Origin of the sequence: Amycolatopsis sp. (genome assembly GCF_035546795.1) — a bacterium.
In the GTDB taxonomy this organism is placed as follows: domain Bacteria; phylum Actinomycetota; class Actinomycetes; order Mycobacteriales; family Pseudonocardiaceae; genus Amycolatopsis_E.
On sequence record NZ_DASZWC010000032.1, the window covers coordinates 1 to 56,198 of the forward strand.

54 protein-coding genes (1 of these 54 running past the window's edge) are annotated in these 56,198 nt (G+C 69.3%); 28 read left to right on the plus strand and 26 right to left on the minus strand.

Annotated elements, in window-relative coordinates:
* Positions 1-632 precede the first annotated feature (632 nt).
* The 11 genes from VHD82_RS19440 to VHD82_RS19490 all read right to left on the minus strand — a co-directional run bounded on the left by VHD82_RS19440 (position 633) and on the right by VHD82_RS19490 (position 10,959).
* A complete protein-coding gene (locus tag VHD82_RS19440) occupies positions 633-1,223 on the minus strand; it encodes an STAS domain-containing protein (protein ID WP_325705475.1) in 591 nt (196 codons plus the stop codon).
* Between the two features lie 13 nt (positions 1,224-1,236).
* Positions 1,237-1,686: a DUF1931 family protein gene (locus VHD82_RS19445; RefSeq protein ID WP_325705478.1), complete on the minus strand. Its 450-nt coding sequence runs from the start codon at positions 1,684-1,686 to the stop codon at positions 1,237-1,239.
* An 8-nt stretch (positions 1,687-1,694) separates the two neighbouring features.
* Positions 1,695-3,377, minus strand: coding sequence for an FAD-dependent oxidoreductase (locus tag VHD82_RS19450; RefSeq protein ID WP_325705481.1), 1,683 nt, complete (start codon positions 3,375-3,377; stop codon positions 1,695-1,697).
* A complete protein-coding gene (locus VHD82_RS19455; protein WP_325705484.1) occupies positions 3,374-3,637 on the minus strand; it encodes a UBP-type zinc finger domain-containing protein in 264 nt (87 codons plus the stop codon). Before VHD82_RS19455 ends, VHD82_RS19450 begins: the two co-directional genes overlap by 4 nt.
* Positions 3,634-4,113, minus strand: coding sequence for a thioredoxin (gene trxA / locus VHD82_RS19460; protein ID WP_325705487.1), 480 nt, complete (start codon positions 4,111-4,113; stop codon positions 3,634-3,636). Before trxA ends, VHD82_RS19455 begins: the two co-directional genes overlap by 4 nt.
* A complete protein-coding gene (gene clpB / locus VHD82_RS19465; protein WP_325705489.1) occupies positions 4,110-6,740 on the minus strand; it encodes an ATP-dependent chaperone ClpB in 2,631 nt (876 codons plus the stop codon). Before clpB ends, trxA begins: the two co-directional genes overlap by 4 nt.
* A complete protein-coding gene (locus tag VHD82_RS19470; RefSeq protein WP_325705492.1) occupies positions 6,731-7,027 on the minus strand; it encodes a chaperone modulator CbpM in 297 nt (98 codons plus the stop codon). Before VHD82_RS19470 ends, clpB begins: the two co-directional genes overlap by 10 nt.
* Positions 7,027-7,950 (minus strand): DnaJ C-terminal domain-containing protein, encoded by a 924-nt coding sequence (locus VHD82_RS19475; RefSeq protein WP_325705495.1) that lies wholly within the window; start codon positions 7,948-7,950, stop codon positions 7,027-7,029. The genes VHD82_RS19470 and VHD82_RS19475 overlap by 1 nt, the downstream gene beginning before the upstream one ends.
* Positions 7,951-7,956: 6 nt before the next feature.
* Positions 7,957-8,496 carry a nucleotide exchange factor GrpE gene (locus VHD82_RS19480; RefSeq protein WP_325705498.1) on the minus strand — a complete coding sequence of 180 codons (540 nt, stop codon included), beginning with the start codon at positions 8,494-8,496 and terminating at the stop codon, positions 7,957-7,959.
* A gap of 9 nt (positions 8,497-8,505) precedes the next feature.
* Complete coding sequence (dnaK, locus tag VHD82_RS19485) at positions 8,506-10,368, minus strand: molecular chaperone DnaK (protein ID WP_325705501.1); 1,863 nt, start codon at positions 10,366-10,368, stop codon at positions 8,506-8,508.
* Positions 10,369-10,491: 123 nt separating this feature from the next.
* The gene (locus VHD82_RS19490) at positions 10,492-10,959 is read right to left on the minus strand and encodes an Hsp20/alpha crystallin family protein (RefSeq protein WP_325705504.1); all 468 of its coding nucleotides are present in this window, start codon (positions 10,957-10,959) and stop codon (positions 10,492-10,494) included.
* Between the two features lie 338 nt (positions 10,960-11,297).
* Between VHD82_RS19490 and VHD82_RS19495 the strand changes: the two genes are divergently transcribed.
* Positions 11,298-12,911, plus strand: coding sequence for a PucR family transcriptional regulator (locus tag VHD82_RS19495; RefSeq protein WP_325705507.1), 1,614 nt, complete (start codon positions 11,298-11,300; stop codon positions 12,909-12,911).
* 505 nt (positions 12,912-13,416) lie between these two features.
* Here VHD82_RS19495 and VHD82_RS19500 read toward each other — a convergent pair.
* Positions 13,417-14,739, minus strand: coding sequence for an NADH:flavin oxidoreductase/NADH oxidase family protein (locus VHD82_RS19500; RefSeq protein WP_325705510.1), 1,323 nt, complete (start codon positions 14,737-14,739; stop codon positions 13,417-13,419).
* 63 nt (positions 14,740-14,802) lie between these two features.
* Between VHD82_RS19500 and VHD82_RS19505 the strand changes: the two genes are divergently transcribed.
* The 5 genes from VHD82_RS19505 (at position 14,803) to VHD82_RS19525 (ending at position 19,054) form a co-directional block, all read left to right on the plus strand.
* Positions 14,803-15,411 carry a TetR/AcrR family transcriptional regulator gene (locus tag VHD82_RS19505; RefSeq protein WP_325705513.1) on the plus strand — a complete coding sequence of 203 codons (609 nt, stop codon included), beginning with the start codon at positions 14,803-14,805 and terminating at the stop codon, positions 15,409-15,411.
* A 100-nt stretch (positions 15,412-15,511) separates the two neighbouring features.
* The gene (locus VHD82_RS19510; RefSeq protein ID WP_325705516.1) at positions 15,512-16,429 is read left to right on the plus strand and encodes an acetoacetate decarboxylase family protein; all 918 of its coding nucleotides are present in this window, start codon (positions 15,512-15,514) and stop codon (positions 16,427-16,429) included.
* An 18-nt stretch (positions 16,430-16,447) separates the two neighbouring features.
* On the plus strand, positions 16,448-17,155 hold the full coding sequence (locus VHD82_RS19515) for a type 1 glutamine amidotransferase domain-containing protein (protein WP_325705519.1): 708 nt from the start codon (positions 16,448-16,450) through the stop codon (positions 17,153-17,155).
* A 51-nt stretch (positions 17,156-17,206) separates the two neighbouring features.
* Positions 17,207-18,175, plus strand: coding sequence for an alpha/beta hydrolase (locus tag VHD82_RS19520; RefSeq protein WP_325705522.1), 969 nt, complete (start codon positions 17,207-17,209; stop codon positions 18,173-18,175).
* 162 nt (positions 18,176-18,337) lie between these two features.
* A complete protein-coding gene (locus VHD82_RS19525) occupies positions 18,338-19,054 on the plus strand; it encodes a hypothetical protein (protein ID WP_325705525.1) in 717 nt (238 codons plus the stop codon).
* Here the strand turns inward: VHD82_RS19525 and VHD82_RS19530 are convergent.
* A complete protein-coding gene (locus tag VHD82_RS19530) occupies positions 19,051-19,695 on the minus strand; it encodes a GntR family transcriptional regulator (RefSeq protein ID WP_325705528.1) in 645 nt (214 codons plus the stop codon). The two genes, VHD82_RS19525 and VHD82_RS19530, sit on opposite strands and share 4 nt — an antisense overlap.
* 95 nt (positions 19,696-19,790) lie before the next feature.
* Between VHD82_RS19530 and VHD82_RS19535 the strand changes: the two genes are divergently transcribed.
* Positions 19,791-21,221 carry an NCS1 family nucleobase:cation symporter-1 gene (locus tag VHD82_RS19535; RefSeq protein WP_325705531.1) on the plus strand — a complete coding sequence of 477 codons (1,431 nt, stop codon included), beginning with the start codon at positions 19,791-19,793 and terminating at the stop codon, positions 21,219-21,221.
* A 23-nt stretch (positions 21,222-21,244) separates the two neighbouring features.
* On the opposite strand, the gene VHD82_RS19540 is transcribed toward VHD82_RS19535, so the two are convergent.
* Positions 21,245-22,069 (minus strand): DUF72 domain-containing protein, encoded by an 825-nt coding sequence (locus VHD82_RS19540; RefSeq protein ID WP_325705663.1) that lies wholly within the window; start codon positions 22,067-22,069, stop codon positions 21,245-21,247.
* Between the two features lie 322 nt (positions 22,070-22,391).
* On the opposite strand from VHD82_RS19540, the gene VHD82_RS19545 reads away from it, so the two are divergent.
* Both VHD82_RS19545 and VHD82_RS19550 read left to right on the plus strand, forming a co-directional pair.
* Complete coding sequence (locus VHD82_RS19545; protein WP_325705534.1) at positions 22,392-23,546, plus strand: FAD-binding oxidoreductase; 1,155 nt, start codon at positions 22,392-22,394, stop codon at positions 23,544-23,546.
* On the plus strand, positions 23,546-24,607 hold the full coding sequence (locus VHD82_RS19550; protein ID WP_325705537.1) for a Gfo/Idh/MocA family protein: 1,062 nt from the start codon (positions 23,546-23,548) through the stop codon (positions 24,605-24,607). Before VHD82_RS19545 ends, VHD82_RS19550 begins: the two co-directional genes overlap by 1 nt.
* A gap of 1 nt (position 24,608) precedes the next feature.
* Here the strand turns inward: VHD82_RS19550 and VHD82_RS19555 are convergent, their stop codons facing one another.
* From VHD82_RS19555 to VHD82_RS19570, 4 genes are read right to left on the minus strand one after another with little or no spacing between them, the layout of a single operon-like run.
* A complete protein-coding gene (locus VHD82_RS19555; protein ID WP_325705540.1) occupies positions 24,609-25,682 on the minus strand; it encodes a LacI family DNA-binding transcriptional regulator in 1,074 nt (357 codons plus the stop codon).
* Between the two features lie 9 nt (positions 25,683-25,691).
* The gene (locus VHD82_RS19560; RefSeq protein WP_325705543.1) at positions 25,692-27,068 is read right to left on the minus strand and encodes an MFS transporter; all 1,377 of its coding nucleotides are present in this window, start codon (positions 27,066-27,068) and stop codon (positions 25,692-25,694) included.
* A 35-nt stretch (positions 27,069-27,103) separates the two neighbouring features.
* The gene (locus VHD82_RS19565; RefSeq protein ID WP_325705546.1) at positions 27,104-28,741 is read right to left on the minus strand and encodes a hydantoinase B/oxoprolinase family protein; all 1,638 of its coding nucleotides are present in this window, start codon (positions 28,739-28,741) and stop codon (positions 27,104-27,106) included.
* The gene (locus VHD82_RS19570; RefSeq protein ID WP_325705548.1) at positions 28,731-30,803 is read right to left on the minus strand and encodes a hydantoinase/oxoprolinase family protein; all 2,073 of its coding nucleotides are present in this window, start codon (positions 30,801-30,803) and stop codon (positions 28,731-28,733) included. Before VHD82_RS19570 ends, VHD82_RS19565 begins: the two co-directional genes overlap by 11 nt.
* A gap of 534 nt (positions 30,804-31,337) precedes the next feature.
* Between VHD82_RS19570 and VHD82_RS19575 the strand changes: the two genes are divergently transcribed.
* The gene (locus VHD82_RS19575) at positions 31,338-32,501 is read left to right on the plus strand and encodes an acyl-CoA dehydrogenase family protein (protein ID WP_325705550.1); all 1,164 of its coding nucleotides are present in this window, start codon (positions 31,338-31,340) and stop codon (positions 32,499-32,501) included.
* A gap of 3 nt (positions 32,502-32,504) precedes the next feature.
* Here VHD82_RS19575 and VHD82_RS19580 read toward each other — a convergent pair whose 3' ends face one another.
* The gene (locus tag VHD82_RS19580) at positions 32,505-32,747 is read right to left on the minus strand and encodes a hypothetical protein (RefSeq protein ID WP_325705552.1); all 243 of its coding nucleotides are present in this window, start codon (positions 32,745-32,747) and stop codon (positions 32,505-32,507) included.
* Between the two features lie 182 nt (positions 32,748-32,929).
* Positions 32,930-33,475, minus strand: a complete 546-nt coding sequence (locus VHD82_RS19585) for a M15 family metallopeptidase (protein ID WP_325705555.1) — start codon at positions 33,473-33,475, stop codon at positions 32,930-32,932.
* Positions 33,476-33,562: 87 nt separating this feature from the next.
* On the opposite strand from VHD82_RS19585, the gene VHD82_RS19590 reads away from it, so the two are divergent.
* The 3 genes from VHD82_RS19590 (at position 33,563) to VHD82_RS19600 (ending at position 35,860) form a co-directional block, all read left to right on the plus strand.
* Positions 33,563-34,246, plus strand: coding sequence for a response regulator transcription factor (locus VHD82_RS19590; protein WP_325705557.1), 684 nt, complete (start codon positions 33,563-33,565; stop codon positions 34,244-34,246).
* A complete protein-coding gene (locus VHD82_RS19595) occupies positions 34,239-35,306 on the plus strand; it encodes a HAMP domain-containing sensor histidine kinase (RefSeq protein WP_325705559.1) in 1,068 nt (355 codons plus the stop codon). Before VHD82_RS19590 ends, VHD82_RS19595 begins: the two co-directional genes overlap by 8 nt.
* A 167-nt stretch (positions 35,307-35,473) precedes the next feature.
* Entirely contained in the window at positions 35,474-35,860 is a 387-nt protein-coding gene (locus VHD82_RS19600) for a hypothetical protein (RefSeq protein ID WP_325705562.1), read from the plus strand.
* A gap of 186 nt (positions 35,861-36,046) precedes the next feature.
* On the opposite strand, the gene VHD82_RS19605 is transcribed toward VHD82_RS19600, so the two are convergent.
* Positions 36,047-37,474 carry an MDR family MFS transporter gene (locus tag VHD82_RS19605; RefSeq protein ID WP_325705565.1) on the minus strand — a complete coding sequence of 476 codons (1,428 nt, stop codon included), beginning with the start codon at positions 37,472-37,474 and terminating at the stop codon, positions 36,047-36,049.
* Between the two features lie 335 nt (positions 37,475-37,809).
* Positions 37,810-38,226: a 2'-5' RNA ligase family protein gene (locus VHD82_RS19610; protein ID WP_325705568.1), complete on the minus strand. Its 417-nt coding sequence runs from the start codon at positions 38,224-38,226 to the stop codon at positions 37,810-37,812.
* 134 nt (positions 38,227-38,360) lie between these two features.
* Between VHD82_RS19610 and VHD82_RS19615 the strand changes: the two genes are divergently transcribed.
* The 3 genes from VHD82_RS19615 to VHD82_RS19625 are packed head-to-tail and all read left to right on the plus strand — an operon-like array spanning position 38,361 to position 41,666.
* A complete protein-coding gene (locus tag VHD82_RS19615) occupies positions 38,361-38,807 on the plus strand; it encodes a helix-turn-helix transcriptional regulator (RefSeq protein ID WP_414637546.1) in 447 nt (148 codons plus the stop codon).
* 5 nt (positions 38,808-38,812) lie between these two features.
* Positions 38,813-39,220 (plus strand): VOC family protein, encoded by a 408-nt coding sequence (locus VHD82_RS19620; RefSeq protein ID WP_325705574.1) that lies wholly within the window; start codon positions 38,813-38,815, stop codon positions 39,218-39,220.
* A 55-nt stretch (positions 39,221-39,275) separates the two neighbouring features.
* Complete coding sequence (locus tag VHD82_RS19625) at positions 39,276-41,666, plus strand: excinuclease ABC subunit UvrA (RefSeq protein WP_325705577.1); 2,391 nt, start codon at positions 39,276-39,278, stop codon at positions 41,664-41,666.
* A 488-nt stretch (positions 41,667-42,154) separates the two neighbouring features.
* Here the strand turns inward: VHD82_RS19625 and VHD82_RS19630 are convergent, their stop codons facing one another.
* Positions 42,155-42,805, minus strand: coding sequence for a GntR family transcriptional regulator (locus VHD82_RS19630; protein ID WP_325705579.1), 651 nt, complete (start codon positions 42,803-42,805; stop codon positions 42,155-42,157).
* A gap of 109 nt (positions 42,806-42,914) precedes the next feature.
* Here VHD82_RS19630 and VHD82_RS36840 point away from each other — a divergent pair, with 109 nt between their 5' ends.
* The 6 genes from VHD82_RS36840 (at position 42,915) to VHD82_RS19655 (ending at position 47,493) form a co-directional block, all read left to right on the plus strand.
* The gene (locus tag VHD82_RS36840; RefSeq protein WP_414637548.1) at positions 42,915-42,995 is read left to right on the plus strand and encodes a putative leader peptide; all 81 of its coding nucleotides are present in this window, start codon (positions 42,915-42,917) and stop codon (positions 42,993-42,995) included.
* Between the two features lie 75 nt (positions 42,996-43,070).
* Positions 43,071-43,922, plus strand: coding sequence for an ABC transporter permease subunit (locus tag VHD82_RS19635; protein WP_325705581.1), 852 nt, complete (start codon positions 43,071-43,073; stop codon positions 43,920-43,922).
* Positions 43,919-44,626 (plus strand): ABC transporter ATP-binding protein, encoded by a 708-nt coding sequence (locus VHD82_RS19640; RefSeq protein WP_325705584.1) that lies wholly within the window; start codon positions 43,919-43,921, stop codon positions 44,624-44,626. The genes VHD82_RS19635 and VHD82_RS19640 overlap by 4 nt, the downstream gene beginning before the upstream one ends.
* Positions 44,627-44,646: 20 nt before the next feature.
* Entirely contained in the window at positions 44,647-45,723 is a 1,077-nt protein-coding gene (locus tag VHD82_RS19645) for an NrtA/SsuA/CpmA family ABC transporter substrate-binding protein (RefSeq protein ID WP_325705587.1), read from the plus strand.
* Positions 45,710-47,074, plus strand: a complete 1,365-nt coding sequence (locus tag VHD82_RS19650) for an LLM class flavin-dependent oxidoreductase (protein WP_325705590.1) — start codon at positions 45,710-45,712, stop codon at positions 47,072-47,074. Before VHD82_RS19645 ends, VHD82_RS19650 begins: the two co-directional genes overlap by 14 nt.
* A complete protein-coding gene (locus tag VHD82_RS19655) occupies positions 47,071-47,493 on the plus strand; it encodes an OsmC family protein (protein ID WP_325705593.1) in 423 nt (140 codons plus the stop codon). Before VHD82_RS19650 ends, VHD82_RS19655 begins: the two co-directional genes overlap by 4 nt.
* Here the strand turns inward: VHD82_RS19655 and VHD82_RS19660 are convergent.
* Positions 47,482-48,225, minus strand: coding sequence for a glucose 1-dehydrogenase (locus VHD82_RS19660; protein WP_325705596.1), 744 nt, complete (start codon positions 48,223-48,225; stop codon positions 47,482-47,484). The genes VHD82_RS19655 and VHD82_RS19660 overlap by 12 nt on opposite strands.
* Before the next feature lie 116 nt (positions 48,226-48,341).
* Here VHD82_RS19660 and VHD82_RS19665 point away from each other — a divergent pair, with 116 nt between their 5' ends.
* From VHD82_RS19665 to VHD82_RS19685, 5 genes are all read left to right on the plus strand, one after another.
* Positions 48,342-49,190, plus strand: a complete 849-nt coding sequence (locus VHD82_RS19665) for a LysR family transcriptional regulator (protein WP_325705599.1) — start codon at positions 48,342-48,344, stop codon at positions 49,188-49,190.
* Between the two features lie 121 nt (positions 49,191-49,311).
* The gene (locus VHD82_RS19670; protein WP_325705602.1) at positions 49,312-50,337 is read left to right on the plus strand and encodes an amidohydrolase family protein; all 1,026 of its coding nucleotides are present in this window, start codon (positions 49,312-49,314) and stop codon (positions 50,335-50,337) included.
* Positions 50,338-50,348: 11 nt separating this feature from the next.
* Positions 50,349-51,269, plus strand: a complete 921-nt coding sequence (locus VHD82_RS19675; RefSeq protein ID WP_325705605.1) for an amidohydrolase family protein — start codon at positions 50,349-50,351, stop codon at positions 51,267-51,269.
* Between the two features lie 35 nt (positions 51,270-51,304).
* Complete coding sequence (locus VHD82_RS19680; protein ID WP_325705608.1) at positions 51,305-52,660, plus strand: MFS transporter; 1,356 nt, start codon at positions 51,305-51,307, stop codon at positions 52,658-52,660.
* A 34-nt stretch (positions 52,661-52,694) separates the two neighbouring features.
* A complete protein-coding gene (locus tag VHD82_RS19685) occupies positions 52,695-53,546 on the plus strand; it encodes a hypothetical protein (protein WP_325705611.1) in 852 nt (283 codons plus the stop codon).
* Between the two features lie 3 nt (positions 53,547-53,549).
* On the opposite strand, the gene VHD82_RS19690 is transcribed toward VHD82_RS19685, so the two are convergent.
* Positions 53,550-55,007 (minus strand): MFS transporter, encoded by a 1,458-nt coding sequence (locus tag VHD82_RS19690; protein WP_325705614.1) that lies wholly within the window; start codon positions 55,005-55,007, stop codon positions 53,550-53,552.
* A gap of 24 nt (positions 55,008-55,031) precedes the next feature.
* On the opposite strand from VHD82_RS19690, the gene VHD82_RS19695 reads away from it, so the two are divergent.
* A complete protein-coding gene (locus VHD82_RS19695) occupies positions 55,032-55,481 on the plus strand; it encodes a MerR family transcriptional regulator (protein WP_325705617.1) in 450 nt (149 codons plus the stop codon).
* A 19-nt stretch (positions 55,482-55,500) separates the two neighbouring features.
* On the opposite strand, the gene VHD82_RS19700 is transcribed toward VHD82_RS19695, so the two are convergent.
* Positions 55,501-56,198 carry the 3' end of a LuxR C-terminal-related transcriptional regulator gene (locus tag VHD82_RS19700; RefSeq protein WP_325705620.1) on the minus strand. Its footprint extends 1,753 nt past the window's final position, so 698 of the gene's 2,451 nt are visible here — the last part of the coding sequence; its start codon lies off the right edge, out of view; its stop codon occupies positions 55,501-55,503.

The window sequence follows — 56,198 nt, forward strand, 5'->3', positions numbered from 1 at the left end:
CGGAGATTGCCATGAATTTGCAGCTGTGGCAGCGATCCGTCGATCTCGCCGGGGACGATCGTCTCGCCGACAAGGACCAGGGTTCCGGCGATCCGGCTCGGCATCGCGACCACGTCTTGCGGTCGATCAGCCACCGGCCGAGATCAGCCACGGCCTGGGGCCGCGGTGTCGCGCGCTTCGTAGCGCGAGCCATAACTGTTCGTTGTGGCCCCACCCCGACATCGTCGGGTTGCCCGGGGCGATCGCCGCCCGCACCTGGTCATCCCTGACCAGGAGCACGAGCTTGGGGTGGAACGCCCCCACGCATCATCCTCGGCAATGACCGGATGTGACAGGGCCAGGTCGAACAGAGGCTCGAACAACTCTCGTGCCGCCCCAGGACACCGATGCCTACCCGGCCTCAGCGCTCCGTCGGAGATCGTCACCGTGCCCAGCGTCGCGCTGGAACCGTTGTACTGAGACCGGAAACCCCACGGTCGCCGTGAATACGTGCCCGGGCTGAGATCGCGCGCCCTCGCAAGCTCACCACGGTCAACGAGCCGACGGACCCTGTCAACACCACGTGCCTCCGGCGAAGCGACCTCCGAACATCCGAAGCCACATATGTCGTTTCGGTCGTTCGGTGACAGCTCTCACCTGCGCTTCCCCCATCGCTCTCCGCGGCCGTGGGCCGCCGTGTCGATGAAAGTCCGGTACCGGCCCGCGGATCCGGGCTCCGCGACGTCCTCGAGCCCCTGCGGGCAACGCAGTGCCGACCACAGCGCGGCACGCGGCCTCGGGTCGTCAACGACGGCGCGGTACCAGGAAAAGACCTCGGCCAGCAGCGCGTCGTCCATCGCGTACAGCACGGGCGGCGCGAGCCCGGTCAGCTCGAACAGGCCGCCCAGCGCCGTCAGCCTGTCCTCCAGCCGGTGCATCAGTTCGAACAGGCTGTCGTCCACCTGCGCGACCCGGGACAGATCGACCACCAGGTGCCGCGTGCCGGCGTGGAGCAGCCCGGCGAAGTGCGCGGCCAGGAGACGGAGGGCCCGCGCGTCGATCGACCCGCCGACCGTGACGACGGTGTAGTGATCGTCGCGCAATGTCGAGGTCACTGTGAAGTTTCCCGCGGTGCCGGCGACCTCGGCCGGCGCACCGCGTGCCTGCCCGGTGAGGCGTTGCAGCTCGGCGTACGCGGCCGCGTACGCCGGCTGATCGAGGTTCAGTGAGAGTCCGTTGACCATGGCTGACGCCCTTTCAGAGGAGCAGTTCGAACACCTGGAAGACCTGATCCCACTCGGCGGAGCCGGGGTTCTTGACGCGCGGGCCGATGATCTTGAACGCCTGGGCGAGCGCCACGCTGAGACCGCCGGCGACGGCGGGGAGCCGTGCCTCGGTGTCTTCGGCGATCGCGATCCCGAGCGGGGGACGCGCCAGGAGCTGCTCGAGCAGCGGCACCACTTCCAGATCCTCGTCCAGCTTGAGGAACTCGTGCATGCGCTCCTGCAGTCCCTTGGTGATCGGCAGGTCTCTCGGCTCGATGACATCCCGCCCGTTGGCCTTGGCCGTGGCCTTGGCGACCACGAAGAGATCGTAGATCTTGCGGTCCAGGAACTCGTCGTACCGTTTCAGATCGCTCTTGTCGACATCAAGGCTCGCGGCCATCCGGAAGAACCGTTCGAACCTCGTCGCACCCATGACCGGCATCAGGCCTCCTATGAGAGATGTTCGTGGACGAACCGGACGGCCATGGAGCCTTCCCCGACCGCCGAGGCCACCCGTTTGACCGAGCCGTGGCGTACGTCCCCGACCGCGAACACCCCTGGCCTGCTCGTCTCCAGCACCAGTGGCGCGCGATGCACCGCGCGCCACACGTCGGCGTCCCGGAACCCCTCGGCGTCCGCCCCGGTGAGCACGAACCCGTCCTCGTCGAGGGCGACCATCCCCGAAAGCCAGGCGGTGTGCGGGGAAGCTCCGATGAAGACGAACAACGCGCGGGCGTCGAGGACGCGGCGCTCGCCGGTGCGGTTGTTTTCGACGACCAGGGATTCGAGGCCGTCGCCCCCGACGAGCTCACGGACTTCGGTGTGGCCGAGCACGCTGATCCGTGGATGGTGTTCGACCTGCTCGACGAGGTAGCGGGACATGTTCGCGGCGAGATCACCGCCGCGCACCAGCAAGTAGATCACCGGCGAACCTTCCGCGAGGAACACCGCCGCCTGGCCTGCCGAGTTGCCGCCACCGACCACGGCCACAGGGGCGGCCAGACATCGACGCGCTTCGTGCAGGGTCGCGGCGTAGTAGACGCTGGTCGCTTCGAAGGTCTCGATGCCAGGTACGGCGAGCCTGCGGTAGCGGGCGCCGGTGGCGATCACGACGGTGCGGGAAACGATCTCGATGCCGTCGTCGAAGCCGACGGCGTAGCGGCCGCCGCGTGGTTCGAGGGTGCACGCCTCGGCCGGGACGGCGACCGGGACCCCGAACTTGGCCGCCTGGATCACCGATCGCTCGGCCAGCTCCGCCCCGGAGATCCCCTGCGGGAAGCCGAGGTAGTTCTCGATGCGGGACGTCGTCCCGGCCTGGCCGCCAGGAGCCAGGCTGTCGAACGCCGACAGCCGCAACCCGTCGGAGGCGCCGTAGACCACCGTGGCCAGACCACTGGGCCCGGCGCCGACCACGAGCAGATCCCGCACATCGGGTTCGGGTTCCGGCGGCCGCAGCCCGATTTTCCCGGCCAGCTCGGCGGTGCCCGGGTTCCGCAACACGTCGGTGCCGTTCAGCACGACCACCGGGGTGTCCGCGACGGCGACGCCGAGGCGCTCCAGGAGCGCTTCGGCCTGCTGGTCCTTGTCGACGTCGACCAGGCGGCACGGGAGCCGGTTGCGCGCCACGAACTCCAGCAGCCGCCTGGTGTCCGGGGAGTAGCAGGAGCCGACGATCCGCAGCCCGTTCCCGGCTCCGATGAGGAGCGTCCGCCGCACAAGGTAGGCACGCAGGATCAGGTCGCCGAGCACCGGATCGCCGAGCACCAAGCGCCGCAACGCGCTCACCGGGAGGGCGAGCACCTCGCCGGGTTCGGCGGCCACGGCGCCGACGAACGCGGGCTGCCCCTCGAGCAGCCCGAGTTCGCCCAGGAACCGGCGAGGTCCGTGTACGCGGACGATCTTCGCGTCGTCCCCTGTTCCTTCGGTGACGGCGACCTTGCCGCTCAAGATCACGAAGAACTCGGACGGCAGCCCGCCCTGCTCGTACAGCACCTCGCCCGCCTGGACCGGACGGCGTTCACCGCCTTCACCGAGCGCGCGGATCTGTACGTCCGTGAGCCGGGGAAACGCGCCGTACGGGTCCGGGGTCTCGGTCAGCGGCGCGCCGAGGTCGATCCCCGTCAAGGCTGTCATACGAATGTCTGATCGACATAGCACCAGCGCCAGGTCTCCCCGGGCTCGAACGAGCGCACGATCGGGTGCCTGACGGCGTGGGCGTGCTTGCTCGCGTGCTTCATCGGCGACGAGTCGCAGCAGCCGACGTGCCCGCACGTCAGGCACAGCCGTAAATGCAGCCACGGCGTGCCGGCGACCAGGCACTCCTCACAACCCTGCGGGGTTCGCGGCACCACGTCTCGGACGAGCGCGAGATGCCGGTCGACGACACCGGTCATCGCACCTCACCTTCCTTGGTCGAGGTGTTCGCCGACCGCGCCAGCGCCTGGTCGAGCCACTCGCGCAGCACGGGCGCCGGCGCGGCGCCCGCCTGCCGCGCGACGACCTTGCCGCCGCGCAGCACCATGAGCGTCGGCACGGCCTTCACGTCGAACCGCTGGAACAGGCCGGGTGCCTTGTCGACGTCGACCTTCACGAGCTTGACCCGCCCGGCCCGCTCCCGGGCCAGCTGGGCCAGCGCGGGGCTGACCTGCCGGCAGGGCCCGCACCAGGTGGCCCAGAGGTCGACCAGCACCGGCATCGTGGCCCGCTCCGCGACTTCCGCGAAGTCGGGGTCGCCGGCGTCGACGATCCACGGCAGCGGCTCGTGGCAGTGCCCGCACTTCGGTTTGCCCGCGGCGGCCGCCGGGACACGGTTCTTGTGGCCGCAGTGTTCGCAGACGACTGTGCCGGCGGTTCCGGTGGCGGAGCTCATGCCGCGGACCTCCCTTCGCCCCCGCTGTAGGTGACGACGAGCTCGCCGCCCTTGGCGTCGACGGTGATCACCAGCCCCTCGGTCGGGTCACCGCGCAGCAGCGTGCGGCCGATCTTGGTCTCGACCTCGTGGGAGATGTACCGGCGCAGCGGCCGGGCACCGTACACCGGGTCGAACCCGTGCTGGGCAATGAGTTTCCTCGCCTCCGCGGTCAGCTCCACCGAGATGCCCTGTTCGGCCAGCCGCCGGCGCAGCTCGTCGAACTGCAGGTCGACGATCCGCTCGATCTCGGCCGGCCCGAGCGGGGTGAACAGCACGATGTCGTCGACGCGGTTGAGGAACTCCGGCCGGAAGTGGTGCCGAAGCTCGGCCAGCACGCCGTCCCGGGCGTCCGGCTTGATTTCGCCGGTGGAGGTGACCCCGTCGAGCAGGTGCTGCGAGCCGATGTTGGAGGTCATGATGATCACCGTGTTGCGGAAGTCGACGGTGCGGCCCTGCGCGTCGGTGATCCGGCCGTCGTCGAGCACTTGGAGCAGTGTGTTGAACACGTCCGCGTGCGCCTTCTCGATCTCGTCGAACAACACGACCGAGTAAGGCTTGCGCCGCACGGCTTCGGTGAGCTGCCCGCCTTCGTCGTAGCCGACGTATCCCGGAGGAGCGCCCAGCAGCCTCGAGACGGTGTGCCGCTCCTGGTATTCGCTCATGTCGAGCCGGACCATGTTCTCCTCGCTGTCGAACAAGGCCGCCGCGAGGGTCTTGGCGAGTTCGGTCTTCCCGACCCCGGTCGGGCCGAGGAAGATGAACGACCCGATCGGCTTGCGCGGATCGCGGATCCCCGAACGCGCCCGGATGACCGCGTCGGCGACCAGCCGGACGGCTTCGTCCTGGCCGATCACCCGCTCGTGCAGGATCTCGTCGAGCCGCAGCAGCTTTTCCCGCTCGCCCTCCCGCAGCCGGGAAACCGGGATCCCGGTCCACGCGGCGACGATCTCGGCGATCTCGTCTTCGGTGACGACCTCGTGCAGCAGCCGCTTCCGGCCCTGCTTGCCCGCCAGCTGTTCTTCCTCTGCGGCGAGCCGGCGCTCGGCTTCGGTGATCTCGCCGTAGCGCAGCTCGGCCGCGCGGTTCAGGTCGTAGTTCCGTTCCGCTTCCTCGGCTTCGTGGCGCAGCCGTTCCAGTTCGGACCGCAGCTGCTGGACCCGCCGGATCCCCTGACGCTCGGCTTCCCACTGCGCCTTCTTCGAGTCCGCTTCGGCACGAAGATCGGCGAGTTCCCGGTCGAGGTCCGCCAAGCGCGCCTTGCTGGCCTGGTCGGATTCCTTGGACAGCGCGGCTTGCTCGATCTCCAGGCGGGTGACGCGCCGGGTGAGCTCGTCGAGTTCGGCGGGCATGGAGTCGATTTCCGTGCGCAGCCGCGCGCACGCCTCGTCGACCAGGTCGATCGCCTTGTCCGGCAGGAACCGGTCGGTGATGTAGCGGTGGGACAGGGCCGCGGCGGCGACCAGCGCGCCGTCCTGGATCTTGACCCCGTGGAACACCTCGAGCCGCTCACGCAGTCCGCGCAGGATCGAGATGGTGTCCTCGACGGAGGGTTCGTCGATGACGACCGGCTGGAACCGGCGTTCCAGCGCGGCGTCCTTCTCGATGTGCTTGCGGTACTCGTCGAGCGTCGTCGCGCCGATCATGTGGAGCTCACCGCGCGCCAGCATCGGCTTGAGCATGTTCCCGGCGTCCATCGCGCCTTCGGTGGCGCCGGCCCCGACGACCGTGTGGAGCTCGTCGACGAAGAGCAGGATGCGTCCCTCTTCGGCTTTGACCTCGGCCAGCACGGCCTTGAGGCGTTCCTCGAACTCGCCGCGGTACTTCGCCCCGGCGACGAGCGCGCCCATGTCGAGCGAGAAGATCGTCTTGTCCCGCAGGCCTTCCGGCACGTCGCCGCGCACGATCCGCTGGGCGAGGCCCTCGACGATCGCCGTCTTGCCGACCCCCGGGTCGCCGATCAGCACGGGGTTGTTCTTCGTCTTCCGCGACAGGATCTGGATCACCCGGCGGATCTCGGCGTCGCGGCCGATCACCGGGTCGAGCTTGCCCGACCGCGCGTCGGCGACCAGGTCGCGGCCGTACTTCTCCAGCGCTTCGTACGCGCCCTCGGGGGTCGCCGAGGTGACCCGCTGGTTGCCGCGGACTTTGGTCAGTGCCGTCAAGAACGACTCGCGCGTCACGCCGTACTGGGTCAGCAGCCGCCCCGCGGCGGACTTCGCACCTTCGTCGGCGAGTGCCAGCACGAGGTGTTCGACGGAGACGTATTCGTCCTTGAGCCGCTTGGCTTCCCGTTCGGCGGCATCCAGCAGACCGGCGAGGCGCCGGGTGACGTAGACCTGCCCAGGAGTGGTACCAGGGCCGGTCACCTTCGGTCGTCGTGCGAGCTCCGCTTCGACGGCTTCGCGGAGACCGTCGACGTCCGCGCCCGCCTGCTCAAGCAGCCGGGGCGCCAGGCCGTCGGGCTGATCGAGCAGTGCGAGCAGCAGGTGCTCACCGTCGGTTTCGGTGTGGCCGTGGCGCTGTGCGACGCTCTGGGCCTCCTGCAGCGCTTCCTGCGATTTCTGGGTCAGCTTGCTCATGTCCATCGCCGGTGGCTCCTGACTTGGGCTTCGAGGAAGTCGATGCGGTCCAGCAGGTCGAGCACGAGCCCGATGGCCGCGTAGTTGAGGGAAAGACCCGCGTGCAGGCGCTGGATGCGGGCGAGGGTGGCGACCGCGGACGGCGTGAACCACACCCGACCACTCGAGTCGGTCGTGCTGTCCACGAGGCTCAGTGCGACGAACCGGCGGATCAGCTCTGGGTGCAGTCCGCTTCGCGCGGCTACCGTGTCGAGGCTGAGCCGGACAGGACGCGCGAGCAGGTACTCGGCCATCAGGTCCTCCTCGGATCGAAATCGGACACCGCGGCGAGCTGTTCGAACAGCGCGCGCTCCCGCTTGCCGAGCTTCTTCGGCACCATCACGCGCACCTCGGCGTAGAGATCGCCCGGCTTGCCCTTGGGGTTGGGCAGGCCTTCGCCGCGCAGCCGCAGCCGCCGTCCGGTGGACGAGCCGGGCACGACCCGGACCTTCACCTCACCGCTGGGGGTCAGCACGGGGACTGTGGCGCCGAGCGCCGCCTCCCAGGGCGACACCGGCAGCTCGACTGTGATGTCGCGCCCGGACAGGCGATAGCGAGGATGCGGCTTGATCCGCACCACGAGGTAGAGGTCACCGGGCGCGGCGTTGCCGGTCGCTCGGCCGCCCTGACCGGCGAGCCGGATGCGCTGCCCGTCGAGCACGCCGGCCGGGATGTCGACGTCGTAACCGCGCTCGCCCGCGCCGGCGATGGTCAAATGCCGTCGCCCGCCCTGGTAGGCCTCCTCGACCGTCAGCTCGAGCTCGGCCTCCTGGTCGGCGCCCGCGATCGGCCCACCGGCACCCCGGCTTCGGAAGAAGCCGCCCAGCAGGTCCTCGATGTCGATGCCTTCGAAGCCCTCGGACCCGCCGAATCCCGGGCCTGCCCGGGCGTAGCGGACGCGGCCGCCACCCCGCCCACCGGAACCGGCGTACACCCGCTCGGCGACGTCGTCGGGCACCCGGCGGAAATCCGCACCGAACCGGTCGTACTTCTTGCGCTGCTCCGGGTCGGACAGCACCTGGTACGCCTCGCTGATCTCTTTGAAGCGCTCTTCGGCGCCCGGGTCCGAGTTCACGTCGGGGTGGTACTGCCGCGCCAGTTTCCGGTATGCCCGCTGGATTTCGTCGGTGCTCGCGGTTTTGGCGACACCGAGAGCCTCGTAGAAATCGGTTGCCACCGGCCATCACCCCGGTGACTTGGACACCGTCACGGCCGTCGGCCGCAGCTGGTGCCGGTCGGTCCCGTAGCCGGGTCGCATCACCCGGGTCACGGTGTTCGGTTCGGTGGCCGGGTCCTCGACGACGGCGACGACCTCGTGCCGGTTCGGGTCGAACCGGACGCCGGTTTCGTCGTCACGCGGGTACCCGAGCCCGGCGAGCAGCCGGACGGCTTGCTCCCGGATCGCTTGGACGCCCCGCACGATGGCCGATGGGTCCGCTTCGGCGTGCGCGAGCGCCAGTTCGAGGTTGTCGAGCACCGGAAGCCAGGCCGCCGCGACCCGTGCCCGTTCGGCTTCGGCCGCCTGTCGCAGTTCCGCGGCATGGCGCTTGCGCACGTTGTCGAGGTCGGCCACGGCCCGCCGCCATCGGTCCTCGATCTCGGCGAGCTTCTCCTCCGCCCCGGTCGCCGGAACCGGCACTTCCCGGGTGCCGGACTCCGTGCCGGCCTCGGCACCCTCCGCGGAGGGCTTCCCCTGCTCCGCGGCCTTTCCCGTGGTGGCCATCGATCCGCCTCACGCCCGGTCGAAGTCCGCGTCGATCACGTCGTCCTCGTCGGCCGCCCGCGCGCCGCCGGAATCGCTGCCACCGCTCGCCCGGGGAGCGTTGAGCCCGGCCAGCACCTGCTGCAGTTCCGAGGTCAGCGACCGCACCCGGTCCATCGGAGCGGCGTCCTGCACGGCCTCACGAGCCTCTTGGACGAGCATTTCCGCCCGCGCCTTCTCGTGCGGTGGGGTGGCGTCCGTGATTGCCCGTTCGACCTGGTACGCGGCCGAGTCGAGCAGATTGCGCGCGTCGACCTCCTCACGCAGCCGCCGGTCCTCGGACCGGTTGCGGTCGGCTTCGGCGACCATGCGCTCGATCTCCGCCTGATCGAGGTTCGAACTTTCGCTGATCGTGATGCCCTGCTGCGCGCCAGTGTTCTTGTCCTTCGCGGTGACATCGAGGATGCCGTTGGCGTCGACATCGAAGGTGACTTCGATCTGAGGCTCGCCCCGTGGCGCCGGCCGGATGTCGGTGAGCTGGAAGCGCCCGAGCACCCGGTTGTCGGCCGCCCGTTCACGCTCGCCCTGGAGCACCACGACGTCGACCGCGGGCTGGTTGTCCTCCGCGGTGGAGAACACCTCGGTCCGCCGCGCCGGGATCGTCGTGTTGCGCTCGATGATCTTCGTCATCACGCCGCCGCGGGTTTCGACGCCGAGGGAAAGCGGGGTGACGTCGAGCAGCAGAACGTCCTTGACCTCGCCTTTGAGCACGCCTGCCTGGACCGCCGCGCCGAGCGCGACGACCTCGTCCGGGTTGACGCTCATGTTCGGGTCCTTGCCCCCGGTCAGCCTGCGGACCAGGTTCTGCACGGCCGGGATCCGGGTCGATCCGCCGACCAGGATGACCTCGTCGATGTCGTTCGCGGTCACCTTCGCGTCGGCCATCGCCTGCTTGACCGGGCCGAGGCACCGTTCGACCAGGTCCGTGGTGATCTGCTCGAACACCGAGCGCATCAAGGTGGTCGTGAGGTGCTTGGGGCCGTCCTTGTCCGCGGTGATGAACGGCAGGCTCACGCTCGTCTGGCTGACCGAGCTGAGCTCGACCTTCGCCTTCTCCGCGGCTTCGAAGAGCCGCTGCAGCGCCTGCGGATCCGAACGCAGGTCGATGCCGTTGTCCTTTTGGAACTGATCGGCGAGGTGGTCCACGATCCGGCGGTCGAAGTCGTCCCCGCCGAGGTGGGTGTCCCCGGCGGTCGACCGGACTTCGACCACGCCGTCGCCGACCTCCAGCAGGCTCACGTCGAAGGTGCCGCCGCCGAGGTCGAACACGAGGACCGTCTCGTGGCCCTTCGAGTCGAGTCCGTAGGCGAGCGCGGCGGCGGTCGGCTCGTTGATGATGCGCAGGACCTCGAGACCGGCGATCTTGCCGGCGTCCTTGGTGGCCTGCCGCTGGGCGTCGTTGAAGTACGCGGGCACGGTGATGACGGCCTCGGTCACCCGCTCGCCGAGGAACTTTCCCGCGTCGTCGGCGAGCTTGCGCAGGACCTGCGCGCTGATCTCCTCCGGGGAGAGCAGCTTGTCGCGGACCTTGAACCGGACGACGCCGCCCGCACCCTCGACGACGTCGAAACCGACCGCCTTGGCCTCGTCACCGACTTCGTCGTACTTCCGGCCGATGAACCTCTTCGCCGAGTAGATCGTGCCTTTCGGGTTCAGGATCGCTTGTCTGCGGGCGAGCTGGCCGACCAGCCGTTCTCCGCTTTCGGTGAACGCGACCACCGACGGGGTGGTGCGCGCGCCTTCGGAGTTGGCGATGACCGTGGGCTCGCCGCTTTCCCAGGCGGCGATCACCGAGTTGGTCGTGCCCAGGTCGATGCCGACCGCCTTGGCCATCACACACCTCCGGTCATCTTGGCGAGCAGGTTCTTGGTTTCGACGGCCACCGCTTGGTCGGGATCCGAAGGGTGACGCGGTGACGGCGTCGGGGTGCCCGGCTGCGCAGTCATCGTCTGACTCCTAGATTTTCGCGTGTTCTTCCCGGGAGGCCCTTTCGGCGATCCGGGGTTCCTTTTCGGCCGTCTTGGCGCTACTGCCGATTTCGACCTTGCGAGGCTTACTGGCCTCGGCGACCGGGATACCGAGCAGGAGCACACCGCGGTCGAACTCCGCGGACAGCCGGGTGCTGTCCAGGTTGTCGCCGAGGAAGAATTGCCGACTGAATTCACCCTGCGGCCGTTCGTCGACCAGGAGTTCGTCACCTTCACGGCGCAGCGGGGCGCGACGGGCACGCACGGTCACCACATTGCGTTCCACCGTCACGTCGGCGTCCTCGGGGGCCACTCCCGGCAGATCCAGCGCGACGACGAACTGGTCGCCGCGACGGAAGGCCTCCATGGGCATCGCCCGTGGGCCGCGGGCGCCGGCAAGGGCCTGCTCGGTCAAACGTCCGAGATCGCCGAACGGGTCGAAACGCATTAAGGTCATGGCCTTCCTCATTCCTCATCGGATACCGGCCGTAAAGAGACCTATCGCGTCCAACGGACTGGGCGACGCGTTTCCTGACAGACAAGAATTTCTGCGGACAACGGCAGAATCGAGACCGTCGCAGTGGTCTCTCCGGTCACGACACACGATGGCATCTGCGGTCATGTCCGCGCTTGCGCCCGACAGGTCGGAATTCGCGGGAAATCATCGACCCGGCAGAGCAGGTTCGACCGTGTAAAATTTTGCCCGGTCGGCGCTCGAAGGCCCGGATGTACAGCCGCGGTGGCGGGAGTGTCCCACCAAAATGGACAAAGGTCGGACAGTTGGAGGCGTGACCGTTGTCGACGCGCGAACTGTTCGTCATCTCGACGATGATGTTCGACGGCCGCGAAGCTGACGACATCATCCGGTTGGCCGCCACTGCGGTGCCGTTGTTGAGCGGCTGCGACGCCAAAGCGGTGTACCTGACCGTCGACGGCGCACTCAGCCGTCGTGATGACGGGGAGCCAGACGTGGAACTCGACCGGCAGGTCCGGCTCCTCGACGGCAGCAGCGGTCCGCTCGTCCTGACCGACGGCGGTTGGTACTGGGGCTTCGCACTGCCCGGGCTGAGCGGCCTGACGGGCTACCTGGTGGTGAACGCGGCCAGGGAACCATCGAAGGACGAGGTCTTCCGGCTCGAGATGCTCGGGCAGCAGACGGCGGGCGCGCTGGCGAATGCCTCGCTCCACCGGCGGGAGCGGGCACAGGCCCTCGAACTGCATGAGCTCAACAACAGGCTGTCTGCATCGGTCGCCCGGCTCGAGCAGCAGACGCACGTGCACGAGGTACTCAGCGACGTCTCCGTGTCCGGTGCCGGCGAGCTCGGCATCGCCCACGCGGTGCACCAGCTGACATCGTTGCCAGTCGCGATCGAAGACCGGTTCGGAAACCTGCGGGCCTGGGCCGGTCCAGCCAAACCCGACCCATACCCGAAGCCCACGGCGCACCGTCGCGAGGAATTGCTCAGGCGCGCCGCCGCGGTCCCACATCCGCTCCGGGAGAAGGAAAGGGTGATCTCGCTGGTCAAACCGCGGCGCGACGTGCTCGGTGTGATGGCGCTCGTGGACCCACGGGAGACCGTGGGCAGCCACGAGATATTCGCGCTCGAATACGGGACGACAGTGCTGGCGCTGGAGCTGTCCCATCTGCGCAGTCTCGCCGAGGTCGAGTTGCGCCTGCGCCGTGACCTGGTCGACGACCTGATCACCGGCACCGACGAAGAGAGCGCCTACGCTCGCGCCGATGCGATCGGGCACGACCTGCGCGGCCCCCATCGCGTCATCGTCGTCCGGTGGGGCGGGAGGCAGACCGGCGACGCCGTCGCCGAGGCCGCCGGTCGAGCGGCTGCCTCGCTTCAGCTGAGCTCGATGATCTCGCGGCGGCTGGGAGCCGTGGTGCTCATCGTCAGCGGCCGTCTGGATGGGGACGCGCTGTACCGCACACTCTCGGCCAGCCTCGAAAGCGCCGGCGCGATCGGGGTCGGGGCCGGCTGCGACGGTCCTGGCGACCTTCCGAGGTCGTATTCGGAAGCGTTGCGAGCGTTGGGCATCCGCCAGAAGTCGAACTCGCCTGATGGCGTGACGACATTCGATGAACTGGGCGTTTATCGCATTCTGGACACTGGAAAGAATCGCGGCGAAATAGTCGCGTTCGTGCGGGAATGGCTGGGCCCGCTTCTCGACTACGACGAGCACAAGAACACGGATCTGGTTCAGACGCTGTCGCAGTACCTCGAATGCGGGGGCCATTACGACGAGACCGCTTCCGCGCTGCTGATCCACCGCAGTACGCTGCGCTACCGGCTGCGCCGGATCCGGGAGATCACAGACCTCGATCTCAATGACGTCGAAAGCAGGCTCAACCTGCACATGGCCACCAGGGCCTGGCAGGTGCTACGGGGTTCGGAGTGAACGGCTAGGGCTGCGGGCAGCGACGGGTGGAAACCGCAGGCGTACTCGGTGGCGATTCGACCATCGGGTCGAGCCGGCGTCTACGGGTACCAATAGCCGCTGGTGGGCCGGGAATTCCCAGGCGGCCAAGGCACGTCACCCCGACGCGCGGCAGCCGATGCAGAACTTGAAACCGTACGCTTCCTCGGCCGGGCTCCCCGCACTGTCCAATGAGTCCTGTCGCGGGATACCTTGGCGTCATCGCGTCCTTCGACCCGTCGAGAGTATTTCGGCACGATCGGCGGCGTGGACGTTCCTTCCCGGTCACGCGGTATGTCAATGCGCACCTCACCCACGTTCGCGCCGTCTCCAGCACGGTCTTCGTCAGGTACCGCCGCAGCCCAATCCGGCCCAACCCGGGATACCCCATCCGAGCGCACCTTCTCGCGATCCCTTCCAACCGGAGCGCCCACCACCCACAAGATCACGGACACTCCCGGCTGAAAGAAGTGCTTCCTGCCCTCGATCAGCGCGGTGATCGACGGGTCGAGGCGGTATCCACCGAGCCGCCAGGGTTCGCGGCCGTCCCGGGAATCGGCGTGGTGGCGGAGGTGTCCCGGTTGTGCAGCCAGGTGCGGTAGCGGCGTAGGGCGCGACGCTGCAGCAGGGTTTCCTGGGCGAAGGCCACGGTCGGGTGGGTATGTGGTCGTGTCGGGCGGCCCGCGCCGAGTCGTCGTAACTGCCGGCGGACTCGGGCCATGCCCACGGCCGAGGCGAGCGCTTTGTCCTTGATGGTGATCGGGGCGAGTTCGACCGCGGTGTCGTGGCCGTGGCGCCATTTGTTCGGCAGGTCGGGGTCGAGGGCCAGGGCGGTGCCCATGCCCGCCAGGTCGATGCCGCCGGCCAGGACCTCTTCGGCGACGGACCGGCGGACGATACCGCCGGTCAGCATCAACGGCAGCGGGCTGCTGCGGGCCAGTTCCTCGGCCAGGGTCAGGAAGTAGGCCTCCCGGGCTTGGGTGCGCTCGTCGGCGGCGCGCCCGGACATCGCCGGGCTTTCGTAGCTGCCACCGGAAAGCTCGACCACCTCGACGCCGAGCGGGGCGAGCAGCTCGATCACCCGGCCGGCGTCGGCGGCGTCGAACCCGCCACGCTGGAAGTCGGCCGAGTTCAGCTTGACCGCGACGACGAAGGACGGGGACACCACCTCGCGCACGGCCCGCACAATGTCCAGCAGCAGGCGCGCACGGTTGTCGAGGCTGCCACCCCACCGGTCGGTGCGCGTGTTGACCAGCGGCGAAAGGAACTGGGAAAGCAGGTAGCCGTGCGCGGCGTGGACCTCGACGCCGTCGAACCCGGCCTCCTCGGCACGGCGGGCGGTTTCGGCGAACCGCGCCACAGTCCGCCCGATCTGCGCGGCGGTCATCGCGGTGGGCCGGGCGAGCCGCTTGCTCTGCTTGCCGATGTCGACCTTGATCGGCGACGGTCCCCAGGCGATGCCGGGCATGTTCGCCATGACCTGACGGCCGGGGTGGTTGATCTGCATCCACACCTGTGAACCGCCGCTCTTGGCCGCGTTCGCCCACGCGCGGAACGGCTCCAGCGGCGAATGCGCGTCCAGGACGATCCCGGCCGGCCCGGTGAGCGCTTCGGCGTGCACCATCACGTTGCCGGTGATGATCAGCCCGGCCCCGCCGGCGCTCCAGCGGGCGTAGAGACGCCGGATCTTCTCACCAGGCAGCTGCCCGCCGGCCGCCATGTTCTCTTCCATGGCGGCCTTGGCGAGCCGGTTCGCCAGTACCGATCCGTTGGCCAGGGTCAACGGTGTGAACAGGGGCGAGGTCGTCATGGATTCCTCGATCCGTACGGTATGTTTGCAGTGCTCACATAACGCTAGAAGGGAATGTAAGCAGTGTCTACATCCGGCAAGGGTGGTTACCATCACGGCGACCTGCGGGCGACCCTGATGACGATCGCGATGGGGATGCTCGAACAGGGCCGGCCGTTCTCCCTGCGGGCCATCGCGCGAGAAGCGGGCGTTTCGGCCACCGCGCCCTACCGGCACTTCGCCGACCGCGACGCGCTGGAATCGGCACTGGCCGCGCAGGGGCTGCGCGATCTGAAAGCCGACCTGCTCCGGGGTGGCGGGCCGCCCGCCACCGTCGCCGATCTGGCCGAACTGGGGGTCGGCTACGTCGACTTCGCCCTGCGCCGCCCGGCCCTGTTCCGGCTGATGTTCGGCAACCCGTGCGACGACACGAACGACGAGCGCGTCCGCGCCGCGGCCGAGGTCCACGAACTGCTCGCGGGCGCCGTGTCCGGCGTCTTTCCCGAGGCCGACCCGGTCGCCCTGGCCACCGCGGGCTGGGGCCTGGTGCACGGGCTGGCCTGCCTCTACCTCGACGGCAAGCTGGCCGGCGGCTCGGCCGAGGATGTCGCCGGCCAGGTGCGCTCCTCCTTCACCGCGATATTCACGGCCCGGCCCGCCATCGAGGCACCTGATCGGCACCTACGCGGGTAACCGCGACGGGTGAGTCCCCCACCGCCGTGTTGACGGTGCTCACATCGAGTCCTACCGTGATGTAAGCACTGCAAACATAAGGCGTGAGGGAGCAACTCCGATGTCATCGACGCACCGGGACAAGGTCGAGGTCGACTTGGGTGGTCGCACGGTCACGGTTGCGAAGGGCGGCCTGTTCGACCGGTACCGGATGGACACCGATCTCGACGAGGTGGCCCGCGATCCGCGCGTGCCCGGGGTCGAGTTCTTCCGGCGGCTGCCCAAGACGAGGGTCGATTCGCCGATCGGCCCGACCTTGACGCCGAACTTCTACTACCGGATGTCCTCGGCGCGGATGACCATGCTCGCTCCGTCCCGCGCCATCCGGGCCCGCCTGCCCGGGGAGCTGGCGCCACTGGAGGTCGCCCCGGGTCTCGGGCTGGCCTCGGTGATCTTCTTCCGCTACGACGTGTGCGACATCGACTTCTATACCGAGGCCGCGGTCGGAGTCGCGGTCAAACCCGCCCGGCACGGGCGGCTCGGTTTCGTGGACCTGCTCGCCGCGCTGAAAAACGACCACCTCGACTCCTACGTGTTGTCCCTGCCGGTCAACACCGACATCGCGCAGGTCCGCGGCCACGACGGTTACGGCTTTCCCAAGTGGGTCACCGGGCTTGACGTCGATATCGACGCCGGCCGCGCCACCGCGCGCGTGGCCAACGACGCCGGCGAGACCGATCTGGCGTTCTCCGCGCCCACGCCCTCACAGCACAGGTACCGCAGCGGCGAGCGCGTCTCGACCCTGACCTCCTACACCTCGATCGACGGTGCGTGGCACTCGACGCTGAGCCAGACCAACGCGCTGTCGGCCGGCGGCACGTCCTTTCCGCGTGGCATCGACCTGCAACTCGGCCAGGGCCGGATGAGCGAGGACCTGCGGTCACTCAAGCCGATCCGGACGGTCCGGCTGGACGTGATCACCGAGGGGCAGCTCGCCCTGCACCTGCCTGTCCCGTACTCGGTTCCGGCCGCCGCCTGACCGCGAAGGAGTGAGTCGATGATCAAGGTTCTGCAGGTTCTCTCGGCCGCCCGCGTCTGGACGCTCAAGGACGGCACGCAGCACCCCACCGGGTTCTGGGCCGAGGAGTTCGTCGTCCCGTACACGCTGTTCACCGAGGCAGGCTGGGACGTCACGCTTGCCACCCCGGGCGGCAAGCAGCCGGTCGTCGACCAGCTCAGCCTCGGCGTCAAAGGCGGCGTCCTGCCCCGCGCCGCCAAGAAGCTCAAGGCCGAACTCGACCGGCTCGCCCCCGTGCTGGCGAACCCGACGGACCTGTCCACTGTGGACCCCGATGACTTCGATGTCGTCTTCTACTCCGGCGGGCACGGACCGATGGAAGACCTCGCCGTCGACGCGATCTCCGGCGCGCTGCTGACCAAACGCCTGGCCTCCGCCCGGCCGCTCGCGCTGCTGTGCCACGCCCCGGCCGCGGCACTGGCCGCGAAGAACCCGGACGGCAGCTGGCCCTTCGCCGGCTACCGGATGACCGGTCTGTCCAATGTGGAGGAACGGCTCAACCCGTTCGCGTGGAAGGCCAAATGGCTCCTGGAAGACCGGCTCAAACAGGCCGGCGCCGACTACACCGCCGGCCTGCCACTGCGCTCCAACGTCGTCACCGACCGCAACCTCTACACCGGACAGAACCCCGGCTCCTCGGCCGCGCTCGCCCGCCGCATCATCACCGACCTCACCGGGAAGGAGTAGCCCCTGGACCTCGTCGACCCGCCCGCGTCCTGACGAACTGGAGAGACACCCATGACTCAGCTTCCGCCTCCCCTCACCCCCTACCTCGAGCCGGCCGCGAAGGAACTGGCCGAGGCGACCGACCCGCACCCGCGCATCTACGAAGTACCCCCGGAACAGGGTCGCCAGATTCTGCTCGACCTCCAAAGCGGCGAGGGCGTGCCACGTCCGGACGTCGACGAGGAATGGGTCGAGGTGGACGCCGGGCAGTGGGGCACGGTCCGCACCCGCATCATCCGGCCCCACGGGACCAGCGGCCCGCTCCCGGTCGTGTTCTACATCCACGGCGCCGGCTGGGTCTTCGGCGACGACAAGACCCACGACCGGCTCTTCCGCGAACTCGCCGTCGGCGCCGGCGCCGCGGGCGTCTTTCCCGTCTACGACCGCGCGCCGGAAAAGGGCTACCCCACCCAGGTGGAACAGAACTACGCCGTGGGCCAATGGGTCCTGCGCCACGGCGCCGAACACGGCCTGGACACCACTCGCATCGCCGTCACCGGCGAATCGGTCGGCGGCTGCATGTCGGCGGTGTTCGCCCTGATGAACAAAGACCGCGGCGGCCTCGACCTCAAGGCCCAGGTCCTGCTGTACCCGGTCACCAACGCCGATTTCAACACCCCCTCCTACCTGCAGTTCGCCGAGGGCTACTACCTCACCCGCGACGGCATGCAATGGTTCTGGGACGCCTACACCACCGACCCCGCGCAACGCGCCGAAAAATACGCCTCACCGCTGCAGGCATCCGTGGATGACCTCAAGGGCCTGCCCACCACCCTCGTCATCACCGACGAGGCCGACGTGCTGCGCGACGAAGGCGAGCAATACGCCAACAGACTCCGCGAAGCCGGCGTCGACGTCACCTCCGTCCGCGTGGCCGGCATGGTCCACGACTTCCTGCTCCTGGACAGCCTCCGCGACACCCGCGCCGCCAACGTCGCCCGCCACCTCGCCATCGACACCCTGAAAACAGCGCTGCAGTAACCACAACCCCAGACCGGCCCGCGCAAGAGCCCACCCACACCGGATCGGGCGGACACCTACGCGATCCGCGCCGCCGTGCCCGGCCATTCTCTTGCACCGCTTAAATCCCACGTCCCGTGCAGGCGGCACAGCCCGCCGGACGGTCATGACCTGTGCGGTGTCGTGTCCGTCTCGCCGAAGGCGTGGCGTCCTCCCCGTCCGGGCATCAATACCGTGCTCGACCTCAGGATGGACCGGCTCAGCCATCGGCGCCCGCATCCCGACGGCAATCGCTCTGTTGTGGAAGGCAAGGAACCGCTGAACAAGCACGAGACCCGGCTCGAGTCGGCCGAGGCCGCGGGTGTCCTCGTCGCGGTGGACAGTCCCGTCCTGAGCGACGCCACGTGGCACGACGCGCTCCCCCGGCCGCGGAAGACCGCTGCCACAGCGGCGATCCTGGACTCGGTCGTGACCGTCCGCGACGCCGGGGACCTGACCTGCGCGCTGCTCGACCAGCTCGGCCTGCTGCGGCAGCTCACCGGCGGGTTCGACGTCGAGACGACCGTCCGGACGGCTCGGAACTACCTGGTCACCGGCCGCTCGGGCGACGCCGTCGTGTCGCTCGGCGGAACCGTGGCGCCGGAATCCTCCGTGCGGCTGGAGGCCGTCGGCACACAGGAGCGCCGGACGTGTTCGTTCAGGACGGACGGGCCCGCCGTGCCCACCGTGGTGACCTTGTTCGATGCGCGGGGAGCCCACTCGGCGCGCCTCCGGTACGAAAGCGGTCGCCGCGCCTCGTGGCTCGCCCTGCACGCCGCACTTCGCGACGGGACCGTTCCCCCGCACGCGCTGCGCCACTTCCTCGACGACGTGCGCCTGATCTCCGCGGAGGCGTGCTAAGCCGGGAACAGCAGGCCGAGGGTCACCTCGCGGTTGACGCGGACGTGTGCCAGTGCGCTGGCCTTGGCGCGTTCCGGATCGCCCGAGGCGATCGCCTCGTACAGCTCCCGGTGTTCGGTCAGCAGATCGTGCCAGTGCTCATTCTGTCTGGTCAGCCAGGCCAGGCGGCCGCTTAGCGGCTGCATCATCGTCAGCAGCAGCCGATGCCCGGCCACCGCGAGGATCTCGTCGTGGAAATGGTTGTTGGCCACGGTGATCCGGGTGCCCTGGCCGCTTTCGGTGGCTTTCGCGGCGCCGTCGAGGCTCTTCCTCAGCCGTGCCAGACCCTGTGTGCCGGCGCGTTCGGCGGCGAGCCCGCAGGCGAGCACCTCCAGCGCCTCCCGCACGTCGAACAGCTCTTCAACGTCCGTTTTGGACAGTTGACGCACCAGAACCCGCCGCGGCGAAGGGGTTTCCAGGAATCCTTCCGACTCCAGTGCCCGGATCGCCTCGCGCACCGGCAGCCGTGAAACACCCATCTCCTCGGCCAGTTCGCGCTCCACAAGCCGGTCCCCCGGCTTGAGCCGGCCGGTGACGATCCAGTCCCGCAGCTCCTCGGTCACCCGTTGCCGCACCACAGCCAGCGGTTTTCCGGTTAACACGAACGCAACCCGCCTCTCCCTTGACGCCCGCGTCCCCAGCGTACGACATTTGGGATGCCAAAGTTGGTATCCCAAAGTCATCTGGAGGCCAATCCGTGACTGCACTGGAAACCACACACGACCTCGGTCCGGCCGCCGGATCCCGGCTCTACAACGAGGACCTCGCCCCCGCGAAAGAGCGAAAGTGGAAGGTCTACGACATCTTCGCGCTGTGGATGTCGGACGTGCACAACCTCGGCAACTACACCTTCGCGGCCGGACTGTTCGTGCTGGGGCTCTCGGCGTGGCAGGTGTTCACCGCGCTGCTGTTCGGCTTCGTGATCATCTACCTCGGAATGAACCTGATGGGGCGGATCGGGCAGCGCACCGGGGTGCCCTTCCCGGTCGTGGCGCGGATCAGCTTCGGCACGGCCGGGGCGAACCTGCCCGCGATGATCCGGGCCGTGATCGCGATCTTCTGGTACGGCATCCAGACCTACCTCGCTTCGGTCGCCATCACGGTGCTGGCGCTCGCGATCGACCCGGGGCTGAAACCCTTGACCCAACACGGTTTTCTCGGACTGCACGCGCTGGGCTGGATTTGTTTCGTCGCGCTGTGGGTGGTCCAGGCGCTCATCCTGACCCGCGGCATGGAGTCGGTGCGCAAGTTCCAGGACTGGTGCGGGCCGGCGATCTGGGTGGTGATGATCGCGCTCGCGGTGTGGATTCTCGCCGCCGGGCACTGGAGCATCTCGTTCACGACCAGTCCGAAAGCGCTTTCCACGGGCGAGCAGGTGAGCCAGTGGTTCGGCGCGGCCGGGCTGATCCTGGCGACCTACGGCACGCTCATGCTCAACTTCTGCGACTTCTCGCGCTTCGCCCCGGACCAGAAGACAGTGCGGCGCGGGAACTTCTGGGGACTGCCGGTCAACTCGACGGCGTTCGCGCTGCTGTCGGTGATCGTCACCGCGGGCAGTCTGCAGGTCTTCGGCGAAGCGATCACCGACCCGGCCGAACTGCTGTCGAAGGTGCACAGCACGCCGGTGCTGATCGTGGGCGCGCTGACGTTCGCGGTGGCCACGATGGGCGTGAACATCGTCGCGAACTTCGTTTCGCCTGCCTACGATCTGGCCAACATCTGGCCGAAGCGGATCAACTTCAAGACGGGCGGGATGATCGCCGCGGTCTTCGCCCTGTGCGTGCTGCCGTGGAAACTGTACTCCTCGCCCGCGGTGGTCAACTATTTCCTCGGCGGCCTCGGCGCGTTCCTCGGCCCGTTGTTCGGGATCATGATCGTGGACTATTACCTGCTGCGGCGCGGAAAGATCGATGTCGCCGCACTGTTCGACCCCGCGCCGGGTACGCCGTACCACTACCGGCGTGGCGTGAACCCCAAGGCACTGGGGGTGTTCCTGCCGACGGCGGCGCTCACCGCGGTGATCGCGTTGGTGCCGGTGTTCGCCCCGGCGGCGCCCTACTCGTGGTTCATCGGTACGGCGGTGTCCGGGCTGGCGTATTTCCTCATCGGAGGGAAGCGACAGGTTTGAGTTGTCCCAACGCCGCCGTGGCGTCAGAACAGAGTCGCGGGCTCGACCGGCGCCGGCTCGGGCAGCGCGCCGAGGCCGGGCACCAGCGCTCGCACGTCGTCGTGGAACCGGCGGGCGAGCGCCGGTGCGTCGACGTTGTCGGGGGTGTGCACGAAAACCGTGGGTGACCGGCCCTCGCGCAGCCAGCCGGCGACCACCGCCGCCCAGGGCCGCCAGCCCTCGATCGTCTCCTCGGCCGAATCCCGGCCCAGGTAACGGACGATCGGCCGGCCGGTGAGTGCCCGCGTCCGCCGCGGCAGCCGCGGTTTCTTGGCCCAGGCCTCTTGTTCGGCCTCGCTGGTCGGCGGGCGCTGGAAGAAAACGGTGGTGTCGAACGGAACCCACTCGGCGTCCGCGTCGGCGAGCGCCCGCTCCAGCAGCGACGCCGAGCCGGAGTCGGTGAAGAACCCGGGGTGACGCACCTCGACGGCGCGCCGGCGTCCCGCGGGTAGCCGGCGCAGGAAACGGCCGAGGGCATCGACGTCCGAGGGGCCGAACGAGCCGGGCAACTGCGTCCACAGGACCGCCCGTTCGCCGAGCGGCTCGATCGCGTCCAGGAACGCCCGCATCTCGGCCTCGACCCCGGCGAACCGGCGCTCGTGCGTGACGACCTTGGGCAGCTTGAGCACGAACCGGAAGCCAGGGCCGGTCTGCCGCGCCCAAGTCTCGACAACCTCCCGGGCGGGTGTCGCGTAGAAGGTGGTGTTGCCTTCGACCGCGTTGCACCAGCCCGCATACGCCCGCAGGCGCTCCTTGACCGGCAGCGACTGCGGCAGGAACCGCCCGGTCCACGCCTTGTGCGTCCACATCGCGCAGCCGACGTGAAGACGTGCCACTCCGTCCGCTCCCATCGGTCGTGAATGAAAATTACACTGCCGTGTCGGCGCGGAACAGCCGGCTCGGGTGCCACGGCGTTCTCCCGGTTCATCCGGTGTGTTGACGGCGGCGCCGGACCGCAACCACGCTCGCGGGACGCATCGTCGCCGACGTGACCGGGAAGGAGTAACCCCTGACACTTCCCCCGGCGTGATCAACTCCCCAGAACTCCTCTTAGACTTTCGGGAACGTTCCCACTACCATCGCCAGGAGAGCTGCGACATGGGGCGAAGCCGGGAAGCTAAGGGGCGGAACATGGCCGAACAGGTCCGGTCGAAGAAGGTCGTCGTGGTCGGAGGCGGGGTTCTGGGCGTCTCGACGGCGACGCAACTGGCCGAGGCCGGCGCGTCGGTCACGGTGATCACCGAGTCGGGCCTGACCAGTGGCGCGTCCGGGCGGTCGCTGTCATGGCTGAACTCGGCGGCCCGGCGCTCACCGGAGTACCACCTGCTGCGCGTGCTCGGCATCGACCGCTACCGCACCCTTTTCGCCCGGCAGCCCGGCGCATCGTGGTTGCGCTTCGACGGCGCGCTCTCCTGGGGCGGGCCGGAGGGGGCGGACCAGGTTCGTGCCCTGCACGAATACCAGCGTTCCATCGGGTACGACTCGGTCTGGGTCACCGCGGACGAGATTCCCGCCATCGCGCCCGGCGTCGATCCGAAAGCTGTTCCCGCCGACGGTGCGACGTTCAACCCTGGTGAGGGCTGGGTCGATCTGCCGTCGCTCGTCTCCGTGCTCGCTTCGCGCCTGACCGATGCGGGAGGCGTGATCGTCGAGAACGCGGGGCCGGTCGAGGTCGTCACGAAGGGCGACCGGGTGGTGGGAGCACGCACTCCCGGCGGGGTGACCTACGTCGCCGACGCCGTGCTCCTCGCGACGGGCGCAAACGTGCCGCGGATGCTCGCCGAGCTGGGCTCGCCCGTTGATGAGCGGACACCGATCTCCGTGCTGGCCCACACCGAACCGCTGGCGCTGCCGCTCAAACTCGCGCTGAACACCCCCAGGGCCTCGCTGCGCCCCACCCCGGACGGACGGCTCGCCGTCGACTCGGGCTGGGTCGAGGACCATGTCAGCCGGCACGCCGACGGGGCGTACGAGGTTCCCGGCGCCGTCGTCCGTGAGCTGCTGCTCGAAGCTTCCGCGGTACTGGAAGGCCATCCCGAGCTACGGCTCGCGTCAGTCCACATCGGACCGAAGCCGATCCCGGGTGACGGGGAGCCGGTGCTGGGCGCGATCACCGCCGTCGACGGACTGTATACGGCGTTCACGCACAGCGGCGCCACACTGGGCCTGATCGCCGGCGAGCTGCTGGCCGCGGAAATCCTGTCCGGGCAACCACATCCGCTGCTGGCCAAGTTCACCGCGGCACGGTTCGCGTCCACCCGCCGCGCGGTCGAGGGAGGACGCTGATGGTGCATGCCAAGTCTGGCCCGATCCGCACGGCGGTCATCGGGTTCGGTGTCGCCGGCAGGGTTTTCCACGCCCCGTTCCTCTCGGCGCTCGACGAGTTCTCGCTCGACGCGGTGGTCACCGCCGACCCCGCGCGCCGGGCGGAGGTCGGCAGCCGGTATCCCGCGACCCGCGTCGTCACTTCGGCCGACGAACTGTTCGGCCACGCCGAGGATTTCGACCTCGTGGTCATCGCGACCCCGCCCGGGACGCACGCTCCGCTCGCCAGGATCGCGCTTAGCCGGCGGCTCGCGGTCGTCGTGGACAAACCGTTCGCCACCACCGCGGAAGAGGGACAGGCTCTCGTCGAAGAGGCGGCACGGCAGGACGTCGCGCTCACCGTGTACCAGAACCGGCGGTGGGACGGGGATTTCCGGACGGTGCGGCAACTCGTCGGCGACGGGCGCCTCGGCGAGGTGCGGCGGTTCGAGTCGCGGTTCGAATGGTGGAAACCCCAGCCGCGGCCGTCCTGGAAGACCCGCGCCACGGTCGCGGCGGGGGGCGGGATCCTGTTCGATCTCGGTACCCACGTCATCGACCAGGCGCTGCAGCTGTTCGGCGACGCGGAGGTCGCTCATTTCGAACTCCACACCCGCCGCGACGGCGGCACCGCGGACGACGACGCGTTCGTCGTCCTCCGCCATTTCGCCGGTGTCACATCACATCTGTGGATGAACTCACTCGCGCCCCAGCCTGGCCCCCGGTTCCGGGTGCAGGGTTCGGCCGCGACGTATGTGAAATCGGGTCTGGACCCGCAGGAGGCGAGGCTGGCGAACGGTTTCCCGGCGACGAGTCCGGGCATCGGCGCTGATCCCGAATCCCACTGGGGCACGCTCGGCGCGGGCCCGGACCTCGAACGGATCCCGACGCTTCCCGGCGACTACGCCGGTTTCTACCGCGCGCTGGCCGATTCCCTGTCCCAGGGCGCCCCGCTCCCGGTGGATCCGAGCGGGCCCCTTCGCGTGCTCAGGCTCATCCAGGCGATGCTCGCGACGATTCCCTCTCCTGGCAGCGAGTCCTGACTCACGCCCTTGGCGGGGCGGTCGACTCGCGAATGATCAGCTGGGCCGAAAGCGAGTGCGCGGCCCGAGTCCTGGTCTGCCTGCCGACGGCGGAAAGCACGTCGTGGGCGGCCGTACGACCCAGCTCGTAGCCGGGCTGCTCGACGACGGTGAGTTTCGGCCGGACCAGCGTCGCCCATTCCTGGTCGTCGAACCCGAGGAACGACAGCTCGCCGGGGCAGGAGATGCCCAGATCCTGGACGGCACCGAAACTACCGACGCTCAGCTCGTTGTCCGTGCAGTACAACGCGGTCAGCTCCGGCCGCGCCTTCAGCAGCTTGCCGGTGACCTCATAGGCGGAGTCCCGCGAGTAGCGCGCCTTCGCCACATACTCCTTGCGGTACGGGATACCCGCGTCCACCAGCGCCCGCTTGTAGCCCTCCAGCCGGTCCCAGCTGGGAAAGGTGGTGCCCACGCCCGCGTAGGACCACCGCGGCTGGCCGGGTGGCACCGGCGCCTCGGTGATGATCCCGATGTCGCGGTGCCCCAGCTCGAGCAGATGCCGGATGGCCAGCATCGACGCGCCGACGTTGTCCAGCGTCACCGAAGACGCCTGGGACAGCCCGGGCGCGGGACGGTCGAGCACCGTCAGCGGAACGCCGAAACCCTCGGCCCGGCGCAGGTGCTCGGTCTGGCCCGGCTGGACCGGCGCGACGATCATGCCGTCGACATGCTTGGTCAACAGCATCTCGACCGCGTCGCGCTCGAGCGCCAGGTCGTTGTCCGAACTGACCAGCAACACGCTGTACCCGGCCTCGCGAGCTTCCTGGGTGACCCCGCCGAGCGCGTGCGCGAAGAAGGGTGCCGAGACCGACGGGACGACCACGCCAAGACTGTCCGTCTGGCCGGTGATCATGCTCCGGGCGATCCCGTTGGTGCGGTACCCGAGCGCCTCGGCCGCGGCGAGCACCTTGTCCAGCGTCTGCGGGCTCACCGAGCCCTCTCCGGTGAGGGCACGGGCCACCGTCGACTTCGAAACCCGCGCCCGCAGGGCTACATCCTTGATGGTGACCGGGCGCGAGCTGTTCGGGGACATGAGCGGATTCTAGGACGACGCGGCCGGCGTTCCGGCATCAACGCCGCTGTCCGAGTGGTGTTTCGCCACCAGGTCGAGCTCGGTCTTGTCGTTGACCACCGCGGGCAGCGCGAACAGCGACACCAGCAGCGAGATCACGCACACCGCCGTCAGGTAGACGGCGAACGCCAGGTTGCTGCCGGTGATGCTGTTCAACCACACCGCGATCAGCGCCGCGGTGCCGCCGATGGCCGCCGTGCCGACGTTGAACGTCCACGCCCCGGCGGTCGCCCGGATCTCCGCCGGGAACGTCAGGATGTAGGCGACGTTCAGCGGCGGCGACAACAGGTTGTTGATGACCGTGAAGACCACGACCGCGGCTCCCGCGACGACGATCGACCCGCTGTTGATGGCCAGGAACGTCGGGATCGACAGCACGATGAAGGCCCCGTAGCCGACCACCAGCGGCACCCTGGCCCCGTACTTGTCCCCGAGCACGCCGCCCCACACACTCGGGAACGGGCCGATGACGTAGGTGGCGATCGACACCAGCAGCGACTGGCCGACCGGGAAACCCGCCGTGATCAGCGCGGTGACGAAATACGCCTGGATGATCACCGATCCGACGCGCTGGCCCGCGCCCAGGCCGATCGCCTTGAGCATGTCCCGCCAGTAGTAGCGGAACAGTGTCCGAAGTGGAGTCTGCTTCGCCTGCCTCTCCTGGAGAACCTGCTGCATCTTCTTGAAATCGGGCGTCTCGTCGAGGCGGTTGCGGATGTAGAAACCGATCGCCGCCACCGGGATCGCGATCAGGAACGGGATCCGCCATCCCCACGAGTTGAAGGTCGCCGCCGGAAGCACGGAGGTGCACAGGAAAGCGACGAGCGCGGCGAACAGCGAACCCACCGAGGACGACGCGTTGATCACGCCGGAGATGTAGTTGCGCCGCCGTCCGCGTTCGTGCTCGAAGAGGAAGTTGGCCGCGGTCGTGTACTCCACGCTGGCGCCGACGCCCTGCAGGATGCGCGAAAGCAGCAGCAGGACGGGCGCCACCACACCGGCCGCGGCGTAGGTCGGCAGCACACCGATGCCCGCCGTGCCGATCGTCATCAGGAACAGGGTCGTGACGAGGATCGTCTTCCGGCCCCGTTTGTCGGCCAGCGGCCCGAGCACCAGTCCCGCCAGCGGCCGGATCAGGTACGACAGCAGCACGCCGACGTAGGCGACCAGCAGGCCGACAACCGTGTCGTTCTTGGGAAAGAAGTGCGTCGCGACGACCGCGGCCAGGGTGCCGTAAAGCGTGAAGTCGTAGTACTCCACCACATTCCCGACGAAGGTCGAGGCGAATACGCGCTTGCGCAGTCTCGCGTCGACGGCCGATCCGGGCTGGAGCGAGGCATTGCTCATGGTGCTGTTCCTCTCTGGGCGGGGTGGCGCGTGGGCTACTCGGTGGTCTTGCCTTCGCGACGGTCTCGCTCCAGCAGTTCCGGATCACGGGCGGACGGCGGGCCATAGCCGCCCGCGCCGCCGGTGACGATGGCAACGCGGTCTCCCTCGTTGAGCACCGTGCGGCCCGCTTCCAGCGGCGCGGCCCCCTCGCTGAGTTCCAGGCGCGCGCTGGTGCCCGGCTCACCGCCGAACAGGCCCCAGGGCTGGGACGTCACGCGAGTCGTGTCGAACTGGAAGTGGATGCCGTCGACCTCGGCCACCACGACGCGGCGAATCGCCATGCCGCCGCGGTACGTGCCCGCCCCGCCCGAGTCCGGGACCAGTTCGTAGGCCTCGATCTGGACCGGGTATTCCGATTCCAGGCTCTCCACCGGGAGGTTGGACGTGTTGGTCATGTGCACCTGGACACCGTCGAGACCGTCCTTCGAGGCCCTGGCGCCGCCGCCCCCGCCCATCGTCTCGAGATAGAGGAAGTCGCGTCCGGTGCGCGGGTTGTGTCCGGAGAAATGCACACCGGTGTTCGCCCCGTTGCTGGCGGCGGTCACCCGCTCCGGAACGGCCGGCGCGAGCGCGCCGTAGATCAGGTCGACGATGCGCTGGCACGTCTCGCTTCTGGCGTTCACCGCGGCGGGCGATTCGCAGTTCAGCACGCTGCCCGGCGGCGCGATGATGGTGACCGGCCGGTACAGGCCCGCGTTCGGCGGAATGTCGGCGTCGATCAGGCTTTTCAACGAGTAGTAGACCGACGCGTACAAGGCCGTCCACACCACGTTGACACTGGCCCGGACCTGTGGCGGGTTGCCGGTGAAATCGAAGTCGATCTCGTCGCCGTGCACCACGATCCTGATGCGCAACGGCAGTTCCCCGGCCAGTTCGGGCGCGTCGAACACATCGGTGAAGGTGTATTCGCCGTCCGGGATGAGCGCCACGGCGGCGCGGGTGCGGCGCTCGGTGTAGTCCAGCAGCTCGTCGCCGGTCCGTGCGATCGTTTCCGTGCCGTATCGCTCGCACAGTTCGAGAAAGCGCTTCGCGCCGACGCGGTTCGCCGCCAGCTGGGCCCGCAGATCCGCCCGGCGCTCGCCGGGGATCTGGCAGTTCAACAGGATGAGATCCAGGATCTCCTCCTGCATCACCCCGGCCTTGATGATGTGCACCGGGGGGATGCGCAGGCCCTCCTGGTAGATGTGGGCGTGGCCGCGATCCCCGAAATCCGCGTGGTGGGCGAGGTTCGACGCCCACGCCACCAGCCGGCCTCCCGCGAAGACCGGCGTGGTGATCACGATGTCGGGCAGGTGCGAACCGCCGCCGCTGAACGGGTCGTTCCCGATGAACGTGTCACCCTCGGCGATCCGGTCCGCGCCGAACCGATCGCGGATCGACTGGACAATGCCCATCAGCGAGCCGAGATGGACCGGCGACCCGCCCTCGTCCTGCGCGATCGCGCGACCCTCCACATCGAACAGTGCGGTCGTGCAGTCGCGGCGTTCCTTGATGTTCGTGGAGTACGCGGTCCGCACGAGCGTGCCCGCCATCTCCTCGACCAGTGTCGCGAAGGCCGCGCCGATCACTTCCGTCCGCACGCTGTCGTCGCGTCCTGCGGAAGCGACGGTCTTGCCAGGATCAGTCGACATGCTCGTCTCCGCTTTCGATGATGAGGTTGGCGTAGGAGTCCACCGAGCAGGTGTCGCCGGGCATCACGATGGTCGTGGTGTCCATCTGCTCGACGATCGCCGGTCCCGCGATCCGGTCGCCCGGCCTGAGCAGCGCGCGGCGGTAGATCGCGCAGGGCCGGAAACCCGTTGAGGGGGAAAGATAAACGTCGCGATGGCCCGCGAGCGCGCGGGAAACGTCGGCGCCGTCCTCCGGAACATCCACTGTGGACAGTTCGACGTGCGGAACCGACGCGATCGCCTGGACCCGGAAGGTCACCACCTCGATGCCCTCGCCGGCCGCGCTGTAGCCGTACATCTGCTCGTGCGCGGCTTCGAACGTCTTGGTCAGGCCGACCAGGCCCGCCTCGTCGAACTCCTCCCCCGCCACATCGACCGCCAGTTCGTAGTTCTGGCCGGCATAGCGCATGTCCAGCGAGCGGCGGACCCGGCGCCGGGGGCCGTCGATGCCCTGCTGGGTGAACCATTCGCCGGCCTGGTCCCGCAGTTCGGCGAAGGTCGCGGCAATCGAGCCGAGGTCGTCGGGATGGAGCCGGTGGATGCGGGTCCGGGTGAAGTCCGCGCGCACGTCCGTCATCAGCAGCCCCAGCGCCGAAAGCGCGCCGGGCGTCGGCGGGACGAGGATCCGCCGGATACCCAGCTCGCGCGCCAGCCGGGAGACGTGCAGCGGGCCGGCGCCACCGAAGGGCACCAAGACGTAGTCGCGGGGGTCGTAGCCGCGCTGCACGGAGATGACGCGAATGGCGCGCGCCATGTTCGCGGTCACCACCTGCAGGATGCCGGCGGCGGTCTCCGGCGTGGAAAGGCCGAGCTGCTCGCCGACCGCGCCGACCGCGCGACGGGAGGCCTCGGCGTCGATCGCGATCTCGCCACCGAGGAAGTAGCCGGGGTTCAGTGTCCCCAGCACCACGTTGGCGTCGGTCACCGTCGCGTCCCTGCCGTTGCCGTAGCAGGCGGGCCCCGGGTACGCACCGGCACTCGCCGGACCTACCCGCAGGTGCCCGCCGTTGTCGACCCAGGCGATCGAGCCGCCGCCCGCGCCCACGGTGTGGATGTCCAGCATCTGCGAACGGACCGGAACGCCGTCCAGTTCCATGCCCGAGGTCAGTTTGGGCTCGCCACCCTGCACGAGGGACACGTCCGACGAGGTGCCGCCCATGTCGAAGGTGATGATGTCCGGCAGGCCCGCCGCCGCGGCGATCGCCGCCGCCCCGACGACGCCGGTACTCGGCCCGGACAGCACGAGCTTGACGGGCAGCTCCTCCGCCGTGGTGAACGGGATGATGCCGCCGTTCGACTGCGTGACATGGGGAACCGCCGCGAGCCCGGCGGCCGACAGGGTCGATCGCAGGCGCGCCAGGTAGTTCGCGACCACCGGGCCGATGTAGGCGTTGGTGACCACTGTGGACAGTCGCTCGTACTCACGGAACTCCGGCAGGACATCGCTGGACACCGACACGTACACGTCCGGCAGCCGCCGTCTGATCGCCTCGGCGATCAGACGCTCGTGGCGGGGATAGAGGAAGCTGTAGAGCAGGCACACCGCCACGGACCGCACCTGCGCGGCCTCGAGCTCGTCGACGATCTGCTCGACCTCGCCGGGATCCAGCGGGACCTGCACCGAGCCGTCGTACCGGACCCGCTCGGTGACCTCGAGGCGATGCTTGCGGCTCACGAACGGAACCGGCTTGTCGGCCTGCAGGTCGTACATGCTCGGCCGGTGACCACGGCCCAGTTCGAGCAGGTCCCGGAAACCGCGGGTGGTGACCAGCCCGGTCCGCACGCCGGCGTGCGTCAGCAGCGCGTTCGTGCCGACCGTCGTGCCGTGCGCGAACGTGACGATGTCGCCCATCCCGCCCGCGCCACGCTCGGCCAGAAAAGCGCTCGTGCCCGCCACGATCGCACGTCCGGGGTCGTCCGGGGTGGACGAGACCTTCTTGACGAGCACCTCCCGGGTCTGCTCGTCGAACAGGCAGAGGTCGGTGAACGTGCCCCCGGTGTCGATGCCGATGCGTAGCCCCATGAACACTCCTTAGCGGTCTCCGGCCGTGGGGAACGTTCCCATCATGAAGGCCCGAGAACGTTCCCACAAGTGTCGGTCCACAATCCCCGTGCCGCTACCCCCACCTGACCCGTCGCGACGTGAATTCCTTGTTACCGATCCGGCGGCGGACGCAAGCCGGCGACAGTTGCCTTGTATGTGCCCGCTTGCGCTACGCCTGCTGGCGGATCGCTGTCGAGCGCGGCACACGCCGTCCGGCGACCAGGGTCCGGACATGAGCACCGGGCGGCTGTCGGCGAGGGCACCGTCGCCTTGTGGCGCGCCGATTCAGGCGGGAACGTTCCCGATCTTGCGCGAGCCGGAGTGCGCTGTCCACGCCGGCTGCGCGCCTCAGTTGATCCGCCGGCCGGAACTCGAAGGTGAACTCCTGTGCTGCCCGCGCGACACCCGAACCCGGTCGCAAGGACCGCTCGCGACCTGCCACTATGCCCGTTCGCGGCACCGCATCCCGATCACGTCGCACTGTGATTGCGCAGCGGTTCCTATAGTTGCGGCATGTCAGCAGTAAGCACCGAGGACTTCCAGCCGATCCTGTCCCTGGTCCGTGAGTTCGTCCGCGGCAAGGTGGTTCCGCGCGAGCAGGAGATCATGGACGCCAACGCGATCCCGGACGATCTGCGCCGGCAGGCCGCCGAAATCGGGCTGTTCGGCTACGCGATCCCCGAGCGGTGGGGCGGGCTCGGCCTCGACCTCACCCAGGATGTCGAGCTGGCCATGGAATTCGGCTACACCTCGCTGGCGCTGCGGTCGATGTTCGGTACCAACAACGGCATCGCCGGACAGGTCCTGGTGAACTTCGGGACCGACGAGCAGAAGGCGCAGTGGCTCGAGCGTATCGCCACCGGCGAGGTGGTGGCGTCGTTCGCGCTCACCGAGCCCGGCGCCGGGTCCAACCCGGCGGGCCTGCGGACGAAAGCCGTGCGCGACGGTGACGACTGGGTGATCGACGGGGAGAAGTGCTTCATCACCAACGCGCCCATCGCCGGGCTGTTCGTCGTGTTCGCCCGCACCCGCCCCGCCGACAAGTCCGGGACCGGCATCGCGGTCTTCCTGGTCCCGGCGGACACGCCTGGTCTCGAAGTCGGTGTCAAGGACCGGAAGATGGGCCAGGAAGGCGCGTGGACCGCGCCCGTCTCGTTCTCGGGCGTGCGCGTGCCCGCGTCGAACCTGGTCGGCGGCGACGAGGACGCCGGCTATCGCGCCGCGATGACCTCGCTGGCCCGCGGCCGGGTGCACATCGCCGGGCTGGCGGTGGGCACCGCGCAGCGCGCGCTGGACGAGTCCGTCGCCTACGCCGCCTCGGCCACCCAGGGCGGCACGCCGATCGGCCAGTTCCAGCTGGTGCAGGCGATGCTCGCCGATCAGCAGACCGGCGTGCTGGCCGGGCGCGCCCTGGTGCGGGAAACCGCGCGGCGCTACGTGTCCGGGGAGGACCGGCGGATCGGCCCGTCGGCGGCGAAGCTCTACTGCACCGAGATGGCGGGGAAGGTCGCCGACCTGGCGGTGCAGATCCACGGCGGCAGCGGCTACATGCGAGACGTCCCGGTCGAACGGATCTACCGCGACGTGCGGCTGCTGCGCCTCTACGAAGGCACCAGCGAGATCCAGCGGCTGATCATCGGCGGCGGCCTGATCCGGAACGAACAGAAGGGGCGGTGACGGTCACCGGCCCGGATTCGCGCCGCGGCGGCCGAAATCCGGGTCGCCGGGCCGGGAATCCGTACCACCACTGACATCCTGGCCGGCTGTCGGCCAGGGCACGACGGCGCCCGAGGTGACACCGACCGTGCCCGTGGACACCAGCACCAGCACGGTCCTCGCCCCGGACAGGCACACCGGATCCACTGCGGCCGGACGCAGGTCGACGCTCACGCGGCGGTCGCGGCGGTCGGCCCGATCACCCACATCAGATTCTCAAGCTGCACAACGCATTGCGAGCCGCCGGAGTCAACGGCACCCGATACGTCGTCGGAGGCGCCGGGCACGGCGACCTGTCCTTCACCGGCGGCGCGCGGATGTGGCCCACGCACTCCGCGTGGTCAGTGGCGCGCTGGAAACCGCTGCCCGGCGGCGGTGATGCCCCGCCGTCAGGGCCGCATCCGCGGATCCTGGCCCGGGTCAGCGGGCATCGGCGGGCAGCCGTGTTCGACGGCTTCGGGGCGAAGTTCGTAGTGCCAAGGCTCGTTGCGGTAGATCTGGCACAACCCGTAATCCCGGCCGTGCTCGGACAGCCACGCCGCGGCCTCGGCGGGCCCGACATCGACCGCGTCCCCCGACACGTGCGCCGACGTTCCCGGGGTGGCCACCCACCGGGCGGCTTCGCGTTCGGATCCGTACCTGGCAACGGCCTCGCGCAGCAGCTGGTTCTGCAGGGCCACCGAACGCCAGCCACTGTTCACGAAAAACGCGACGCCGTCGCCCGCGGCATCCTTCGCCGCCGTGCGCAGGGCATCGAGCAGGGCCGGATCGAGATTCGCGACAGCCGGGATCCCGTCGTCGAAAACCGTCGTGCCGCGGGGAACCGCGCCGCCGGCCGTTCCGAGCGCGCCACGGTGCTGAACACGAACCAACCGGAAGCCGAACGCCGCCAGAACGGCTGCGAGGATACGGCGAGCCGCAGTGCTGCACTTCATCCGTCCAGCCAAGGCCGCCTGGTGTTGCAGGCCGGTATCCGGTTTTCGATATGCCGGGGATACGCGCCCGGTTCGTACAATCGGGGCATGCGCGTGTTGGTCGTCGAGGACGAGCCCTACCTTGCCGAGGCCGTCCGCGACGGCCTGCGCCTGGAAGCGATCGCCGCCGACACGGCCGGTGACGGCGACACGGCGCTGGAACTGCTGAGCGTCAACGCCTACGACATCGCGGTCCTCGACCGTGACATTCCCGGCCCCAACGGCGATGAGATCGCCCGGCACATCGTCGCGTCCGGCAGCGGTATGCCCATCCTCATGCTCACCGCGGCCGACCGGCTCGACGACAAGACCACCGGCTTCGAACTCGGCGCCGACGACTACCTCACGAAACCCTTCGCACTCCGGGAACTCGTGCTCAGGCTGCGGGCGCTCGACCGCAGGCGCGCCCACATCAGGCCGCCGGTCCGGGAAATCGGGGGGCTGCGGCTCGATCCGTTCCGCCGCGAGGTCTACCGCGACGACCGCTACGTCGCGTTGACCCGCAAGCAGTTCGCGGTACTCGAAGTGCTCGTCGCCGCCGAAGGCGGGGTCGTCAGCGCCGAAGAACTCCTCGAGCGCGCGTGGGACGAGAACGCGGACCCGTTCACCAATGCCGTGCGCATCACCGTTTCGGCTCTGCGCAAACGGCTCGGCCCGCCGTGGATCATCACCACCGTGGCCGGTGCCGGGTACCGCATCGACGCCGGAAACGAGGGCGGAGACCGTGGATAGGCAGCCCGGCCTGAGCGTTCGCGTCAAACTCACGCTCAGCTACGCCGGTTTCCTCATGTTCGCCGGTGTGCTGCTCCTCGCCGCCGTGTGGATGTTCCTCGTGCGGAACGGGGTCCGGCCGGCCATGGCTCCCGGCCGCGATTTCCTCCTGAGCTCGTTCGCCCCCACCGCGATCATCGTGCTGGCCGCGCTGCTGGTGTTCGGTCTGCTCGGCGGGTGGGTCCTCGCCGACCACATGCTCGCCCCGCTGGCCCGGATCACCGAGGCCGCCCGCGTGGCCGCGAACGGGTCGCTCTCCCACCGGATCCGCCTCAAGGGCCGCCAGGACGAGTTCTGCGAACTCGCCGACGCCTTCGACGCCATGCTGGCGCGGCTGGAAGCACATGTCGCCGGACAGCAGAGATTCGCGGCCAACGCCTCTCACGAACTGCGCACCCCGCTGGCGATCACCCAGACACTCCTCGACGTGGCCCGCAACGATCCGGCGCAGGACGCGGGCGAGCTCGTCGACAGGCTGCACACCGTGAACACCAGGGCGATCGACCTCACCGAGGCGCTGCTCGTGCTCAGCCGCGCCGACCAGAGGTCGTTCACCCGGGAACCCGTCGACCTGTCCCTGCTCGCGGAAGAGGTCACCGAAACCCTGCTCCCGCTCGCCGAAAACCGCGGGGTCACCATCACCACCGCCGGCGACATCGCCCCGGCGACCGGCTCGCCGGCGCTCCTGCTGCAGATGACGACGAACCTCGTGCACAACGCGATCGTGCACAACCTGCCCGAGCAGGGCAGCGTGTGGGTCACGACCGACGTGCACTCCGAAGCCGTGCTGCTCACCGTCGAGAACAGCGGCGAAAAGCTGTCCCCGCACCTGGTTTCGACGCTCACCGAACCGTTCCGGCGCGGCACCGGGCGCATCCGCGGCGACCAGGCGGGCGTCGGCCTCGGCCTGGCCATCGTGAAGAGCATCGCGCAGGTGCACGACGGAACGCTCACCGTCGTCCCGCGTCCCGCGGGCGGGCTCAGCGTCACCGTCCGGCTGCCCCACCGCGGCAGGGAATGACGCGGCCCCTCGTACCCGAACCGCACCGGAACCGCACACGCCGTGCGACGCGAGGAATCATCCGGGTGCACAACGCCCCGCACGCATCAGCGAAACGTCCACTCCACGGACGCCCCGAATGCGAAAATTCTCACGAAATCACCACTGCCAGTGACCACGAAGGTGCGATGAAACGCTCACACACACTCACCGGCGTCATCAGTGCCGGCCTCCTCGGCGCGGGCGCACTCCTGGGCGCCCCGGAAGCCGCCGCCGCGGATCACAGTGTCCACACCAACGACAGTGATCCGGGCGGCGTCGCGTATTTCACCGAGCACGGCGACGTGTCCGAAGTCTGCGACATCGAGTCGGACGGCTGGGCCGTAGGCGTCGACGTGTACTGGAACGGCGGTGAATACACGCTCAAAGCGGGCGGGAACGGGAACTGCAAGTCCACCGACGCGAATACGCACGACATTCCCGAGAACACTTACGTCAATTTCCGGATCTACCTCTACAAGAGCGGCACGCCGTATGCGTACCAGGACACCGCGCAGTGGTTCAACGACAACTGACCCGTACCCTCGCACGGTTGGTCCACTGTGGTCAGTACGGGACGTCGTCCGCGCACACCACCGCGTCCGGCGGTCGCGCGGCTGAGCGAGTTCACCCATGGATGCGGCACGTGAGGGCAGGTACGGGGTGTCCCCGCCGTCGGCACGCTGCCGGCATCATTTTCGGCCTCGCGTGAGCGGGCGAGCTCAGCCGGCTACGGTGCGGCGCGGCAGTTTCATCGCGACGAACACCGTCAGCAGAGCGAGGGCCGCCGCCACGCCGAAGGCCAGCCGCATCCCGCTGATCTGCGCGGGCACGGCGGCCACACCGTCGGCCACCAGCTGGCGTGCGCGCGCGGACATCACGGTCACCACCAGCGCGGTGCCGAACGCCGCGGCGACCTGTTGCAGCGTCCCGAGCATCGAGCTGCCGTGTGAGTACAGGTGCGGGGGCAGCGCGCCGAGACCGAGTGTGAAGACCGGGGTGAACGTGGCCGCCAGGCTCACCATCAGCAGCGTGTGCAAGCCCAGCACCTGCCAGTACGGCATGGTCGGCGAGACCTGGGCCAGCCCAGCCAGCGCGAGCACGGTGCCCGCCGCGCCGGGGAGCACCAGCGGCCCGGCGCCGAACCGGTCGAACACCTTGCCGACCGCCGGGCCCAGCAGGCCCATCGCCAGCCCGCCCGGCATGACCAGCAGGCCGGTCTGCAGGGCGCTGAGCGCGCGCAGGTTCTGCAGGTACAGCGGGAGCAGGATCATCGACCCGAGCATCGCGAGGAACCCGACCGTCAGCAGCACCAGCGACAGGCTGAACGTGCGGTGACGGAACACGCGCAGATCCAGCAGCGGCGCTCCCCCGCGCTGCAGTTTCCGTTGGCGCGCAACGAAAATCGCGATCGCCACCACGCCGCCCAGCACGAACCCGCCGCCGAGGCCCGCCATCCCACCGATCCCGCCGAACAGGCTCAGCCCGTACACCAGGCCGCCGAACCCGAGCGCCGCCAGCACGACACTGGGCCAGTCGATGGCGCTGATCTCCGGCTCGCCGACGTTCTCCACCTTGCGCAGCCCCAGGACCCCCACCACGGCCGCGATCGGCAGCACGACCACGAACAGCAACCGCCACGAGCCGAACTGCAGGATCAGCCCGGACACCGCGGGCCCGAGTGCCGGCGCCACCGACATCGACAGCGTCACGGTGCCCATCACCCGGCCACGATCCTGTTCGGGCACCACGCTCATCAGCGTGGTCATCAGCAGCGGCATCATCACCGCGGTGCCCGAGGCCTGCACGACACGGCCGATCAGCAGCACCCCGAACGTCGGCGCGGCCGCCGCTACGGCGGTGCCCACGACGAAAACGGCCATCGCCGTGCCGTACGCCCGCCGGGTGCTGACCCGGTGCAGGAACCAGCCGGTCACCGGGATCACCGCGGCCATCGTGAGCATGAACGCGGTGGACACCCACTGGGCCGCCTGCTCGGTGATGCGCAGGGACCCCATCAGCCGCGGCAGCGCGTTCATCATGATCGTCTCGTTGAGGATCACCACGAACGTGGCCAGCACCAGCAGCCGCACCACGGTCGGGATGCGACCGGCCCGCACAGCCGTTCGTTCCGGTATCACGGTCGTCATCACAGCACCTCGCGGGTTTCCGGTCACACGCGTTTTCTTCGGACACCGGTTAGACCCGGGCGGTGTGCAGAACTCATCGGTGCGAGGGAGCATGAACCAGCCGGAGTCCACAAGGGACTAAGGCTGGCGCGCGTCGTAGCCGGCGCGGGGCGGGACGACCGGGTGCGACCGAGGTTTCCTCGTGCATGTCGTGGATACCGTCGCCGAGGCGCGGGCGCTCGTCCGCACTCTGCCCGACCGAGGCGTGAGCCGGCTCCCGCTGGCGGAACCGACGGCAAGATCCTGATCGTGGCACGGTCGTGCTGGTGCGCGAGACGATCGGGTTCTGACGCGTCTCAGGCCGGACGCCAGCCGTGGCCGGTGCGCTGCACGAAATGCGGCCCGTCGACCCGGCTGCGCAGCGGCAGGGCTTCGGCCGCGATCCGCTGGACGGCTTGTGAGACAGCATCATCCACGCCCATGACGAGCGTCAGATGCGCCGGTGGCGTTTCGCCGAACCGCCCGCCGTAGGGCACCAGCTCCGGATACCGTGAGCGCAACGTCGCGGCCGCCGGTTCGAGCGCGGGCACGGCGACGCCGACGAACCCGCCGTCGCCCACGATGATCTCCGCCAGGTCGACTTCCCCGGGCAGTGCCACGTCTTCGAAGACCGGAGGCCCCGGATAGAGCAGCGACACGTGCGCGGGCAACGGCCGCACGGGCGCGACCCGGCGAACGGCGTCCAGCAACGGTTCCGCGTCAGGCAGCAACACGAGCACGGCGGTGGTCGGCAGCGAGATGACGTCCTCACTTTCCCGGGATCGGCATTCGTCAGGACGCTACCGAAACGCCACGACCTGCGCTCATGCGTCGCCATCGGCCGGTCCCGTGTGGCACGATCGCCACCGTGAGCAAACCCGCCAAGGCCCAGCAGTTGCGCGACCTCGCGCTGCTCCGCCGCGTCCGCGACCGGATCGATCGCGAGTACGCGCAGCCCCTCGACGTCGAGGCGCTCGCCCGCGGGGTGAACATGTCGGCCGGGCACCTGAGCCGCCAGTTCCGGCTGGCCTACGGAGAGTCACCCTATTCGTATCTGATGACCCGGCGCATCGAGCGCGCGATGGCGTTGCTGCGCCGTGGTGATCTCAGCGTCACGGAGGTCTGCTTCGCGGTCGGCTGCTCGTCGCTGGGCACTTTCAGTACCCGGTTCACCGAACTGGTCGGTATTCCGCCGAGTACTTACCGGCGGGACGCGGCGAGCGCGACCGCCGGGATGCCGTCGTGCGTGGCGAAACAAGTCACCAGACCGGTCAGGAATCGAGAAGCGCCATCCTCGGCAGCTCACTTAGTGTGAGCGACATGGACATCACCATCAACGCGAGTTTCCTTCCGCACAACGACCGCGACGAGTCACTGGCCTTCTACCGCGACACCCTCGGTTTCGAGGTCCGCAAGGAGGTCGGCTACAACGGCATGTACTGGCTCACCGTCGGCCCCGTGGGCCAGCCCGAAACGAACATCGTGCTGACCCCGGCGGGCGTCGACCCGGGCATCACCGAGGACGAGCGCCGCACCATCACCGAGATGATGGCCAAGGGCACCTACGCCACGCTCCTGCTGGCCACCAAGGATCTCGACGGCACGTTCGCCAAGCTGCAGGAGAAGGCCGAGGTCGTGCAGGAGCCGACCGAGCAGCCGTACGGCATCCGCGACTGCGCCGTGCGCGATCCCGCCGGCAACCTGCTGCGCATCCAGGAACTGCGCTGACGTCGAGCCAGGCGACGCCCGGACGTGGCCGCGCCCCGAAGATGGAGACAGGATTTTGAGCAAGGCCAAGAGCGCGGCCACGCAGTCGCCGGCCCAGCACACCGCCGACAGCCACGATCTGATCCGCGTGCACGGCGCGCGCGTGAACAACCTGAAGGACGTCAGCGTCGAGCTCCCGAAACGCCGCCTGACGGTGTTCACCGGCGTGTCCGGTTCCGGTAAGAGCTCGCTGGTGTTCAGCACGATCGCGGCGGAGTCGCAGCGGCTGATCAACGAGACCTACAGCGCCTTCGTGCAAGGGTTCATGCCGACGCTGGCCCGGCCCGACGTGGACGTGCTGGACGGGCTGACCACCGCGATCCTCGTCGACCAGGAGCGCATCGGCGCCGACCCGCGGTCCACGGTCGGCACCGCCACCGACGCGAACGCGATGCTGCGCATCCTGTTCAGCAGGCTCGGGAAACCGCACATCGGCTCGCCACAGGCGTTTTCCTTCAACGTCGCGTCGGTCAGCGGCGCGGGCGCGGTCACCATGAAGCGTGCCGGGCAGACCGTGAAGGAACGGCGCAGTTTCAGCGTCCTGGGCGGCATGTGCCCGCGCTGCGAGGGCCGGGGCGCGGTCAACGACGTGGACCTGACCCAGCTCTACGACGAGAACAAGTCGATCAACGAGGGCGCGATCACGATCCCCGGCTACAGCATGGAGGGCTGGCACGGCCGCATCTTCCGCGGCTGCGGTTTCTTCGACGCGGACAAGCCGATCAAGAAGTTCACCAAGAAACAGCTCCACGACCTGCTTTACAAGGAACCGACCAAGATCAAGGTCGAGGGCATCAACCTGACGTACGCCGGTCTGGTGCCCTCGATCCAGCGGTCGATGCTGTCCAAGGACGTCGACGCGCTGCAACCGCACATCCGCGCCTTCGTCGAGCGTGCGGTCACGTTCTCCACCTGCCCGGACTGCGAGGGCACCCGGCTGTCCGCGGAGGCCCGGTCGTCGAAGATCGCCGGGGTGAACATCGCCGACGCCTGCGCGATGCAGATCAGCGACCTCGCCGAGTGGGTGGGCAAACTGAAGGAGCCGTCGGTCGCGCCCCTGCTGACGGCGCTGCGGCACACGCTCGACTCGTTCGTCGAGATCGGGCTCGGCTATCTTTCGCTCGACCGGCCGTCCGGCACGCTGTCCGGCGGCGAGGCGCAGCGCACCAAGATGATCCGGCACCTCGGTTCGTCGCTCACCGACGTCACCTACGTCTTCGACGAGCCGACGATCGGGCTGCACCCGCACGACATCCAGCGCATGAACGACCTGCTGCGGCAACTGCGCGACAAGGGCAACACCGTGCTCGTGGTGGAGCACAAACCGGAGGCGATCGCGATCGCCGACCACGTCGTCGACCTCGGCCCGCGCGCCGGCAGTGACGGCGGGCAGGTGGTGTTCGAGGGCACCGTCGAGGGGCTGCGCACCAGCGGCACGATCACCGGACGGCACCTCGACGACCGCGCCGAACTGAAGGCGTCGGTGCGTGCGGCTTCCGGAACGCTCGAGGTGCGCGGCGCCGGCACCCACAACCTGCGGGACGTCGACGTCGACATCCCGCTGGGCGTGCTCGTCGTCGTCACCGGCGTGGCGGGCTCGGGGAAGAGTTCGCTCATCCACGGCTCGGTTTCCGGCAGGGAGGGCGTGGTCACGGTCGACCAGGCCGCGATCCGCGGCTCGCGGCGCAGCAACCCGGCGACCTACACGGGCCTGCTCGAACCGATCCGCAAGGCGTTCGCCAAGGCCAACGGCGTGAAGCCGGCGTTGTTCAGCGCCAACTCCGAGGGCGCCTGCCCCAACTGCAACGGCGCCGGGGTGGTCTACACCGACCTCGGGATCATGGCCGGGGTGTCCGCCCCGTGCGAGGTGTGTGACGGGAAGCGGTTCCTCGCCGAGGTGCTGGACTACAAGTTCGGCGGCCGGGACATCAGCGAGGTGCTCGGGATGTCGGTCGCCGAGGCCGAGGAGTTCTTCGGCGACGGCGAGGCGAAAACCCCCGCGGCGCACCGGATCCTGACACACCTGGCCGACGTCGGGCTCGGCTACCTGCGCATCGGCCAGCCGCTCACGACGCTGTCCGGCGGTGAGCGGCAGCGGATCAAGCTGGCCACGCACATGGCGGAAAAGGGCGGCGTGTACGTGCTCGACGAGCCGACCGCGGGCCTGCACCTCGCCGACGTGGAACAGCTGCTCGGGCTGCTGGACCGGCTCGTGGACTCCGGGAAGTCGGTCATCGTCATCGAGCACCACCAGGCCGTGATGGCGCACGCCGACTGGATCATCGACCTCGGCCCCGGCGCCGGCCACGACGGCGGCCGGATCGTCTTCAAGGGCACCCCTGCCGACATCGTCGCCGACCGCTCGACACTCACCGGGCGGCACCTGGCCGCCTACGTCGGGGCCTGAGCCCAGGGGCCTCCGCCCACCCAACCTCCGCCCACCCGGCTTCCGCCGAGCAACGCGACGGCAGCCTCGCCCCGGCCAGGCCCCCGCAACGCAAGGGACGCAAGCGAAACGAGCCCCGCCGAAGTGTCCACTGTGGACCCATCGCCGATCCGCGGCGGTGAACCTGCCCAGCACCGGCGGCCTGCCGTTCGTGCTCGTCAACCGTGACATCGAGGGTGCCGGGCTGCCGCTCGTCCACCAGGACGACACCGGGATCGTCGACCTCGCCGCCGGCCACCTCCTCGACGGGCACGGCGCCGCGTCGATCGGCTATTCCGGCGGCCTCCCGGCGGCCGGGCCACGCCGGACCCGGCCGGCCCGGTTGCGCGAACGTGTTGCGGCAGCGGGCAGAACGTTCGCCGGCGAGTGGGCCGCGGTCACCACAGCGATGTGCTCGCCTGGAGCGTTCTGCGCGCCACCGCCGTCGAGAAAGAACCGGCTGCTGACGCTCAGCTGCCCTCGCGGACGAGCGTCGCGATCCGGAGGTCACGCGCCCTCGTCTGGTGCGCGGTCATCGCCGCCCGCGCCTTCTCCACATCCCGGCCGCGCACCGCGTCGAGGATCTGGCGGTGCTCTTCCCTGATCCGCTCCAGGTTGTCCGGTGCCGATCTGGACGTCGAATCGTGGGCCGCCAGCTGGGTTTCCAGACCGTCCAGCAGCCGGTTGATCGTCCTGTTGCGGCCGGCCGCGCGCAGCGCGAGGTGGAACTCGTGGTCGAGCCGGAGCCGGCCGGCGGTGTCGTCGGCCCGTTCCGCCTGCTCCAGCAAGTGCTCCAGGCGCGCGAGATCGAGTTCCGAGGCGTGCTCGGCCGCCGCCTGGGTCGCGGCCGCGTCCAGCGCGATGCGCGCGTCGAAGATCTCCAGGATCTCCTCCGCCGAACGCAGGGGCACCCGGTAACCGGCGGCCGTGCGCTCCACCAGGCCTTCGAGTTCCAGCCTGCTCAACGCCTCCCGCACCGGCGAGCGGGAAACGCCCAGCTCCCCGGCGAGACCACTGGAGGTGACGACGCTCCCCGGCGCCAGTTCGCCGTTCACGATGCGCGCGCGGAGCTGACGGTACGGCGCCGTTTCGTCGGCCGATGCGGTTACGGAGATCGCCATACCCCTCATTCTGGCGTACGGCCCGTTTCGCTGACACCTGTCGTCAGCTGAATTCATGTGTCACCGATCGCATTGACACGTCGCCGGATGATCGGCAAAGGTTGGCGGCATGAACCCCCTCGCCGGACTGCTGCTGACCAGCCGCCGGCACATCGACCTGGTGCGCACCGCCGGCGGCTTCTGTCGCTGACCCGGCGGTCGCGCCCCCGCGCGCGTTCGCGCCTTCCGGTCCCTCTTCCGGTTCTCCCTCCTCGAAGGCTGCGACATGCCCGAACCCGTTCTCGCGGCGGACCCGGTTCCGCCGTCCGTCTCCCCGGCGCAGGTCACGCCCCGCGGCCGGCGCCGCCGGCCGTGGCGCGCCGCGCTGCCGTGGCTCGTGCCCGTGGCGCTGCTCGTGGTGTGGCAGACCGGCTCGTCCACCGGGCTGATCCCGGACGAAGTGCTGCCGCCGATCAGCGAAGTGCTCGACACCGGCCGGTACCTCGCGGGCACCGGCGAACTGCAGCACCACATCCTGGTTTCCTTGCGGCGCATCGCGATCGGCTTCGGGATCGGCGCACTGGCCGGGCTGCTGCTGGGTTTCGCGGTCGGCATGTCGCGGCTCGCCGAGGGGCTGTTCGACCGCACGCTGCAGATGGTGCGCACGATCCCGCATCTCGCACTGGTGCCACTGGTGATCGCGTGGTTCGGGATCGGCGAACTGCCGAAGCTGCTGCTGGTCGCGCTCGGCACGCTGTTCCCGGTCTACCTCAACACGGTCAACGGAATCCGTGGCGTGGAACCGAAACTCGTCGAACTCGGCCGGTCCTACGGCCTCGGCCGGTTCGGGGTGCTCCGCCGGGTCGTGCTGCCCGGGGCGCTGCCGTCGATCCTGACCGGCATCCGCTACGCGCTCGGCGTCGCCTGGCTGACGCTGGTGGTGGCCGAGACGATCGCGTCCAGGGACGGGATCGGCTTCCTCGCCCAGAACGCCCGTGAACTGCTCCGCACCGACCAGATCGTGCTCGCGATCCTGCTCTACGCGATCGCCGGTTTCCTCGCCGACGCGGTGATCCGTGGCGTCGAGCGGCTCAGCCTGCGCTGGCATCCGCATTTCCGGCGGGGAGCGGCCGCATGACGACGACAGTGCGCCTGCGCGGGCTGGCGAAAACCTACGACCGGCCCGTGCTCGCCGGGCTGGACCTCGACGTCGCGGCCGGCTCCTTCGTGTCACTGATCGGCGCGAGCGGGACCGGGAAGTCCACGTTGCTCCGGCTCGTCGCCGGCCTGCAGCGCGCCGACGGCGGGGACATCTCACTCGACCGGCCCGAGGGCGGGAAACCGTTGGTGCGCACCATGTTCCAGGAGGACCGGCTGCTGCCGTGGCTGCGTGCCGAGGCGAACATCCGGCTGGGCCTGCCGCGTGGGGCGGACGTGTCCGGGCTGCTGGACGCCGTCGGGCTCGCCGGGCGGGGTCGCGCCTGGCCGTCCGATCTCTCCGGTGGCCAGCGTCAGCGCGTCGCACTGGCACGTGCACTCGCGCACCGGCCGGCTCTGCTGTTGCTCGACGAGCCCTTCGGTGCGCTCGACGCGCTCACCCGTGTCCGCATGCAACTGCTGCTCGAACAGCTGTGGCAGGAGCGCGGCAGCACCGTGCTGCTGGTGACCCACGACGTGGACGAGGCGCTCACCCTCTCCGACCGGGTGCTCGTGCTGGCGGGCGGGCAGATCGTGCGGGACCTGCCCGTCGACCTGCCGAGACCCCGGCGCCGTGACGACGAGCGGATCGCGCGCTGGCGCGCCGAGCTGCTCGACGAGCTGCTCGCGCAAGAAGCCGCCTGACCATCGAAACGGAGTTCCCGATGACCACTTTCCTTTCCCGGCGCAGATTCCTGGGCCTCGGCGGGGCCGGTGCGGCCACGCTCGCGCTCGCCGCCTGCGGTACCTCCGCGGCGGGCGGCGGGCCGATCGGCACCGGCACCCAGTCCGTGCCCTCGGCGCTGCGCTACGCGGTGATCGGCGACGGCCGGGTCGGCATCCCGGCCGCGCTGCAGGCCAAGCTCGGCGGCCTCGATCTGGAATCCGCGCTGGGCGGCGTCAAGGTCACCTGGCAGCCAGGGTTCACCGCGTCCCTGCCGGTGATGGAGGCGCTGAAGGCCGGCGAGATCGACTTCACCTTCGCCACCGCGACCGCCGTGATCTACGGTGTCGGCGGCAAGGTCCCGCTCGTCCCGCTGGCCACGTTTCCCTTGCCCGGCAACGAGGTCGACATCCTCGTGCCGAAGGGTTCACCGATCACCGGCGCGGCGGACCTGCGTGGCAGGCGCATCGCCGACCAGCAGGGCACCACCGGCACCTACAGCCTGATCAAGTACCTGCAGACCGCGGGCCTGACCCTGCGGGACGTGCAGTACCAGAACCTGGCCGCCGCCGATGCCGAGGCCGCGTTCGCGAACGGTTCGGTGGACGCGTGGATCAGCTGGCAGCCTCAGATCGAGCTGGCCAAACGCCGGCACGACGCGGTCGCGCTGCCCGGCGTGCGGACCTACGACTACGCGTACTTCATCACCAGCGAGGACTTCGCGGAGTCGCATTTGGACACTGCGGTCAAGGCCGTCCGAGTGGTGCGTGACACGCAGCGCTGGATCAACGCCAACCCGGACGCGGCGGTGCGGGCCTTCGCCGCGGCCGGTGGCTTCGGCAACGACCAGCTGACCAAGGACGTGTACCGGGACCTGATCGTCGCCCAGCGCAATTCGGAGTCGCTGGCGGGCTCGCAGCTCGGGCCGGTCGCGGACGCCGCGGCGGCCGGCACCCAGGAACTGGCCGACAACTTCCACTCACTCGGCGTCTACCCCCAGCAGATCGCCGTCCGCGACTGGCTCGCGGACAGCCGGTTCGACCACGTCAAGAAGGCGGTTTCCGATGTCCTCGCCTGAGCAGCAGATGCACCTCGCCGCGTTCGTCACCGCGGGCCCGGGGCGGCCCGGCGGCTGGCGGCACCCGAACTCGGTGTCCGACTGGCGTTCCGCGGCGTACTACCAGCGGATCGGCCGCACACTGGAGCGGGCGAAGTTCGACCTGATCTTCTTCGCCGACATCCTCGCCGTACCCTACCGCTACGGCGATTCGCTCGACCCGCAGCTGCGGTACGGCGCGCTCGGCTCGATGCGCCTGGACCCGACCCCGGTGCTGGGCGCGATCGCCGGCGCCACCGAACACCTCGGGCTCGCCGCCACGGTGTCGACCACCTACGTCGAACCGTTCACCGTGGCCCGCAACTTCGCCACGCTCGACCACCTTTCCGGCGGACGCTCGGCGTGGAACATCGTGACCTCGTTCCAGGACGCCGAAGCCCGCAACTTCGGCAAGGACAGCCACCTCGACCGCGCACAGCGTTACCGGCGCGCCGAGGAATTCCTTCAGGTGACCGCGAAACTGTGGGACAGCTGGGACGACGACGCGCTGGTGCTCGACCCGGAGGCGCCGGTGTTCGCCGACCCGGAGCGCGTGCACCGCGTCGACCACCACGGCGAATGGTTCGACGTGCAGGGCCCGCTCAACGTGGCGCGCCCGCCGCAGGGCTATCCGGTGCTGATCCAGGCGGGCGCTTCGCCGTCCGGGCGGGATTTCGCGGCCCGGTGGGCGGACGTGATCTTCTGCAGCCACGCCTCGCTGGACGCGGCGAAGGACTTCTACGCCGACATCAAGGGCCGCGCCGCCGCGCACGGCCGCGATCCGGGCCAGCTCAAGATCCTGCCCGCCATCACGCCGGTGGTGGCCGAAACCACCGAGGCCGCCAGGGAAAAGTCGCGCCTGCTGGCGGAGCTGGTGGCTCCCGAAGCCGGACTGTCCACATTGTCCTATCACCTGGACATCGACCTCGCCCCGTTCCCGCACGACGAGAAGCTGCCCGAGATGGAAGTGCCGGGCGTGCAGGGGCACTACGAGGAAGTCCGCGAAATGACCGAGAAGAGCGGACTGACCTTGCGCGAACTCGGCAAACAGTACGGCGGCACGCACGAGGGCGATTTCACCGGCACGGCCTCGGAGGTCGCCGACGCGCTCGAACAGTGGTTCACCGAGGGCGCCTGCGACGGGTTCACCGTCAGCGCGGTCTACCAGCCGGGCGCGTTCGACGAGTTCGGCGAGCAAGTGGTGCCCCAGCTACAGAAACGCGGTCTGTTCCGCAGCGAGTACAGCGGCTCGACCCTGCGCGACAACCTCGGCCTGCACCGGCCGGCCGGCGGTGACTGGCGGCAGCGCGCGGCCCGCGAGGAGAACCGGTGACGACGGCACACAACGGTGTCGCCACCGTCACCGGCACGCTCACTCCGGCCAAGGGGCGTTTCCTGCTCAGCGCGGGCACCAATCACTTCGTCTCGGACGCCCGCGTCGGGCCGGGCGAAGCGCCGACCGCGGGCGAGCTGTTCGTCTCGGCCGCGGTCTCCTGCGCGCTCGCGAACGTCACCCTGCACGGCGGCGAGCTCGGCGCCGACCTGACCGGCGCCTCGGTGACCGCACGGTCCGAACGGTATCCGGACGACCCCACCCGCTACCGGTCGGTGGTGCTCGAGTTCTCGCTGCCGCAGGTGCCCGAGGCGACCGCGCGGGAGATCATCGGCCGGTTCACCGCCACCTGCCCGATCTACAACACCATCCGGCGCGGCGGCGAGATCGAGACGGTGCTGGTGGCTTCAGAGCTGTGAGCCACCGCCGTCGACGACCAGCTCGGCGCCCGTGGTGTAGGTGGCGTCGAAAGCCAGATACAGCACGGCTTTCGCCACCTCGGCCGGCTCGCCGAAACGCTGCATCGGGATGCCGGCGGTCAGCTGCGCCTTGGTCCGCTCGGCGGCTTCCTTCGGCATCGACCGGTCCAGGATTCCGGTGTCGATCGGGCCGGGGCTCACGGCGTTGACGCGGATCCCCTGTGGCAGGAGTTCGCGGGCGAGGCTGCGGGTCATCGAGCGCAGCGCGGCCTTGGCCGCCGCGTAGGCGCTGATCATCGGGATGCCCTTGACGTTCGCGACCGAGGTGGTCAGCACCACGCCGCCGCCGGGGTTCACCAGTGGGGCGAGCTTCTGCACGGTGAAATACGGGCCTTTCGCGTTCACTGTGAACAATTCGTCGTAGGTTTCCTCCGACGTCGATTCGAACGGCGTGAACCGGGTGGTTCCGGCGTTGGCGAAAACGGCGTCGACGGTGCCGAATTCGGCCTTCACGCGGTCGGCCAGCCCGGTGATTTCCGGCACCGACGCGGCGTCGCTCCGGACGGCGATCACGTTGTCGCCCAACTGTTCCCGCGCCGCATCGAGGGTGGCCTGAGTGCGCCCGGTGATCAGCACCCGCGCCCCGTCTCCGGCCAGGAGTTTCGCCGTCGTGAAACCGAATCCGCTGCTGCCACCGGTGATGACGACCTTGGTGCCTTCGTATTTGCCCATTGTGGATTTCTCCTGTTCTTTCCGGTGATTCCGAGTCAACGCCGGTCCGGCCCGGGCGTCCAAGACCTGTTCCGCACGTCGTGATGCCCCAGGCGTATGACGGGTAGCCTGGGTTCGTGCCTGATCCGGATTTCGAGCTGCGGCTGGTGCGGTACTTCGTGGTCGTGGCGGAACAGCTGAACTTCGGCCGCGCCGCCGTGGTGCTGCACGTGGCGCAGCCTTCGCTGAGCAGGCAGATCCAGCGACTGGAGGATCAGCTGGGCGTGCGCCTGTTCGACCGCACGCGGCAAGGCAGCCGGCTCACCGACGCGGGCCGGGCTTTTCTCCCCCAGGCCCGGGCTCTGCTGGACGCCGCGCAAGATGCGGCCCGCGCCGCCCGCGCGGCCGCGCCCGCCAGCGTGATCACGGTCGGGTACGTCGAGGATCTGGTCGTCACCCCGGCCGTGCGGCAGCTGCGCCGGCGGTATCCCACCGCCCGTGTCCGCACGCGGCATCTGGGCTGGCAGGAGATCCACGCCCTGCCGGAGCACCGCGTGGACGCGCTCGTCGCGCGGCTGCCGCTGCCGTTCGACGCCGCGCGCCTGCAGATCAGCCCCTTGTACGAGGAGCCGATGATGCTCGTCGTACCCGCGACGCATCCCTTCGCGGGCAAGGAATCGGTGACGCTGGGCGACCTCGCGGGCGCGAGCCTGGTCGCCTGCACCAGCACGGCCACGGTCTGGAGCGCACCGGGCCCGGCGGTCGACGACAGCTTCGAGGACAAGCTGGAGCTGATCGCGAACGGCGAGTCGGTCGCCGTCATCCCGGCCGGGGACAGGCGGAGCACCTTGCGGGACGATCTGGCGACGGTGCCTGTCGCGGACGCCGAGCCCTGCCAGGTCGTGCTGGTCACGCACGCCGAGGACGGGAATCCGCTGGTGCATGCCTTCCGGAAGATCGCGCCGGAGGCCCTGGCCGCCTCCTGAGCGGACCTCCCGGGTAACCGACAACTTTCGTCATAGATATTGTCAACAATTTCATTGACGATTATGGTGCCCAAGAGACGGCGCTGACCGCGCCCCCTGGGACACCGAAGAGGAACACGCCTTGATCATCGACTGCCACGGTCACTACACGACTGCTCCGCCCGCTCTGGAAGCGTGGCGCAACCGGCAGATCGCCGCCCTGTCCGGCCCCTCGGCGGCGCCCGCCCGCGCGGATCTGCGTATCAGCGACGACGAGCTGCGCGAGACGATCGAGCCGAACCAGCTGCGGCTGATGGACGAACGTGGCATCGACCTGACGATCTTCTCCCCCCGCGCGTCGTTCATGGCGCACCACATCGGCGGGTTCGAGACCTCGTCGGAGTGGGCGGCCATCTGCAACGAGCTGTGTTACCGGGTCAGCACCCTCTACCCGGAACGCTTCGCCCCGGCCGCGATGCTGCCGCAGTCGCCCGGTGCCGACCCGGCTACCTGCATCCCGGAGCTGACCCGCTGCGTCGAGGAGTACGGCGCCGTCGCGCTGAACCTCAACCCCGACCCCTCGGGCGGGCACTGGACCGCGCCGCCGCTGACCGACCGGTCGTGGTACCCGATCTACGAGAAGATGGCCGAGTACGACCTGCCCGCGATGGTGCATGTCAGCACGAGCGTGAACCCCGCCTTCCACACCACCGGCGCGCACTACCTCAACGCGGACACGACGGCGTTCATGCAGCTGCTGCAGGGCGACCTCTTCCGCGACTTCCCCACGCTGCGCCTGGTCATCCCCCACGGCGGCGGCGCGGTGCCCTATCACTGGGGCCGATTCCGCGGCCTCGCGATCGCGCTGGGCAAGCCCGACCTCGAAGAACACTTGCTCGGCAACGTCTTCTTCGACACCTGCGTGTACCACCAGCCGGGTTCCGACCTGCTCTTCGACGTCATCCCGGCCCGCAACATCCTGTTCGCCTCGGAGATGATCGGCGCGGTTCGCGGCGTCGACCCGCGCACCGGTCACTACTTCGACGACACCCGCCGCTACGCCGAAGCGGCCAAGCTCTCCGTGGATGACTGGGCCGGGATCAGGGAACACAACGCCCGTGCCGTCTACCCGCGCCTGGACGCCCTGCTGAAAACCCAGGGCCGCTGAACCGAGGAATCATGACCACTTTCGCCCCCAAGACACCCGGCTGGCTCGACTGGTACCCCGGCCCGTCCGAGCCGGCGTTCCGGCTTCCGCACGGCACCGTGGACGCGCACTGCCACGTTTTCGGTCCCCAGGCGGAATTCCCGTTGGCGCCGGAACGCAAGTACACGCCGTGCGACGCGAGCAAGGACCAGCTTTTCGCGCTGCGCGACCACCTCGGGATCACCCGCAACGTCATCGTGCAGGCCACCTGCCACGGCGCGGACAACTCCGCGATGCTCGACGCCGTCCGCGCGGCCGGCGGCCGGGCGCGCGGCGTCGCGACCGTCCCGCCGGACATCGGCGAGCGCGAGTTGCGCGAACTGGACGCGGCCGGGGTGCGCGGGGTGCGGTTCAACTTCGTGCGGCGGCTGGTCGACGCCTCCCCGGCCGACGCGCTGAGCACGATCGCGAAGAAGATCGCCCCGCTGGGCTGGCATGTGGTGCTCTACTTCGAAAGCGCCGACCTCGAGGAGCTGGAGGACTTCTTCGGCTCGCTGCCCGCCCCGCTGGTGGTGGACCACATGGGCCGCCCCGACGTGAGCAAACCCTTGCACGGCCCGGAGTTCAGCCGGTTCCTGCGTTTCGTCGACCGCAACGAGGTCCAGGTCAAGGTGAGCTGCCCCGAGCGGCTGACCGTCACCGGACCGCCCGCTCTCGACGGCGAGCGGCACGCGTACACCGACGTCGTGCCGTTCGCGCGGCGCGTCGTGGAGGAGTTCCCCGACCAGGTCCTGTGGGGCACCGACTGGCCGCACCCCAACCTCAAGAGCCACATGCCCGACGACGGGCTGCTCGTCGACTACGTGCCGCAGATCGCGGTCACCGGGGAGCAGCAACGGAAACTGCTCGTCGACAACCCGATGCGCCTGTACTGGCCCGGCGAAACCGCCTGAACGGCCCGCGCCCCACCACTCACGAAGGGCCTGCAATGCAGCATGCCAACGCGCTCAACCGGCTGAACCGGCTGCCGATCTCCCGGTTCCACAAGATCACCCTGCTCGCCGTCTCGTTCGCCTACTTCTTCGAGTTCGCCGACATCAACAGTTTCTCCACCACCTCGCCCAAGCTGATCAAGCTGTGGGGCGTGACGGTGAACCAGGTCGCGTACGTGACCTCGCTGTCGTTCGTCGGCATGTTCATCGGCTCCATCGTGGCGAGCACGATCGCCGACCGCTGGGGCCGCAAACGCGCCCTGATGCTGACCACCGTGTGGTTCGGCGTCTTCTCGCTGGCGGCGGTGTTTTCGTGGGACATCGTGTCCCTCGGTGTCTTCCGGGTACTGACCTCGGCCGGGCTTTCGGCGATGACCGTCGTGGCGGTGATCTACGTGGCCGAGCTGTACCCGGCCGTCAGCCGCGGCAAGTACCAGGCCTACGCGATCGTGATCGGCATCTGCGGCACGCCGGTCACGAACCTCATCGCGAGCCTGGTGGTCGACATCAACGACTGGACGTGGCGGCTGGTCTACCTGTGGGGCGCGCTGGGCATCCTGCTGGTCCTGTTCACCAGGCAGCTGAAGGAATCCCCGCGCTGGCTGGAAAGCCGGGGCGATCACACCGGTGCCGACGCGGTGCTGCGGGAGATCGAGGCCAGGGTGAGCGCGGAGAAGGGCCCGCTGCCCGAGCCCGCGCCGCCGATCGACGAGGCGCCTGCGGGCAAGGCCCCGCTGCGGATGCTGCTGCAGAGAAAGTACCTGTTCCCCACACTTTTGCTGACCGTGGTGTGGGTGACGCAGACCATCGGCTTCTTCGGCTACTCGACGTGGGCGCCCACGCTGCTGGCCAAAGAGGGCTTCAGCGTGGAGAAGTCGGTCTTCTACGTCGCGCTCACCACGGTCGGCGCGCCGCTCGGCTCGTACCTGGCGGCGCTGGTCACCGACCGGTTCGAGCGCAAGTGGTGCATGGTCGCGTTCGGCGCGGTGATCGCGGTCTGCGGTCTCTTCTACGGACTGACGTTCAACCCGGTGCTGATCGTGGTGTTCGGGTTCGCGGTGAACCTGTTCGAGCGCGGCTACACGGCACTCGGGTACGCCTACTCCCCCGAGCTTTTCGACACCCGCGGCCGTTCGCTGGGCACCGGTGTCTCGTACGGGCTCGGCAGGTTGTCGAACGCCGCGGGCCCGCTGATCGTCGCGGCGCTTTACAACGGCAGCGGCTATCAGAGCGTGTTCCTGTTCATCGCGGGCACGTGGATGGTCGGCGCGATCGTGCTGGCAATCTTCGGCCCGCGCACCAGACAGGCGGCGCAGCAACCGGTATCGGATCCGGAAACCGCCGAAGTCTGACCCGATACGCCTTTGCCACGGCTAATCTGGGCAGGTGACCGACAAGGCGAGGGGCTCCTCGCGTGACGGGCGGGCGCGATCCGTTCCGCCCGAACCACCAGCGAAGCGACAGGCGGGGTTCGATCCGGAAGCACAGACGGCGCGGCTGAGAGCGCGGGCCTGGCGCTCGGCCGGGGCCACGACGGTGCTGTTCTTGGTGCTGACAGGCGGTATCGCAGCCGCTGTGCTGATGGAGAAGGCGGCCGGTGATCTGCTTTCCCACGGAAGGTGGGTCACCGGCTTCGTCGTCGGAACGACGACGCCGACCCGGGGCGAATGGACGATCACCGTGGACTATCCCGTGAACGATGTCCGTCTCCGCGCGCGGATCCCCCTCGACGCCAAGGCCACGTACCACCCGGGCGACGACATCGTGGTCATCTACGACGGGGCGAACCCCACCCGCGTGCGCACGGTGGGCGACGAGAACAAGGATCCCCGGACCGGCCTGGTCGCGATTCCCATCCTGCTCGGCCTCACCGCTCCCCTGCCGGCACTGCGCACGGCCGGCTGGGCCCGCCGCCACCGTGCGGCGCGGCGGACCGGCTGGCACTCCGCGAACGTGCTCGTCGCAATGCATACCCGCGCGCTCACCGCGACCTACCAGCTCGGCGACCGGATCGACCTCCACACCGCGCGGCACAATGTCCGCGATCCGGCGCAGCTCGCCGAAACCGGCTGGCAGCGGGCGTGGATCAGTGGCGATGGCTCGGCGATGACGGTGCTTTTCCCCCAGGAGAAGGGAAGGCGGCCCGCGATCCTCCCTGTCCGTGCCACCAGCCCCCTCCGGCCGCCGAGCATGGGCGCCGCCCGGAAGCGCCGCCGCCGCAAAGCCGCGGCCCGCTGACACTCACCGGCGCACCGGGAGACCACCCCCGTTGTCCATCTCCTCGAACAGCGTCGCCACCCGGCCCGCGCTCGCCAGCGCTCGCGGGCCGGTGCTGAACAACGCGAGTGCGACGACGGCGGCGCCGAGTCCCGCCAGCAACCACCAAACCGCGCGCGCGGCCGTGGTGAACTCCGTGCCGCCGTGCGCGGTGCCGACCACCGTCCCGGCGATCGCGACGCCGAGGGTGACGCCGACCTGCCTGCCGACCGAAGCGAGCGAGCCGGCGAGTCCGGCCATCGAGCGCGGCATCCCGGAAATGGCCGTGTTCGCGATCGGCGGGTTGATGATGCCCTGGAAAACGCCGAACAGCAGGTAGGTCCCGAGCACGAACACCAGCGGGGTGACCGGCCCGAGCCAGGACGACGCGGCACCGGCCGCCGCCAGTGCCGAACCGGCCACCACGAGCGGCCACCGCGGCCCCCGGGTGCCGACCACGCGGCCGGTCCGCGGCGACAGCAGCAGAATGAGCACTCCGATCGGGAGCACGCAGAGCCCGGCCGCGAGCGCCGAGAGCCCGCGCACCTCTTGCAGGTACAGGGTGGTCATGAACAGGTAAGCGCCGAACCCGCAGAAGGCGAACACCGCCATCAGGATCGCCGAGCCGAACGGCACGCTGCGGAACAACCGTAGTTCCAGCAACGGGTCCACCCGCCGCGACTCGTAGCCGACGAGGCCGGCCGCCCCGACCGCCGCGACCGCGAGCAGGCCGAGGATCAGCGGTGAAGTCCAGCCGAGCCTGGCCGATTCGATCAGCGCGTAGACCGCGCAGCCCAGCACCAGGACCACCAGCAGCTGACCGACCGGATCGAACCGGCGGCCGCGCGCGGCACGGGATTCGGGCACGAACAACGCCGTGCACACGATCGCGGCGGCCACGATCGGCACGTTGACCCAGAAGATCGCGCGCCAGCCGAGACCGTCGACGAGCACGCCGCCGAGGATCGGCCCCAGCCCCAGCGACAGCCCGGACATCGAGCCGAAGATGCCGATCGCCCTGGCCCGTTCGGCCGGTTCGGGGAACGTGGTGACGATGATGGCCATCGCGACCGGGTTGAGCATCGTGCCCCCGGCCGCCTGGATCGCGCGGGCCGCGATTAGCCAGCCGACGTCCGGCGCCAGCCCGCACAGCAGTGAGCCGATCCCGAAAACGGCGAGGCCGGCCTGGAAGACGCGCTTGCGGCCCACCCTGTCGGCGGTGGATCCGGCCGCCATCAGGAAACACGCCAGTACGAGGGTGTAGGCGTCGATCGTCCATTCCAGACCGGACACCGAGGCGCCGAGGTCGCGGCGGATCGACGGCAGCGCGACGTTGACGATGGAGATGTCCATGATCGCGACGATCATGCTGGCGCAGCAGATCGCGAGTACGAGGTAGCGCCGGGCCGGAGCACGGGCGTCCGGCGGCGTTGAAGCGTTCATGCACACGACGCTAGGATTTAGAGCGTGCTCGAAGTCAACACGCGAACCGAGCCCGAGGACACCCCCGCGGGCCTGAGCATCGCCGAAGCCGCCCGCCGCACCGGCGTGAGCGTGCACACCCTGCGTTACTACGAGCGCGCCGGCCTGGTCGTCACCGCCATCGGCCGTACCGCGGGCGGGCGGCGCCGGTACCACCGGCTCGACCTGAAGTGGATCACCGTCTGCACCAAGCTGCGGGCCACCGGGATGCCGATCAACAAGATCCGGCGCTACGCCGAACTCGTCTCCGCCGGGCCCGGCAACGAGCAGGAACGGCTCGCCCTGCTGGAGGCGCACCGCACCGAGGTGCTGGCCAAGCTCGCCGAGATCCAGGAAAACCTCGAACTCATCGACCACAAGATCGACGTCTACCGGGGCAGCCTGGAGGCCGGCGAGGCCGACCGCCTGTGGGCACCGCGGGCGGACGCCCGCTGAGTCCATTGTGGACGGATGCTCAGGCGAGGCCGCGCTCCCGCGCGGTGGTCACCGCGGCGCGCCTGCTGCTCACGCCCAGTTTGGTGTAGATGGCGCGGACATGGGTCTTCACCGTGTTCACCGAGACCGACAGGGAATCGGCCAGTTCCTCCAGCGATTGCGGTGACGCCAGCCAGCCCAGCACGGCGTGCTCCCGGTCGGTAAGCAGCCCGCCGCCGTCCTCGCCGCACATCGCCCGGCTGGCCTCGCGCGCGAATCCGTCCAGCCGGTCGAACCCGCCGAGCTGGTCCACGAGCAGCAACCGCACGGCGCGGTCGGCCTGGGTGAACGGCCGGAGCAGGCGCGCCGGGGCGGCCAGCCGCAACGCTTCGCCGAGCGATTCGATCGCCCTCGTCCGGCGGCCGGTGCGCACCGAGACCGCGGCGGTGAGCAACTGGATTTCCAGCGGTGTCAACACTTTGAGCAGTTCGGGCGCCGCCGAGGCGCAGGCCAGTGCCTGCCGCGCGCCGTCGAAGTCTTCCGTCGCGAACCGGTGCCACGCGGTCATCAGGTTCAGCTCGGCGACGGCGCCGGTGCGTGCGTGCGCCCAGGTCAGGACCTCGCGCGCGAGGACGTCCTGCCCGAGGGCCAACAGGCACCGGTACTCGGCGAGCGCACCGGCCGCGGCGACCGCGGGCAGCACGGGCGCGTCGCCGAGACGGTTGCGCGCCTCCCGCA

What these genes read in the sequence shown, in the direction of transcription:
- VHD82_RS19440 (WP_325705475.1), bottom strand. Translation starts at nt 1,223, where the DNA reads ATGGTCAACGGACTCTCACTGAACCTCGATCAGCCGGCGTACGCGGCC.
- VHD82_RS19445 (WP_325705478.1), bottom strand. Translation starts at nt 1,686, where the DNA reads ATGCCGGTCATGGGTGCGACGAGGTTCGAACGGTTCTTCCGGATGGCC.
- VHD82_RS19450 (WP_325705481.1), bottom strand. Translation starts at nt 3,377, where the DNA reads ATGACAGCCTTGACGGGGATCGACCTCGGCGCGCCGCTGACCGAGACC.
- VHD82_RS19455 (WP_325705484.1), bottom strand. Translation starts at nt 3,637, where the DNA reads ATGACCGGTGTCGTCGACCGGCATCTCGCGCTCGTCCGAGACGTGGTG.
- trxA (WP_325705487.1), bottom strand. Translation starts at nt 4,113, where the DNA reads ATGAGCTCCGCCACCGGAACCGCCGGCACAGTCGTCTGCGAACACTGC.
- clpB (WP_325705489.1), bottom strand. Translation starts at nt 6,740, where the DNA reads ATGGACATGAGCAAGCTGACCCAGAAATCGCAGGAAGCGCTGCAGGAG.
- VHD82_RS19470 (WP_325705492.1), bottom strand. Translation starts at nt 7,027, where the DNA reads ATGGCCGAGTACCTGCTCGCGCGTCCTGTCCGGCTCAGCCTCGACACG.
- VHD82_RS19480 (WP_325705498.1), bottom strand. Translation starts at nt 8,496, where the DNA reads ATGGCCACCACGGGAAAGGCCGCGGAGCAGGGGAAGCCCTCCGCGGAG.
- dnaK (WP_325705501.1), bottom strand. Translation starts at nt 10,368, where the DNA reads ATGGCCAAGGCGGTCGGCATCGACCTGGGCACGACCAACTCGGTGATC.
- VHD82_RS19490 (WP_325705504.1), bottom strand. Translation starts at nt 10,959, where the DNA reads ATGACCTTAATGCGTTTCGACCCGTTCGGCGATCTCGGACGTTTGACC.
- VHD82_RS19500 (WP_325705510.1), bottom strand. Translation starts at nt 14,739, where the DNA reads ATGACGACCTCGCCCCTGTTCACACCGTTGACCCTGGCCAACGGATCG.
- VHD82_RS19510 (WP_325705516.1), top strand. Translation starts at nt 15,512, where the DNA reads ATGTCATCGACGCACCGGGACAAGGTCGAGGTCGACTTGGGTGGTCGC.
- VHD82_RS19515 (WP_325705519.1), top strand. Translation starts at nt 16,448, where the DNA reads ATGATCAAGGTTCTGCAGGTTCTCTCGGCCGCCCGCGTCTGGACGCTC.
- VHD82_RS19520 (WP_325705522.1), top strand. Translation starts at nt 17,207, where the DNA reads ATGACTCAGCTTCCGCCTCCCCTCACCCCCTACCTCGAGCCGGCCGCG.
- VHD82_RS19540 (WP_325705663.1), bottom strand. Translation starts at nt 22,069, where the DNA reads ATGTGGACGCACAAGGCGTGGACCGGGCGGTTCCTGCCGCAGTCGCTG.
- VHD82_RS19545 (WP_325705534.1), top strand. Translation starts at nt 22,392, where the DNA reads ATGGCCGAACAGGTCCGGTCGAAGAAGGTCGTCGTGGTCGGAGGCGGG.
- VHD82_RS19550 (WP_325705537.1), top strand. Translation starts at nt 23,546, where the DNA reads ATGGTGCATGCCAAGTCTGGCCCGATCCGCACGGCGGTCATCGGGTTC.
- VHD82_RS19555 (WP_325705540.1), bottom strand. Translation starts at nt 25,682, where the DNA reads ATGTCCCCGAACAGCTCGCGCCCGGTCACCATCAAGGATGTAGCCCTG.
- VHD82_RS19560 (WP_325705543.1), bottom strand. Translation starts at nt 27,068, where the DNA reads ATGAGCAATGCCTCGCTCCAGCCCGGATCGGCCGTCGACGCGAGACTG.
- VHD82_RS19565 (WP_325705546.1), bottom strand. Translation starts at nt 28,741, where the DNA reads ATGTCGACTGATCCTGGCAAGACCGTCGCTTCCGCAGGACGCGACGAC.
- VHD82_RS19570 (WP_325705548.1), bottom strand. Translation starts at nt 30,803, where the DNA reads ATGGGGCTACGCATCGGCATCGACACCGGGGGCACGTTCACCGACCTC.
- VHD82_RS19575 (WP_325705550.1), top strand. Translation starts at nt 31,338, where the DNA reads ATGTCAGCAGTAAGCACCGAGGACTTCCAGCCGATCCTGTCCCTGGTC.
- VHD82_RS19585 (WP_325705555.1), bottom strand. Translation starts at nt 33,475, where the DNA reads ATGAAGTGCAGCACTGCGGCTCGCCGTATCCTCGCAGCCGTTCTGGCG.
- VHD82_RS19590 (WP_325705557.1), top strand. Translation starts at nt 33,563, where the DNA reads ATGCGCGTGTTGGTCGTCGAGGACGAGCCCTACCTTGCCGAGGCCGTC.
- VHD82_RS19600 (WP_325705562.1), top strand. Translation starts at nt 35,474, where the DNA reads ATGAAACGCTCACACACACTCACCGGCGTCATCAGTGCCGGCCTCCTC.
- VHD82_RS19605 (WP_325705565.1), bottom strand. Translation starts at nt 37,474, where the DNA reads ATGACGACCGTGATACCGGAACGAACGGCTGTGCGGGCCGGTCGCATC.
- VHD82_RS19620 (WP_325705574.1), top strand. Translation starts at nt 38,813, where the DNA reads ATGGACATCACCATCAACGCGAGTTTCCTTCCGCACAACGACCGCGAC.
- VHD82_RS19630 (WP_325705579.1), bottom strand. Translation starts at nt 42,805, where the DNA reads ATGGCGATCTCCGTAACCGCATCGGCCGACGAAACGGCGCCGTACCGT.
- VHD82_RS36840 (WP_414637548.1), top strand. Translation starts at nt 42,915, where the DNA reads ATGAACCCCCTCGCCGGACTGCTGCTGACCAGCCGCCGGCACATCGAC.
- VHD82_RS19635 (WP_325705581.1), top strand. Translation starts at nt 43,071, where the DNA reads ATGCCCGAACCCGTTCTCGCGGCGGACCCGGTTCCGCCGTCCGTCTCC.
- VHD82_RS19640 (WP_325705584.1), top strand. Translation starts at nt 43,919, where the DNA reads ATGACGACGACAGTGCGCCTGCGCGGGCTGGCGAAAACCTACGACCGG.
- VHD82_RS19645 (WP_325705587.1), top strand. Translation starts at nt 44,647, where the DNA reads ATGACCACTTTCCTTTCCCGGCGCAGATTCCTGGGCCTCGGCGGGGCC.
- VHD82_RS19650 (WP_325705590.1), top strand. Translation starts at nt 45,710, where the DNA reads ATGTCCTCGCCTGAGCAGCAGATGCACCTCGCCGCGTTCGTCACCGCG.
- VHD82_RS19660 (WP_325705596.1), bottom strand. Translation starts at nt 48,225, where the DNA reads ATGGGCAAATACGAAGGCACCAAGGTCGTCATCACCGGTGGCAGCAGC.
- VHD82_RS19675 (WP_325705605.1), top strand. Translation starts at nt 50,349, where the DNA reads ATGACCACTTTCGCCCCCAAGACACCCGGCTGGCTCGACTGGTACCCC.
- VHD82_RS19680 (WP_325705608.1), top strand. Translation starts at nt 51,305, where the DNA reads ATGCAGCATGCCAACGCGCTCAACCGGCTGAACCGGCTGCCGATCTCC.
- VHD82_RS19690 (WP_325705614.1), bottom strand. Translation starts at nt 55,007, where the DNA reads ATGAACGCTTCAACGCCGCCGGACGCCCGTGCTCCGGCCCGGCGCTAC.